The following is a 57,671-nucleotide window of genomic DNA, read 5'->3' as shown; positions in this document are numbered from 1 at the left end:
TTAAATAAACATAAAGACATACAATCGCCTTATAATACGTATTTAAATGCTGGATTGCCTCCCGGACTTATAGCAATGCCTGATATATCTGCTATAAATGCAGTACTAAATTATGAAAAGCATAGCTATCTGTATTTTGCTGCAAATGCCAAAAAATTAGGCTTTCATAAGTTTGCCAAAACCTTGTCGCAACACAATGCGAATGCTCGTGAATACCAAAACTACTTGTCGTCTCAAGGTATAAATAAATAGTCGTGAGTAGCCGTAAGATTCTTATTTTAATTTGTGTTTTTGTGACACACTCGGCTCTATCACAATCTAAGCTAAATTTATTTTTAACTCCAAGTGATAGCCTCGATATATCACGAAGAAATGCTGTAATCATTACCGAAGTTTCCTTAGGAACCTTAACATTAGTAGGTTTAGATCAATTGTGGTATGCTGATTTTCCTCGATCAAAATTTAAAACTATTGATGATACTGATGAATGGTTGCAAATGGATAAATTAGGACATGTGTTTTCTGCATATCAACTCGGAAGAGTAGGTGCTAACGCTTTAAACTGGGCTGGCGTCAGTAAAAAAAATCAACTTATTTATGGAGCGACTTTGGGCTTTGGCTTTTTAACAGCAGTTGAAGTTTTTGACGGTTACTCCGAAGAATGGGGATTTTCATGGTCTGATATGGTAGCCAACGGACTGGGAGCAGGATTATATATCGGACAAGAATTATTGTGGGATGAACAGCGAATCACAATGAAGTATTCCTTTCATCAAACCCGATACGCTAGTCAACGTCCAGATAAACTAGGTGATGGCTTTTTAGAAGAAATGCTAAAGGATTACAACGGACAAACTTATTGGTTGAGTGCAAATGTACATTCGTTCTTTAAAGACAGTAAAATTCCCAGGTGGATTAATGTAGCATTTGGCTATGGTGCAGAAGGAATGCTCACTGGTAAAAATGAAATTGTTGACAATTTGATGATAACTCAAAATAGAAGGCGTCAGTTTTACCTGAGTTTGGATGTAGATTTGTCAAGGATACAAACAAATTCTCGAGTGTTGAGAACTGTATTTGACGTTTTAAACGTTATAAAAGTGCCTTTTCCGACCTTATCATACAACGATGAAAACGGCATAAAGCTCCACTATATCTACTTTTAACAACACTTTAACAGCTTATTTTCAGATATTTAGAAAAAGGCGTATATTTGCATCCGCAATTTGTAAGTCATTTAAGGGAAAGATTTTGACTTACTAAAATTAGCTATCATGATTAAAAAAGTAGGTAATTATTTTGTTGTACCATTAGCTATTTGTGCCACACTTTTTATGGCAATTAAACCAAGTTCATCGTTAAATTATAGCGATTATTCAACTGATGGTTTAGAACTTGATTATACTATATCTAAAGATTTAGCATTTAATAATCAAGATTTTGAAACAGCTAATAGCGTTGAATTGTCTAATCCATTTCAATCCACACATCCTTACTTTCCTTATTTAGGGAAATCTTATATCGGATTTAAAGAAGCTCTGGCTTTTAAAGAGTCTAGAGGGAATTATTTTTCTGTAAACACTTTAGGGTATTTAGGAAAATACCAATTTGGAGCTGAAACTTTAAAGATGATTGGAATTCATAACCCAACGCAGTTTTTATACAATCCTGAATTACAAGAAAAAGCATTTTTAGCAAATGCTGAACGTAATAAATGGATCTTGCGTAAAGATATCAAACGCTTTGCAGGAAAGACGATTAATGGTGTTTTAGTCACTGAGTCTGGAATATTAGCTGCCGCACATTTAGCTGGACCAGGAAGTGTGAAAAAGTTTTTAAGAAGCTATGGGAGTCATAATGTTTCAGATGCTTATGGATCGTCTGTTCACTATTATATGAAGAAATTTTCAGGTTACGATACCTCATTTATTGAAGCCGATAGAAAAGCTAAAGCTGTAATGTAAATACAGTTGACACATGCATAATTCTCAATAGCTAGTTATGTAACTAGCTATTGTTTTATATAACTATTGGTTTTGTGCATCTCTTTAAAAGAGTTAAATGACTGACCTGTTTTATAATCGGTAAGCCACATATTAACTTTTAAGTCATTTAGTAATTCGTATTCGAGTCTGACAAACCCATAGATTTTTGAATAGTAACTTTTTAGTTTTGTTTCACCTATAGTTGACGATGCTATGCTTTCAGTTACATAGCATTCAATAGTACCTAAATGAGTTTTAAGATTAACTTTTTCTACGGTTTTGTAAGTATAGGATAATAATAAGGAGCCTTCCCAAATTCCCCATTTTTCATCTCTCCAGCCTTGTCCTATAAGCATTTCGTCATTCCATTCTTCTCCTATAGTGAGAGGTCTTTTGACATAAGGAAAAGGCGCTGTTTCTAAAGCATTAAAAAATCCGTCTCTTATAGGATGAATCCAGATATTTATGTTGTTGTCTACAGCGCCTGTTGACGACATTCTGTTGAAAGGAGGTCCAACCAGATAAACTATTTCTGTTTGGTGTCCATTCGATGAATTGGATTCAGATACAGGTTTTACAAGTATATGAATGCGATCAAGTTTTAAAGTGTCTGTTTCTAATGAAACAAGTTCATAATTTTTACTAGCAAACATTCCTGAGTTTCTAAGCAATTTGCATGCTTTACCATTATCTATTATTTCATAATCAAAAACATAGACATTGCCAGTTTTGTAAATATCATTATTAGAATCTATACTATCGGTTTCAATATAAACAGTGTCATATTGTTGAGAAAAGCTGATTTGAATTAATAATAAAAAAATAAGAGATAGGTTAAGATGTTTCATTGGGTGTGTATTTTAATCTTTATGTATTACAAAAATTGCAGGTCTTTTATGCAGGTCAATTTTCGTGTGTTTCCAGTCATTTACAGTCATGGTCTTAATATATTCGGTAGGTAAAGTGAGGTCGCAAGCCACACAGACTCTCGTATTTTGATGCAAAGAAGCACAAATGTCTTCTAAAATTTTATTGTTACGATAAGGCGTTTCAATAAAAAGCTGAGTTTGATTTTGCTCAAAAGATAAGCGCTCTAATCGTTTTAATGTGGCTTTTCGCTCTGTCTTATCGATAGGAATATAACCATTAAAAGCAAAGCTCTGACCATTCATCCCAGAGCTCATAAGCGCCAGTAGGATAGATGATGGGCCTACCAAAGGTACAACTTGAATGTTGTTTTCATGAGCGAGTTTTACAATATCTGCTCCAGGATCTGCAATTCCAGGACAACCAGCTTCAGATAGTAATCCCATCGGTTTTCCTTGTTTGCAATCATCAATAAAATGCTGAATTTCTTCAGGCTGCGTGTATTTATTTAAAATTTTGAAATTTAAAATAGATTGTTGTTTTCTTGAATCTATTTTCTTTATAAATCGTCTGGCAGTTTTTTCATTTTCAACAATATAATCATCCACTAATTCAATAATTTTTTTTACTGAAATAGGCAAGACCTCTAATGGAGGATTATCGCCAAGACGAGTTGGGACTAGGTAAAGTTTTCCAAAATTTTGATCCATGAGTTATTCAACAATAAGTTTATGAACACTGTTATGTCCTTCGCTATTTATAATGTCTACAACATAAATACCACTTGTCAGTGATTTTGTAGAGATAGTAATCAATTGTTCATTAATGTTTGTATAGGAAGCTATGAGTTTGCTTTGAATATTATAGATATGAATTTCACTAATCTGATTTGAAGTCTCTAGGGCGTCAAAAGTCAAGTCATTTTTTGCAGGATTTGGAAACATTTTAACAGAGTTTACCGATGATTCATTTACACTCAAATTCGCGTCAACTATTCTTAGAACTTCACCTGTAAATAAACTGCAAACAAATAATTCACCATTGACATCCTCTCCAAAAGACGAAAAGCCGCCAGGTGTAAAGGTATCGATGAAAGTTAAACTGAAATTATCAGTACTGGTTTCTTCTACAAATCCTATTTCATTACTGCAATAATCTGCAAAAAAGTATAAGCCTTCTAATCCAGGTTGTTGCGTTCCTCTATAACGATAACCTCCAGTGATAGCACATCTAAAAGGTGATCCTCCATAAATATATTCGGCTACAGGAGGCGTATGTGTAATGGTACTGCATCCAGTAACTGTACTAAATGTAGTGGTACCTTCAAAACATTTCCAGCCATAATTTTCGCCTCCAGTACTAGTGCCAGGTACACGACTAATCTCTTCTCTGCTACTTTGTCCTACATCAGCTATCCATAAATCTGCATTTAATCTGTCAAATGAGAACTTAAATGGATTTCTAAGGCCGTTAGCCCAGATTTCATCTAATACAGCTGAATCACTAACAAACGGATTATCTGAAGGAATAAGGTATGTTGTACCATTATCAATTTGGGTTTGAGTTACATTTACATCTATTCTGAGCATTTTTCCTAAGAGTAAGGTTTGGTTTTGTGCTCTATTTCCAGGGTCACCACCAGAACCGCCATCACCTGTCGAAATATAAAGATAGCCATCATTTGGACCAAAATGCATGTCGCCTCCATTATGATTAGAAAACGGCTGTGGTATATTTAATAGTACAACTTCAGAATTTATGTCAGCTGTGTTTGCAGAACTTCTTGTGTATCTAGAAATAACCGTATCTCCATTATTATCAATATAATTAACATAAAAGAAGCCGTTAGTTGCATAACCGGGATGAAACGCCAAAGCTAAAAGTCCTTGTTCACCTCCTAAGTCGGTTACTAAATCGTCAATATCTAAAAAAGGTGTTGCGTTAACTGTACCATCAGCATTGATAATTTTAATCAAACCGGCTCTCTCAACAACAAACAGACGATCATCATCAGCATGTTTAATACTAACAGGATTGTTTAAGCCTATTGCGAAAGATTCAAGAGTTATGTCTTGAGCATTCCCAATAGACAATAGGATGCATGCTAGGAAAAGTGTAATTTTTTTCATTTTTCTAGAATTTTAGGAATTTTTCTACAAAATACAAAAAAAAATAGGAGTGAAAATTTGAATACTATTATTCAGTGTCATCAATTAGGTTACTTGAAATTATAGCGCATGTATGATCAAGGAGTGAAAAGACATGTTTAAAATCTGATATATCACCATAATAAGGGTCAGGAACATTTTTGTTGGTGACATGTGCATTGACCTCTTGAATACGTTTAACTTTTGCAATGTCATTTGCGTTTCTTGCAAGTTTAATTACATTTTCAAAATTAGATTGATCCATGACATAGATGTAATCAAAGGTGTCAAAATCGGAAGTTTTAAATTGTCTTCCACGTTGAGCAGAAATATCAATACCATGAGATTTCGCAACAGCAATCGAACGATGGTCTGGGCTGTCACCAATATGGTAGCTCGCAGTTCCTGCAGAATCTACATAGAATTTATCTGAAGGGAGTTTAGATTCTAATATCCCATGCGCTAATGGTGAGCGACATATATTGCCTAGGCATACCATTAGAATACGAGTCATAGTAACTGTTTAAAGCGATAGCTTTTTAGAAAGATCTTCTACGTATTTTCTAAACTGCTTATCTGTTGAAGATAAATTGTCAACTGTTTTGCAAGCGTGAAGGACAGTAGCGTGGTCTCGTTTTCCAATTTGAGACCCAATACTGGCTAATGAGGCTTTGGTGTATTTTTTCGCAAAAAACATAGCCAATTGTCTAGCTTGTACGATATGACGTTTTCTTGTTTTAGATTGAAGTGTACTCACATCCATTTGGAAATAATCTGACACCACTTTTTGAATGTAATCGATAGAGACTTCACGTTTGGTGTTTTTTACAAACTTCTCAACGATTTCCTTAGCAAGGTTTACAGTAATTTCCTTTTTGTTGAAAGAAGATTGCGCAATCAATGAAATAATAGCACCTTCTAATTCACGAACGTTAGTTTTAATATGCTTTGCAACATATTCTATGATTTCGTCTGGCATCTCAACACCATCACGATAGAGTTTGTTCTTTAGGATGGAGACTCTGGTTTCAAAATCTGGACTTTGTAATTCGGCAGAAAGGCCCCATTTAAAACGCGATAACAAACGTTGTTCTATATCTTGCATATCAACAGGCGCTTTATCACTGGTTAAAATCACTTGTTTTCCGTTTTGGTGTAAGTGATTAAAGATATGGAAGAATACATCCTGAGTTCCTGATTTTCCAGATAAGAACTGAACATCATCAATAATCAGTACATCAATAATCTGGTAGAAGTGAATAAAATCATTTCTATTATTTTTCTTAACAGAGTCTATATATTGTTGTGTGAACTTTTCCGCAGAAATGTATAACACGGTTTTTTCTGGATATTTATCCTTAATATCGACACCAATAGCATGAGCTAGGTGCGTTTTTCCTAAACCAACACCACCAAAGATTAATAAGGGGTTAAATGAAGTTCCTCCAGGTTTATTGGCAACTGCTAAACCAGCGTTTCTTGCTAATCGGTTAGAATCACCTTCAAGGAAATTTTCAAAACTATAGTTAGGATTAAGCTGTGACTCAATCTTTACATTTCGAATTCCTGGAATTACAAAAGGATTTTTAAGTTCAGGGTTTTTATTGTTTAATGGAACATCAACATCTTGAGATTTTAAAGCACTGCGGTTTGAGCTCGGAATTTTTTCTGTGAAAGGCTGCTTGTTACCATAGGTGTTTTCCATTTTAATAACATAAACCAATTTGGCAGTTTCTCCTAGTTGCTTAGTGAGTGCAACTTTTAAAATCTTGACATAGTGCTCTTCTAACCACTCGTAGAAAAATTTACTAGGAACTTGAATGCTTAATGCGTTATCTGAAAGCTTAACTGCCACTATAGGTTCAAACCAAGTTTTATAGGCTTGAGGTTGTATATTGTCCTTTATAAATGAGAGACAGTTCGTCCAAACCGATTGCGCAGTTACATCCATTCTCTAAGTTTAATTTTTTGTATTGTTAGTTAGCAAAAAAAAGAGAAATTCGAGTTTCTCTTGAGTGATTTTAGCATGACAAATATGTGAACAAATTTTTTAATAAAAAAATCAAAAGGTGTTGATTTATTAGATTTTTTTTCTCATGTTTAAATCGGATTCGAAAATACAAAAAAAATATCAAAAACTATGGGAAACCTTCTAAAATCAGATGAAATACAATTTAGAGTGCGTTATGGAGAAACCGATCAAATGGGTGTCGTTTATCATGGAAATTATGCACAGTATTTTGAAATTGGAAGGACCGAATGGTTGCGAAAAATCGGATTTTCATATCGAAAAATGGAAGAGGACGGTATTATGTTGCCAGTTATTTCATTGTCTATAAATTACAAAAAGTCAGCGTGTTATGACGACCTCATTAAAGTAAAAACTAAACTGGTAAAAAAACCGACCGTAAAAATTGAATTTGATTATGAAATTTTAAATGAAAAAGATGAAGTTTTGACAACTGGAAATTCAGTTTTAGTATTTATGGATATTCATAAGAAACGACCTACAAGATGTCCGGATTATATTTTAGACCAACTGCAAATTTAATCGTTCAACTTCTTTATGTTAATCTCATAAAGAGTGTCGAAAATTTTAAAAATTGCATCTGCATCTTTTAAACGCACCGAAATTATAATCTCACAACTTAATTCTAAAGTTTGATCGATAATATTTAATTGTTTTTCCTTGATGATTCGCATTACTGTATTCATGTGTTTATAATCAAAAGTAATGGCGAAATCAATATTTACTGTTCTGGTAACAATTTTTGATGCTTCCAGTGCAAGCTGTGCTCCAGTACGATAAGCGTTAATTAAACCTCCAACACCTAGTTTTGTGCCTCCAAAGTAGCGCACTACAACTATTAATACGTTAGTGACTTCAAAAGATTGAATTTGTCCATAAATAGGCATTCCTGCACTATTTCCAGGTTCGCCATCATCATTGGCTCTAAACACATAGTCTTTTTCTAACATACCAAATTGATAGGCATAGCACCAATGTCTGGCTTGATGGTGCTGTTTTTTTAGATGATCGAGATGTGTTTTCACCTCATCTTCTGAGCTTACCGGAAATGCATAGCCAAAAAACTTACTATTTCGGTCTTTAAATAAAACTTCTGGTGAAGCTTTTGTTATGGTCTTATAACTATCCGTTTGTTCCATTACGCCAAAGTTATTAAACCTATAGATATAACTGCCAAAACAATCCCTAACCAATTTGTTTTAGATACATGTTCTTTAAAAAAGAACAAGCCTAAAAGTGTTGATACCATTATAATAGCGACATTATTAATAGTGAACAGTGTTGAACTTTCTAAACTTTCATGATTGAGTGCTTTCAGCAAATAATAAATAGAGAAATAATTGGTGATTCCTAAAATCGCGCCACCTATAATTGTTTTTAACGGCAATTTCATCGGATGCTTCATCGCCTTTATTATAAGTGTAACGACTCCAATAATGAATGCAAATCCAAATATTGTAGCTGAAAAAACAGGAATTCCATTTTCAGATAAATATGTTGTCTCTATATATTTAATAGAGGTGTCGATAATTCCAGAGCCTAGAAATAATAAGATAGGTAGCCATAAACTTTTACCAATATTCTCAGCTGTTTTAGGTTTTACCGAGGTTAAATACACGGCAATTAAAGCTAATAGTATCCCAGCGATTTTTTGAAAACCAGCACTTTCCTGATACATATAAACTCCAAACACAATAGGGATGATAACACTCATTTTGGTTGCCACCGAAGCCACTGAAAGTCCATTACGCTGTGCTGTTACTGCCATTATATTAAAAACAGTAATAAACAAAAAACCTAAAGCAACAGCACCAAAAATCCATTCGGAAGAAAAAATGTCACGAACAACAATAGGTGCTTCATAACTCCAGAGTCCGAATAAACAAGCTGAAAAATAATTGACAACTATAGCTTGAAGTGCATTTATATTGTACTTGTCAAATAATTTAAAAATGATAAAAATGAGCGTCGAAGCTACAATACTGAGTAAAAGGTATATCAAAACAAAGTTTTATTAATGTCAAATAAATCAATCACATCTTGTTGTGTTTCATCGATATTCCACACATGAATACCTAAAGCAGAAGCGCTGTCGGTGTTTTCTTTGGTGTCGTCAACAAATAAACAATTTTCGGGTTGGAGCTGGTTTTGGTTGAGCACAAACTCATAAATATCGGCATTGGGTTTTCTTAAGTTGATGTCGTGTGATAAATAAAATTCATGAAAGCAGGCTTTAAATTCTTCATAAAACGGAACATGTTCCTTGATCCAGCTGATATGTAAATCGTTGGTGTTGCTCAATAAAATAAGTTTATAATTAGAATCTTTAGCCAGTTGTTTTATAAAGGCTAAGCGTTCCTTCGGAAAATCTTTTAGTATGAAATTCCACGCGTCAATAATTTGCGATTTTGACAGCTTTGGAAAGTTATCGGTATAAAACGCTAAGAATTCCTCCGTAGACATCAAACCTTGTTCGTATAAGGTGTTAATAGCGATGAGTTCTTCGGGGAAGTCTTCCAGTTCAAATAAGTCCAATGCATTTTGCATAGCACCTTGTTTGTCGAGGTTGATAAAAACGTCTCCAAAATCGAATATAAGGGTATTAATTGTTGACATAAATTTTTAAGGTGTCTTCTATTATTTTTTCTTCGGAAATAAGTTTTCCTGAACATTGTGGCGCTTTAATTCCGTTTTTAAAATTTGAGTTCCCTGTGAAAATTCGCGCTTCATCCCAAAGATTTTCATCTATAAAGGTTTGAAGGGTTTTTGCGCCTCCTTCGATGATTACCGAATTGATATCTTGCGCATGTAAATACGAGCAAATTTCCTGAGCAATTGGTTTATTAAAATCAATTACAGCATCAGAAATCACGAGCGTTTCAGCTTTTTTATTAAAGATCGCCAGATCTTTTGACAATTTAAGCTCGCGATCAATCACAATACGTATGGGATTTTTTCCTTTCCAATCCCGAACGGTTAAACTTGGATTATCTTCTAAAACGGTATGGGTTCCTACTAAAATAGCTTGTTCTTCGGCACGCCATTTATGCACCAATTGTCTGGAAAATTCATTGGTAATCCAAACGGGTTGTTTTTTGTCTTTTGATTCAGGTGCTATAAAACCATCATTAGTTTCGGCCCATTTTAATATGATATAGGGACGTTTTTTGTTATGAAAGGTAAAAAAGCGCTTATGATGTGTTTTACATTCGTGTTCTAAAACACCAACTGTCACTTTGCATCCTGCGGCTTTTAATTTGGCGATACCTTTACCTGCAACTTGTGGGTTGTCATCAACGCATCCAATCACCACATTCGGAATTTGATGTTTGATAATCAAATCACTGCATGGTGGCGTTTTTCCAAAATGAGAGCAAGGCTCTAACGTGACATATAGCGTCGCTTCTTTCAGTAGTGCTTTGTCTTTTACAGCATTAATAGCATTAACTTCGGCATGATGTCCACCATAAGCACTGGTATAGCCTTCACCTATTATCTGGTCATTATGTGCGATAACAGCACCAACCATCGGATTTGGAGCTGTGGTGCCCAATCCGTTTTTGGCAATGTCTATACAGCGTTTTATGTAAGTGTTGTGGATTGTCAAAATTTAATAGTTACCATTTCAGTTTCATCAATAGGATAGGTGTACGAAAAGCCAAGCGTTTTATAAATAATGTCACCTTTGTATTGGACTTTAATTTTTTTATTTAAGAGACTGTTTAACAGACTCCCAATAGCGTCTGTTCCTTTCAGTTTTAAGATGCTGTCGGTGCTCATTTTTACTTTTAACGGAATCGTAAATTCTTTTTTAGCAGGCACTTTAAATTGTTCTGAAGACACCTGAGCCACTTTGATATCATTTACAAATACCGAAATATCATCACTTTCTAACGCACCACTAACGTCATTTGGATTTTGAAATATAGCATCGGCTTTTAAGGTGACCGTTTTAGAGGTCGACTCTACCAATTCGATAGCTTCAATAGCAATAAAAATTGGTTTTTCTTTAACACTACAACTTAAAATTGCTATACAAGCTGTTAATAATAAAAGGACATTTCGCATGTTTTTAATTTGGATTTATCTGTATCTTCACCTCAGCAAAAATACTATAATAAAGTGAGTCAAGACCATATCGTTATTAGAGAAATTCGCCCAGAGGATAATCCGCAAATAGAAGCCGTTATTAAAGGCTGCTTTCCAGAATTTGGAATTCCGTTAAAAGGAACGGCCTACGAAGATGCTGAAACACCATTCATGTACGAATCTTACCAAGGTGAAAGAGAAGTGTATTACGTCGTGGCAACAGATAAGGAAGTGCTTGGTGGTGCAGGAATAAAGCAACTCAAGGATTTTGAAGGTAACATTTGCGAGCTGCAAAAAATGTACTTTTCGCCTAAGGTGAGAGGGAAAGGTTTTGGTAAAAAGCTATTTGAACTTTGCTTAAAAGCGGCTAAAGATTTTGGCTATGATACTTGTTATTTAGAATCGGCATCTCAACTTAAAGCTGCGATTCATATTTATGAAGATTTTGGGTTTAGGCACTTAAATGAACCTTTAGGAAATACAGGACATTATTCTTGTGGTGTTTGGATGACAAAGCAATTATGAGATTAAAAGATATTCAAGCTGTTTACCATAAGGAATTAGATGCCATCTACGGAAATAATGAAGTGGATTCATTTTTCAATCTATTGATTGAGCATTATCTAAAACTGGATAGAATTCATTTGGTTCTGGAGCCAGACTACAGTATAACTAAAACCAAAGAACAACCCTTTTTTGAAGCGTTAAATCGGCTGAAATTAGAAGAGCCTATTCAGTATATTCTTGGAGAAACTGAATTTTATGGTTTGCCTTTTAAAGTCAATCAACATACTTTAATTCCGCGTCCTGAAACCGAAGAGTTAGTCGATTGGATACTTGCCAATCATTCAAAACCAAATCATGCATCTCAACTGAACATTTTAGACATTGGCACTGGAACTGGATGTATTGCAATTTCTTTAGCTAAAAATCTTCCAAATGCCAAGGTTCACGCCTTAGATATTTCTGAAGGTGCTTTAAATATTGCCAAACAAAATGCAAAATTGAATGATGTGACGATTAAGTTTATTCACGACGATATTTTAAATCCGGGTCATGCTGAACTTGTTTCAGCATCACATTATTATGACATCATTGTTTCTAATCCGCCTTATGTTCGCAATCTTGAAAAAGCCGAAATACAACCCAACGTTTTAGATAACGAACCGCATTCAGCCTTGTTTGTTGATGATGAGAATCCGTTACAATTTTATAAGGCAATTTGTGAGTTTGCACTAAAAACGCTTAAAACTAATGGAGTACTTTATTTTGAAATCAATGAATACCTCGGAAAGGAAATGCTTGATTTAATGGAAACTTTCAATTTTAAGGCTATCGAATTAAAGCAAGATCTGTTTGGTAAAGACCGAATGCTAAAAGCGGTAAAGCGGGATTAATTTTCAGTAAAACATCACGCTGAATTTGTTTCAGAAGCACATTAGAGTAAATTATTCAGGGTTTTTATCTTCAAATCGTTTAAGTTTTTAGCGTCAGTTTCAAACTCAATCATGATAGTTTGATTAGGCAGCAAATCAAAATAGTTATCACTGAAGTGTCCTTTTTCAGTTGTGTAAAGATATACGTCTTTTTGTAGTGTAGTACTTTTTAAAGTGATTTGGAATCCCTGAGTCGTTTTTGAAATCGTTTGCTCAATAGGTGCTTTATGAAGTTGTAAATCTTTAGGTTTTACCAAGTAAAAATAAGAAGTTTGATTACCGAATTTTGAAACGACTACAACATTATTTTTATTCATGTTCAGCATATTTAAATCCAGTTCGTGTTTTAAAGTACTAGAATCTGCGGAAACGTAAACTTGTTCTGTCGTATTCCAAATGTTGGTGCCATTAAAATCCATAATCTCTATCTGTAGTGTATTGCCAATGCCTTCAAAATTATCGTTAATGATGTACGTTTTTAATGTATTGTTTTCAAGTTTTGAAGTGATTAAAATGGGTTCAAAACTCTTTTTTGCATGATAATGAAGCGCTTTCCAATTGCCGAAGAAATCAATACTCGACCAAGATACTGCTGGCCAGCAATCGTTAAGTTGCCAGTAGAGCGTTCCCATATTATATGGTTTCGCTCGACGATGCGCTTCAATTCCTTTGGTAATTCCGTAAGCTTGTAACAACTGACTCACATAGACGTAATCTTCGGAATCATTTGGTACTGGAAAATCACGCTGCATATAATCGTCAATAATCTGAAATCCGCGACTGTGCTTTTGATGATTTTTAAAGCCTTCCGAAGTAATGTCTATACGATCTTTCTGATTGATATACCGAATTGCTTCATAACTTGGAAACGATTGAAATCCAAACTCACTCATAAACCGCGGAACATTTTGTTCTAAATGTTCAAAAGGATAACCATCATGCCAGATCCACCAATCGTGCGCATCGCCTTCAGTTTTGTATTTGGGATTGCCACGACCGTATTTTGGAGAGGATTCCCAATAGTCTGTATCGGTCAAACGCTTAACGGTTTCTGGTAATATAGAATCAAAGACTTTAAGGTAGTTATTCCAAATTTCATCTTTCTCAGCATCGCTTCTGTCTGCTTGCCAGCCCCAACGATGCCAGCCTTCAGAATTTTCATTATTACCACACCATAGCGCAATTGAAGCGTGATTACGTAAGCGTTTTACATTTTGAGCTGCTTCTGCTGTTACATTTTCAAGAAAGTTGTCATCGCCTGGATACATGGCACAGGCAAACATAAAATCTTGCCAGATTAAAATACCTTTGTCATCACATAATTCGTAAAAAATATCGTTTTCATAAATGCCACCTCCCCAAACCCGAAGCATATTCATATTGGCATCTACAGCATTGTCTAAAAGTTGGTTGTAGTGCGCCTTTGTGACTTTGTTTTGCATGCTGTTCTGCGGAATATAATTCGCACCTTTCATATATACAGGATGGTCATTGACTTTAAAGTAAAACGATGCGCCAATGCTGTCTTTTTCTGTGACGAGTTCGATGGTTCTAAGTCCTTTTTTTACCGACATACTATCAAGAATTGTTTTATCATCTCTTACCACAACTTTAATAGTATATAAATAAGGATCGCCTAAGTTGTGCGGCCACCAACGTTTTGGGTTTTTGATTTGTATGAGTACCTCTTTTTGTGGTGTTGCATCATTTACATCAATTATATTTTGAATGCTGTCATTAACGTGTATTTCGTAGGTGAGTTTCTTTTCGGTATCCAGTTTAAAATTTTGTTCAATACGAAGATTAGACAGTGTATCATTTAATGTAAGTTGATGTATATAGATGTCGTCAATTTTCAAATCATTCCACGCACTTAAAGTTACAGGTCGCCAAATTCCACTAGTATTTAATTCTGGTCCCCAATCCCAACCGTATTGAAATTGTGCTTTTCTGGTGAAAATACGATTGCCTTCAGGAAGTTGGTAGTTTAGTTTTTCCTTTGCTTTTGCTTCGGAAACAGAAGTGCGTTCAAAGCGTATTCGCAATTCATTTTGAGGATTGAGTGCCGATTTAACATCTACCGAAAAATCTCTAAAGGCATTGTCGGTTTTCAGAATTAAACGATCATTTAAAAAGACGGAAGCATAGGTGTCTAAACCATCAAAATTGAGTTCTATATGCTTTTTGTCTAGTGTTTCTTTACTAACGGAAAAAGTCATTTTGTATTCCCAATCGGTTTCTGAAATCCATTGTTGGCTGTCTTCGTTATTTCCCACAAATGGATGCTCGATTAATTGATGGTCTAGCAAGTCGGAATGCACATTTCCAGGAACTGTTGCCGACCTCCAAACGGAATCATTTACAGCTTTAAATTGCCAGTTGTTATCTAAAGTGATTGTAATTGGTAAGTCATGTTTCGGCTGACAACTTAAAAATGTCAGTATCAAGAGTAAGCAAATTCTATAGATCATATCGAATCGCTTTTAAAATGGCTTTAATTTCAGTTAAGCTTGAAACAGTTTGAGGTGTATCGCCGAAATATTCAGAATATTCGGTTGAAATGAGTTCTGAAGCTGAGGTGTGGATTTCATCTAAACCTGCAGTTTTGAATGCTGCTGCATTTTCCGAAGAAATGCCACTTCCAGCTAGAATTATAATTCGGTTTTGAGCGTGTTGTTTCAACGCTTTGAGTAATGCAATACCAGCGATGGCTTTGTGTTGTTGTCCTGATGTTAAAATTCTGTTGGCACCTAGGTCGATTAGTTGTTCTAGGGCTCCCTTCGGATTTTGGACGAGGTCAAATGCACGATGAAAGGTGAAAGGGAGTGGTTTTGAAAGTTCAATTAGTTCTCGAGTTCGCTCTATATCAATGGAGTTGTCACTTTTAAGAACACCTGAAACGATGCCATGACAACCAAGAGTTTTACAAATTTGAATGTCATTTTTAATGACCTCAAATTCCTTTTCAGAATAGCAAAAGTTTCCACTTCGCGGTCTAATCAAAACATAGGTTTCAATATCCAATTCAGAAACTACTTGTTTAATTACACCATAACTTGGCGTGATGCCTCCAACGGCTAACTCACTGCAGAGTTCTATGCGGTCAGCTCCAGCATCTTGAGCATGTTTTGCAGATTGGTATGAGTTGGCGCAGATTTCTAAAAGCATACTATTTGATTATAATTTCGTCAATAAAAGTCCAGGCTTTTTGTCCTGCACCTTGTCTGCCATCAGGAATAATGCCATAGTTTGGAATACGGAGTTTGACATATCTTGAGCGTTGGTTGACATCAAATTTGGTTGAAATTATCAAGCTGTCTCTTGAAGTCAGGTTATTAATAATTAAATCATTGTCTAATTCTAATTTAACTTTTTTAGGTGCGTAAATCCATTGCCCATTTCCATTATGAAATCGGGTTTCAATCGTACGGATTTCAACTTCTTCATTTAAGTCGATTGTGATTTCAATGTCTTCGCCCCAAAAGCCTAACCATTCTTTATCGCCATAACGTGAATCACTTCCTGAAATACTGTTTAGGAGTCCGTCTGGTCCACTTCCTGCATAAGATTTATGAGGTGTTTTATCAATAGTGATGGTTTTGCCAACGGCTTTGTGGTAATTAAAATGTTTGGTAAATGTTGGACTCAATTTTTCGTTGGTTTCAGGGTGAAACAGGGCAGCTTTAATCATTTTTGTGGTATCAATGGCAATAGGGTTTTGATACACTCTGGATTCAAAATTAGGTTCGTCACCATTCATAGTTAAACGTATAACTTTTCCTTCGGTTACTGTAGACAATGAGTATTCTAATTCGTTATTATTTTTTGAGACATTTCCCAAAACCTCGTACAAATGGTTGGCATAGTTGATATTTAGAGCGTCTAAACGCTTGTTGAAATGTTCAACACGCATTGTGAAATTCGCATAGTTTTTAGTGTCATTCTGCGACCATACGACTTCACTCATGGCTAGTATTCTGGGAAATATCATGTATTCCACCTGAGATTCGGTAGGGATATATTCGGTCCATAAATTGCCTTGAGCACCCAAAATGTATTGGGCTTCATCTGTATTTAATTCTGATGGAACCGGATTAAAATCATATACTTTTTCTAAAGGAAGAAAGCCTCCAATGGCTGTAGGTTCATCTTCATTTGTAGATTGGTAATAATCAAAATAACAGTGCGACGTAGGTGTCATGACCACATTGTGATGTTGTTTAGCGGCTTGGATAGCACCTTTTGTGCCGCGCCAGGACATCACCGTTGCGTTGGGCGCAAGACCGCCTTCCAGAATTTCATCCCAACCAATAATTTGTTTGCCCTTAGAGTTGAGGTAGCGTTCTATACGCGTGATAAAATAATTTTGAAGCTCGTGCTCGTCTTTTAAGCCTTCGGTTTGAATTCGGTTTTGACATTGTTTACAGGCTTTCCAGTGTGTTTTAGGTGCTTCATCACCACCAATATGGATATATTCACTCGGAAATAAAGGAATCACTTCATCTAAAACAGCTTCTAAAAATTCAAAAGTTTCGTCTTTGGAGCAATAAATATCTTCAAACACACCCCATTTTGTAGCAACATCTATTGATTCTCCTGTGCATCCTAAATTTGGATACGCAGCAATGGCTGCTTGTGCATGACCAGGAAGTTCAATTTCAGGAATCACAGTCACATGACGGGATTGTGCATAAGCGACTATGGATTTAACTTCGTCTTGGGTGTAAAATCCGCCATAGGACTTCCCATCAAATTGATGCGGTTGATCACTGTAATGTCCTATAAGTGTTTCGTTGCGATAAGCTGCAATCTCTTGAAGTTTAGGAAATTTTTTTATTTCGATGCGCCAGCCTTGATCATCGGTTAAATGCCAGTGAAAAGTATTCATTTTTAGCATGGCAATCGCATCGATATACTGTTTGATAAAATCTACCGAAAACATATGTCGAGCCACATCTAAATGCATCCCTCGATATTGAAATTGAGGTGCATCTGTAACCGTTATACAAGGAATGCTTATTTGTTCGTCGGAAAGCGTTCTGTTTTCAAATTCAAGCGGTAACAATTGACGTAAGGTTTGTACCGCATAAAAAGCACCTCGATCGGTTTTGGCTCTAATGGTAATTTGATAAGGTTCAATATTGAGTTGATACCCTTCAGCGTTTTCGATAGTTTCGTCTAATATAAATTGAATATCAGAATTATAGTCTAACTCAATGTCGCTTCCGTTTTCTATATAATTCCGAAGAAAATCACCAGAAACTTTAAAGTTGTCGTCATAAGATATACCGACACTATGATCTAAAACAAAATAGCCTTTATGGATTGTTAGATTGGAAGGGATGGGTATAATTTTCGGAGTTTCAGTTACATACTCTTCAGATTTGCAATTGAATAAAAAGCTGATAAAAACACTAAGTACAAGGATTTTTTTGAAAGACATTTTAGTATATTAGATGCTTTAAAGATAACTTTTTTCACGACCATTTTAATGAGTGTAGCACAAAAAATAAATAGCCTTCGCAATGAACTTCGCGAACACAATTATAACTATTACGTTTTAGATAATCCAACCATTAGCGATTATGATTTTGATATTAAATTAAAAGAACTTCAAGCTTTAGAAGAAGCGCATCCTGAGTTTTATGACGCTAATTCTCCGACGTTACGAGTGGGAGGTGAGGTGACTAAAAATTTCAATACAATAGTTCATGAGTATCGGATGTATTCTTTAGATAACTCGTATTCAAAAGAGGATTTACTGGATTGGGAAAAACGTATAAAAAAACTGGTTGACGGAACGGTTAACTACACCTGTGAGTTAAAATATGATGGTGCATCTATTAGTATCACCTACGAAAATGGAAAACTATTAAGAGCGGTCACGCGTGGCGATGGGACACAAGGCGATGATGTGACTGCAAATATAAAAACTATCAAATCGGTTCCTTTGCAATTGAAAGGCGATTTTCCGCAGAAATTTGATATAAGAGGAGAAATAGTTTTGCCTTTTGACGGCTTTAATAAAATGAATGAAGAGCGTCTAGAGGCAGGAGAGGAACCTTATCGAAATCCGAGAAATACAGCCTCTGGAAGTTTAAAACTTCAGGATAGTGCTGAAGTTGCAAGGCGTCCTTTAGAATGTTTACTTTATAATATTACTGGACGTAACTTAGGATTTAATACACAATATGAAAGTCTTGAAAAGGCAAGACAGATGGGATTTAAGGTGCCAGATGTTGCAAAATTGGCAACGTCTGTTGATGAGGTTTTAGAATTTATAGCGTATTGGGATATACATCGACACGATTTGCCTTATGAAACCGATGGTGTGGTAATTAAAGTGAATAGCCTTCAGCAGCAGGAAGAATTAGGCTATACCTCAAAAGCACCACGTTGGGCGATGGCTTATAAATTTAAAGCCGAGCAGGTGTCGACACGTTTAAATGAGATCACTTATCAGGTTGGAAGAACAGGAGCTATTACACCAGTTGCTAATTTAGAACCTGTTGAATTGGCAGGAACTACCGTAAAAAGAGCCTCTTTACATAATGCTGATCAAATTGAAAAACTCGATATTAGAGTAGGCGATGAGGTTTTTGTTGAAAAAGGAGGTGAAATTATTCCGAAGATTATTGCTGTCGACTTAAGTAAGCGTCCGCAAGATTCTCAAGTCACTCAATATGTAACGCATTGTCCCGAATGTAATACTGAATTGGTGAGACAAGAAGGCGATGCCAAGCATTATTGTCCGAATTACAATGGTTGTAATCCGCAGATTATTGGTAGAATTCAACATTTTATTTCCAGAAAAGCGATGGATATTGAAGGTCTTGGAGGTGAAACTGTGGCACTTTTGGTACATGAAGGACTGATTTCAAATTATTCAGATTTATATACGTTAACAAAAGAGGAGGTGTTGCCTTTAGAGCGTATGGCCGAAAAAAGTGCAGATAACCTTATTAAAGGTATTGAAGCATCAAAGGGCATTCCGTTTGAACGCGTGTTGTTTGCTATAGGAATACGCTATGTTGGTGAAACTGTTGCTAAGAAATTAGCGAAACATTATAAATATATTGATGCCATTGCTCATGCTACAGTAGAAGATTTAGTTTCGGTGGATGAAATTGGAGACCGAATTGCTGAAAGTGTTGTCGAATTTTTTGCTTCGGAAGATAATAAAATGATAATTGAAAAGTTGAAGCATCATGGACTTCAGTTAGAAATCTCTGCCGAAAAGCTAGCCAGTCAAACTGATAAATTAAAAGGATTGTCGATTGTAGTCTCTGGAGTATTTGAAACTGTTTCTAGAACCGAGCTTAAAAAACTTATAGAAGATAATGGCGGAAAAGTCTCATCTTCAATATCTTCAAAGACGAATTTTTTAGTTGCAGGTGATAAAATGGGGCCAAGTAAGCGTCTTAAGGCAGAAACACTAGGAGTAGCTATTATTTCTGAGAATGATTTCTTGATGAAATTGAAATAAAAATCTTACAAAATGTTAAATTTCATCGATTAAATGCATTTTTATTCGTTTAGGTGTGTTTTTTACCTATATTTGTCTTGCTATTAAGAAACGAATTATGTATTTAAGTAAAATTTTAGGGACTGTACTTATTTTATTAAGTATACTGTTTTTAGGACTACAATCTCAAGCTTTAGAAATTGAAGCTTCTGGTGTTAAGACCCTAGCTATGATACTACTTATCGTGTTTTATGTGATGAGGGTTAAGAAAAAGCACATCTTATTTCTAATGTTTTTGGTGTTTTTTACAATCGCAGAATTTTTTAACTACATAACCTGGGTTATAAATTTTGATTTTAGCGAAGAGATTGACTATTTCTATTATGTTGGTAATATACTTTACATCCTTTCGTATACCTTTTTAATAGCGAGAATATTGGTGAGTATCAACATGAGTAAAGCAGTAACAAAATTTCCTATTCAATCGTTGTCTTTACTCGTTCTGGGTATTTTTGTAGTGTACTTAGTTACAGATACAACTAGAGAAGAGCTAACTAGCTCCCAGTATACATTAGAATTTACTTATAATGCAGTTATCATGATTTTGATGAGTTTGTCTCTATTGTATTATATGGCGAAAGATGATAAGAAGTCAATGAATTTACTTATTGGATCCATTTGCATTTTGTTTTCTGAAATATTACAACTGGCTTATTTTTACGTAGCAGAAGATTTTAATGTCTTGAATTTGTTGTGCTCATTGTTTATAGTAATGGCATTTTTGTTTTATTATTTGCAATCACGTTTGCATCATAAAGAAGTTGTGTCATTTATTCCTCAGAATCAACAAAATTTAGAAGTTTAAAGCTTTTTACCTATAATCGGAATGTCTTTTCTGTATATGTACAACACAATTACTGAAAGTATAAAAGTGTTTATGGCTGTGTAAAATAAAACACCATTGTCTCCATTAATTTCAATTCCTAGTGTTGTTAGATGCATTACTATTGCTCCACCAATAATGCCTAAAGTTAAAATAGCACCACTCCATGCAGTTTTTCTAATAAGCAATAATAATCCTGCGATAAGTTCTGCAATGCCAATTCCTATTCTGCCAATAGGTTCTAATCCAACTTTTGTAAAAATATACACGCTATCTGGATGTGCTGTAAATTTAAATCTCAAGGTTTGAATAAGGATGATTGCAATAAGTATTCGTAAAATGATTGGAATATATGTTTTCATAATCTAAAGGTTATTTATAATTAGACGATTAGAAATTTAAAACATACGAGAATTGACGAAATTTGCAAAAAAATCGACAAAACGTAATATTTATACGTTGAAATACATATTATTTGCTATATTTGTCTTACCCTATTATAAAATCTATCATGCAGAACACGCAAAAATTTAAACCTAACAAAGGATTAGTATTCGTTTTATTTGTATTGCTTATGTGTACCTCTTTGGCAACATATTTCAATTTAATCATTGTGCCTATGATTGCTAAACTTATAACGGTTACGATTTTATTGACGTTTTATTACTGTCAATTACATAAAATGGCAAACGTGTTTTTAACCATTTTTTTAGTGTTTTTTCTCGGCGATGCCTGTTCTGTATTTGACTTTGGAGTCTGGTCTTCTAAGATATCTAAATCGATGTATATACTTGCCTATTTATTACTGATTTTTGTGCTTATCGGAAAATTGAAAAAGGTGAGATTTGAAGGCTTAGTAACGGTCTATTTAGTTTTAGTACTGTTATTGAATTCTTACTTTTTGTATGCGCTTTATGGGGTTGCTAAAGATAACTTTGTAGATGAAGTTAATTTGGTACTTTATATATGCCATGGAGTCACACTAATAGCGATGACCTACTTTGCTTTTGCTGTGTATTTGAGTAGAGAAACCGCTCAGTCTATTACATTTTTATTGATGGTATTTTGTTTCGTGTTTTCAGATGTTCTAAACTATATATGTCATTTATATGTTTATTTCTGGATATTCGAAGTTTTCGAAGGCATTTTACATACAGCAGGTCTATTTCTTTTATATAAGTATGTTTACGATCATCATACTAATAGAACTACAGATAAGCGTATTAACTTTTTCAGAATATTTTATACCAACAACAGAAACGCTACGCGAAATTCGGGTAAACTTATAATTATACAATTATTGATGTTCCGTTTGCAGCTTTGTTGTTATCAGAGTCAAAGTAAAAATCAATTTTTCCTAAGTTAATACCATAGCAGCCAACTTGGTTGACAAGCATATTTTTTCCTTCTGAATTTTTTACAACCGTTGGCTTTTTTAAGAAGGTATGAGTATGTCCGCCGATAATTAAATCAATATCTTTAGTTGTTTCAGCTAGTTTAAGATCACTAATTTTTTCTGGACGATTGCGATAATTGTAGCCTAAGTGAGACAAACAAATAATTAAATCGCATTGTTCATCCTGCTTAAGAATTCTCGTCATTTCTTGTGCAGTTTCGGTAGGGTCGAGGTATTTTGTTTCTTTATACATTCTTTGTTCGACAAGTCCTTCAAGCTGAATGCCTAAACCAAATATTCCGATTTTAATTCCATCTCTGTTAAGAATACGATACGGTTTTACATGCGTATCCATAATGGTATTTGAAAAGTCATAGTTGGCAGATACAAAGTCGAATTCAGCATGAGGTAGTTGTGCATAGAGTCCGTCAATACCATTATCAAAATCATGATTACCAATAGTAGCGACATCATATTTGAGCATACTCATGAGCTTAAACTCAAGTTCACCACCATAATAATTAAAATATGGTGTACCTTGAAAAATATCACCAGCATCTAATAATAATGTATTTGGGTTTTCTTTTCTTATGTTGGCAATCAAACTTGCACGTCTGGCAACACCACCTTGATTTGGATTTCTCCCATCATCAGGGCCAAAAGCATCAATATGACTATGAACGTCATTAGTATGTAAAATGGTAATTTTTTTAGTAGCAGGCTTAAATGAAGATAATCCAATTCCACCAAGACCTATTAAAGCCGAAGCGGCAGCTGTTTGTTGTAAAAATTGTCGTCTTTGCATAATTAATTTTTTAGCTGAATAAAGCGATTGTCAATAACAGGATTAAGCGTGTCTATTTTTTTGAAATAGTCGATAAGAACATTTCTAACTTTATAGTCTAATATATAAAGGCTGTCATTGGTTTTGAAAAAATCCATTCGGTCACCACCATTATATAGATAGTCATTTGTAGCAACATTATATGTTTTATCAAAGTCTAATGCTTGACCATTAAGTCCTGCAGATTTAAAATTTCCGTCGCTATCCAGTACAATATTTAATTTTGAAATAGGATGCGCTCGTTTAGCTTTGACCAAGTAATCAATGAGTTCTTTAACTTGTGTACCTTTGAGTTTCACAACAACAGTAGAGTTATCAAAAGGCATGACTTCATAAGCCGTTCGGGTTGTTACATTGCCTTTAGAAATAATAGCTCTAATACCACCATGATTGAGCAATACAAAATCGATATCTTCACCAGTACGGTTTTTAAAAATCGGATTTGACTGTTCGTATACCGCATCTGCCATCATGTTTCCTATGGCTGTATTGTAGTCGCCATCGCTTTTAGTATAGGTATCAACAGCATATGCCAAAACACTATCCAAATTTTTGTTAACATGTTCTCTGTAGGGTTTGACAAAGTCTTCAATAGTTTGATCTATTTCTAAACTATCTGAAATGTTTATTTGCTGTCCTTCTATTTTGTTAAGATGTACTTCTTGCTTGCATGAACTGAGTAATATCAGACAAAAAAAGAAACATAAATGTTTATAATTCATGGATTATATTATGAAAGGTTTACGATACGTTACAATGTGTTTTTACTACATTTGTACAAAGCATAAAGATAAATGATTTTAAAGGTATTTAAAGAAAAATCTAATCAAAAATACATCAACAAATTGTTAAGCGCTAGACATGTTGCAGTTAGCAATACTAAAATGAGTACTGTTGGAGTAATTTTAAATACAAGTGAATTTTCAGATTTTGAGGCCTTTAGAACATTTTTTAAGAGTTTAGGATTGCAACAAGCTAAGACAAAAATTATCGCTTTTGTTGAAGATTCTAAAGATTCAAATGAACTTTGGGATACGTATTTTAACCCAAAAGATTTTGGATGGAAAGGAAAGATTAATAACATCGACTTACAAACCTTTATAGATACAAAGTTTGATGTTTTAATTAGCTTTTATAAAGCTAATCATCTTGAACTTAATTTGATAACAGCTTTGTCTAATGCTAATTTTAAAGTAGGCTTAACCAATCAAGATGCAAGGCTTTACGATTTAATGATAGATGTAAAACCAAATGAGTTTTCGGTTTTTAAAGAAGAATTAAAAAAATACTTAACAGTTTTAAATAAATTATAATGACTAAATTTCATGGCACAGGTGTAGCTATTATTACACCATTCAATGACGATTTAAGTGTAGATCATAATGCACTTGCAAATCTGGTAAACTTTAATATCGAAAACGGGACAGATTATATCGTAATAAGTGGTACAACAGGAGAGAGTGTAACCATAACTAAAGATGAAAAACAAGCCATTATAAAAACAATTATTGAAGCTAATGGTGGACGAGTGCCATTGGTTTTAGGAATTGGAGGCAACAATACGGCTACAATTATTGACGAAATTAAAGCCACAGATTTAAGCCAGATTGATGCTTTATTATCTGTGTCTCCATATTATAGTAAACCAACTCAAGAAGGTATATACCAACATTTTAAAGCCATTTCTAAGGCTTCTCCAATTGACATTATTTTATATAACGTACCTGGTAGAACCTCGTCAAATATGACGCCAGAAACGACATTGCGTTTAGCAAATGACTTTGACAATATCATTGCAGTTAAAGAAGCCGGAAACAATGTACACCAATACTTAAAATTACTTAGAGACAAGCCTGAAGATTTTTTAGTTATTTCTGGTGATGATGATTTAGTTTTGGGTGTTGTTTTAGCTGGTGGAGCAGGAGTGATATCCGTTTTAGGTCAAGCTGTTCCAAAACAATTTACAAAGATGATTAATCTAGGTTTGGAAGGAAAAGCGAAAGAAGCTTACAGCATTCATTTTGAGTTAATGGATTTAACCTCATTAATTTTTTCTGAAAATAATCCTGCAGGAATTAAGGCTGTTTTAGAAGCCTTAGACTTGTCAAAATCACTAGTGAGATTACCATTAGTGGAAGCTACAGGAGAACTTAAGCAAAAGATAAAAGTTGCGCTTAAAAAAATAGAGTAACTAAGTTAAAAGTTAAATATAACTTAAACTTAATGAGAGCCTGATTTCAACCGTTATTTTTGAGTATAATTTTTTGTTTTTATTATACGTTATAAATACGTACTTTTGCAACCTGTTTTTTATTTATGAAGAAATTAGTTTACTTATTGGCAATGCTCCTAGTGTTTAACTCTTGTAGCGAATATCAAAAGGCATTAAAGTCTGAAGATATCAAAACAAAGTTTGATATGGGAACACAAATGTATGAAGCCGGAAAATGGAATAAAGCCAACCGAATATTCAGACAAATTGTACCAAACTACAGAGGGAAGCCACAAGCTGAAAAATTAATGTACATGTATGCTATGTCATTTTATGAAATGAAAAGCTACATCGAAGCAGGTTATCAGATGGGACTTTTCGAACAATCTTACCCAAAAAGTGAGAAGGTTGAGGAAATCGCATTTTTAGCCGCTAAAAGTTACTATATGGTATCTCCTGTATATTCTAAAGAACAGGCAGAAACCATAGAAGCTTTAGAAAAACTTCAATTGTTTGTTAATAAATATCCAGATTCAGAATATTTACCTAAAGCCAACGAGCTTATCAAAGAACTGGATTATAAACTTGAGAAAAAAGCATTTGAAATTGCTAAACAATATAATAGTATTGCGTATTTTGAGTCTTCAGATTATGAAGCTGCAATCAAAGCTTTTGACAATTTTCTAGCAGATTATCCTGGAACGAGTTTTAAAGAACAAGCTATGTTTTACAGACTTGACTCTGCTTACAGACTAGGAATTAATAGTGTAGCAGCTAAAAAAGAAGAACGCTTAAATATAGCAATGAACTATTATAAAAGCTTCAGTAAATTTTATCCTAATTCAGAATTTAAAGAAGAAGTAGATAAAATGAATGAAGAAATGAGTGCAGCAATGCAAGAATTTAATACAAAAAGTTAATTTACATATACGATGGATTTAAAAAAGACTAATGCTCCTGTTACAACAGAAACTTATGATAGAAATATCATTGATGCGCCAACAGATAATATCTATGAAGCGATTTCTGTAATCTCAAAAAGAGCAGAACAAATTAATACTGATATCAGACGTGAGTTAGTTGATAAATTAGAAGAATTTGCAACTTACAACGACAGTCTTGAAGAGATCTTTGAAAACAAAGAGCAAATTGAAGTCTCTAAATTCTATGAGAAATTGCCTAAGCCTCATGCTTTAGCAGTTCAAGAATGGTTAGATGACAAAATTTATTACAGAAATACTGACGACGACGTTCAGGAATAAAACAGGTATGTCTATATTGAGCGGCAAAAATATACTACTAGGCATTACTGCTGGTATTGCTGCTTACAAGACAGCCAGCCTTGTAAGGCTATTTATAAAAGCAGGCGCTAACGTAAAGGTCGTTATGACGCCTGCTTCTAAAGACTTTATTACACCTTTAACACTTTCAACATTATCTAAAAATCCTGTTTACTCTTCATTTACTAATGAAGACGATGACAATGCTATGTGGAATAACCATGTAGATTTAGGACTTTGGGCCGACTTATTTATTGTCGCGCCAGCAACAGCAAATACCTTGTCTAAAATGGCAAACGGCACCTGCGACAACTTGCTTATGGCAACGTATTTGTCTGCTAAATGTCCAGTGTATTTTGCGCCAGCAATGGACTTAGATATGTATAAGCATCAGTCTACAAAACAGAGTTTCGATACATTACAGTCCTACGGAAATGTTATGATTCCTGCAACATCAGGAGAGCTCGCAAGTGGCTTAGTAGGAGAAGGACGTATGGCAGAACCAGAGGATATTGTCGCCTTTATCGAAAACCATATATTAGGAACACTTCCATTACATGGAAAAAAAGTCTTATTAACTGCAGGACCAACTTATGAAGCAATAGATCCTGTTCGTTTTATCGGAAATCATTCCAGTGGAAAAATGGGGTTTGAAATAGCTAAAGCTGCAGCAAATTTAGGAGCAGAAGTTATATTGATATCTGGACCTTCTCATCAAAGAGTCACTCATAGTTTTATAAATGTAATACGCGTTACAAGTGCTCAGGAGATGTATGATGAAGTTCATAAGCATTTTGATCTAGTAGATATAGCCATACTTTCGGCAGCTGTTGCAGATTACAGACCTAAAAATATCGCAAAACAAAAAATAAAGAAGAAAGAATCAACGTTTAGTATAGAGTTAGAAAAAACTAAAGACATATTAAAGTCTCTAGGTGAAGTTAAATCGCATCAATTCTTAGTTGGTTTTGCATTAGAAACCAATAATGAATTAGAACATGCTAAAGGAAAATTGGAATCTAAAAATTTAGACTTAATAGTACTTAATTCTTTAAATGATAAAGGAGCAGGTTTTGGTGGTTCAACAAATAAAGTTACTTTTATAACGGCTTCTCATGATGTTATTGCTCATGAGTTAAAATCTAAATCTGAAGTTGCTCAGGATTTAATGCAACAAATTTTAAAACAAACACATGCGTAATTATATAGGTTTATTACTAGTATTAATGTCTACATTATCTTGGTCTCAAGAATTGAACTGTAATGTTGTTGTTAATGCACGTCAAACAGGTAATGAAAATGTTCAGGTTTTTAAAACACTCGAACGTCAGCTAAGAGAGTTTGTTAACAATACACAATGGACGAATAAATCATACAAAAATCAAGAGCGTATTGATTGTGGTATGGTTATTACCATTAATAATTATGATACAGATCGATTTGAAGCAACCCTTCAGGTTCAAAGTTCGAGACCGGTTTATGGTTCAACCTACGGAACACCTATTTATAATTTTAATGATAAAGATTTTAACTTTCAATATTTAGAGTTTCAGAATTTTGTGTTTAACCCAACACAATTCGAGTCTAATTTAGTGTCTGTGATTGCCTTCCATATTTATATGGTGCTAGGCTTAGATGCCGATTCTTTTGCTCCAGAAGGCGGCAGTGAATATTTCAAACAAGCACAAACTATTGTCAACTACTCGCAGCAAAATAATGCTAAAGGCTGGAAGTTAGAAGATGGTCAGCAAACTCGTTTTGTATTAATTGATAATATCATGTCTCCAACATTCAAGGAGTTTAGAGATGTCATGTATAGTTATCATCGTTTGGGCTTAGACGAAATGAGTAATAGTGCTAAAGAAGGAAAACAAAATGTTTCAAAAACTATCTTACAACTTCAAAGCATGAATAGCAGACGACCAAATTCATTTTTAATGCGTGTGTTTTTTGATGCGAAATCTGACGAAATTAAAGATATTTTCAGTGGAGGACCATCGGTTAATGTAGCAGACCTGGTTACAACTTTAACCAAAATAGCACCTATGCATTCTTCAAAATGGCGCGATATCAAATTTTGATAAATTGCAGTAAATAATCACAAATCATTATTAAGGTGTGATTTGGATTAAAACCATTGTAATTCTTAAATTTGTATAAAGCTTATACGGCTTTTGTAGTTTAATTTTATTGCTTTATGCTTACGCAACTCACTATAAAAAATTATGCGCTTATTGACGAACTTCAAGTAAGTTTCAGTAATGGGTTAACTATTATTACGGGTGAAACTGGTGCAGGTAAATCGATTTTACTTGGCGGACTTTCTTTAATATTAGGAAAACGAGCCGATATCAGTAGTGTAAAAGATGCTTCAAAAAAATGTGTGGTTGAAGCTGTGTTTGATATAGCAAAGTATGATTTAAAGTCCTTGTTTCTCACCGAAGATTTAGACTACGAGTCGCTTACAATTATTAGAAGAGAGATTTTGCCATCAGGTAAATCTAGAGCATTTATAAATGATACTCCGGTTAATTTAGATAGTCTGCAGGTTTTAGGAACGCAATTGCTAGACATACATTCTCAGCACCAGACTTTACAGTTGACAGATGATAGTTTTCAATTTCAAATTATTGATGCTTTAGCAAAAAACGCAACAGTTTTAGCGACCTATTCCGATACACTTAAAACATATAAATCGTTACAGATTGAATTAGAGGAACTTCAGGAGCAAAAAGCATCAGCAATAAAAGAATTAGATTATAATGCCTTTCTGTTAAAAGAATTAGAGGATGCTAAACTTATAAGCGGAGAACTTGAAGGTTTAGAAAGTGAATATGAAACACTTAATAATGTTGAGGTAATCAAAGAGAAACTATCTCATGCACATCAGTTATTGAGTGATGAAAATATTGGCGTGGCAACTCAGCTTACAGAAATTAAAAACCAATTGGCAAAGCTTGCGAGTTTTGGAAAACAATATGATGGTATATATCAGCGAGTAAACAGTACATTAATTGAACTGGATGATGTTTTTGCTGAAATAGAAGATTTAGAAGGGCAGTTAGAAGCCGATCCTAACCGTTTGGAATTCGTCAATACTAAATTGCAAACCATTCACAATCTGATGCAAAAGCATACGGTTGACTCTGTTGATGATTTGATTGAAATTAAGGATGGTCTATCGCTTAAAATTTCAGTAACCGAAAATCTGGATGCTTACATTTCAGATAAGGAAATAGAAATTCGAAACCTCGAAAGCGAGTTAAAATTGATAGCTAAAACTATTCACGATAATAGAAATAAAATCATTCCAGAATTGATTCAACAACTGGAAACTATTTTAGCAACTCTGGGAATGCCTAACGCAAGATTTTTTATTGAATTGCAAGCGTCAAAGACATTTTTATCAAATGGAACTGATGACCTTCAGTTTTTGTTTTCAGCGAATAAAGGCGGACAATTTAATGATCTTAAAAAAGCAGCATCTGGCGGAGAGCTATCTAGAATTATGTTAGCTATTAAATCAATATTGTCTGCGCATACACAGTTGCCAACTATAATGTTTGATGAAATTGATACAGGTGTATCTGGAGAAATATCAAATAAAATGGCAGGTATAATGCAGTTAATGAGTAAATCAATGCAAGTATTTACCATAACGCATTTACCACAAATAGCGGCTAAAGGTGATACACACTTTAAAGTTTATAAAGAAGATATCGATGAGAGGACGCAAACCCAGTTAAAGAAATTAACTCAGGAAGAGCGTATAGTTGAGATTGCTCAGATGCTTGGTGGTACAAATGTTTCTAATTCGGCCTTAGAACATGCTAAGCAATTACTCAATTAATACTATCTTTGACGATATAAAACCAACTAACATCATAATTATAATAGCATGTCATACAATTTATTAAAAGGAAAACGCGGAATTATATTTGGAGCACTAGATGCTAATTCAATTGCTTGGAAAACAGCAGAACGTGTACATGAAGAAGGAGGGACGTTCGTCCTTACTAATGCTCCAATCGCAATGCGAATGGGACAAATAAACGAATTGGCAGAGAAAACAGGCTCGCAAATTATTCCTGCAGACGCTACATCAGAAGAGGATTTACAAAACCTTGTTGAACAATCAATGGAAATCTTAGGCGGTAAAATAGATTTCGTTTTGCATTCTATTGGGATGTCTGTTAATGTGAGGAAAGGACGAGCTTACACCGATCAAAAATATGATTGGACTCAAAAGGGTACAGATGTGTCTGCAATGTCATTTCATAAAGTCATGCAAACCTTATATAAGGCAGATGCTATGAGTGAATGGGGAAGTATTGTAGCACTAACTTATATGGCAGCACAACGTGTGTTTCCTGATTACAATGATATGGCAGATAATAAAGCGTATTTAGAAAGTGTTGCTCGTAGCTTTGGTTATTTCTTCGGAAGAGATAAAAAGGTAAGAGTGAACACCATTTCTCAATCACCAACACCAACTACGGCAGGTCAAGGTGTTAAGGGCTTTGATGGATTTATCGCTTATGCTGATAAGATGTCTCCTTTAGGAAATGCCACAGCTGTAGATTGTGCCAACTATACAGTAACTTTGTTTAGTGATTTGACTAAACGCGTTACATTACAAAATCTATATAATGATGGAGGTTTTAGTAATATGGGTGTGAGTGATGCCGTTATGGAAGCCTTTGTTGATAAGCAATAAAAACTTTTAAATCTATATTTAAACCGATGTGATAAGCATCGGTTTTTTTCGTTTCTATACTTTTTTATTATGAGTTAAGGTAATTTAAATCCAAGACTTTACACGTTTAAATGCAATATAATCCGATATATAAAGCGATAAATAATCAGATTAAATTCTTAAAAAAAGGTGTAAACTGCAATAAACTCAATTTTTTAACTCAAAATATGAATTATTAAAAAATCATTATTGCCTTTTGTCGGTAATATCTTATAATTCATCGAATTGTTAATATCTTGTTAAGGAATTTTTGTTTGTAAGGTATTTAATATGAATAATTTACGTGCTGTTAATTAATTCAATAACTAAAAACCAACAAAAAATGAAAAAAATTACTTTATGGTTGCTATGCTTATGTATGGCAACAACCCTCGGTTTTGCTCAAACCTTTACAGATGGAGTTGTACATGACATACAAAACGGAAACGGAGGAACAGGTGCTACTTGCGGAACAATAGATGAGCTAATATTGCCATTAACGGTTTCTGGAGTAGGAACTCTTGATGCCTCAACTAACATTTTACAGAGTGTAACGTTTAATGCAACACACACCTGGAATTCTGATATTACAGTAAGTCTGCAAGATCCTTCAGGAGCAACTACTGTACTATTGATTGATGGAATTGGTGGTAGTGGAGATGGTTTTACAGACTGTATCTTAGATGATTCAGCAACAGAAACATTGCCAACTACTGCTATGACTCCAGTTACTGGGACATTTTTACCACTCGAAGCTTTAGCAGGGTTTAACGGTTTAAGTGCTGATGGTGATTGGAACTTACTTGTTTGCGACGGTGCAGGTGGTGATACAGGTACAGTTGATAGCTGGTCGCTGACATTTGGTCCTCCACCTCCTCCAGCTAATGATGATTGTATCAATGCAATTGCTTTAGATTGTATAGATAATACGGCTTCAGGAAATAATAGTCTATCAGTTGATAGTGAAGTATGGTTCTCATTTACTGGAACCGTTGTAGATGATTCAGTTACTGCAAGTTTATGCGGTTCAGGATTTGATACAATTATCACCATTTATGATGCATGTGACGGAACAGAAGTTGCAACAAACGATGATAGTTGTGGATTACAGTCTGAAGTTTCATTCACTTCAGATGGTGTAACGACTTATTTAATTTCAGTACAAGGTTTTAGCGGTGCAACTGGAGATTACAGTCTTACTGTAGAATGTGCTTCTGCAAACATTCCAGATAATGACGATTGTCTTTCTGCTGAAGCTATAGGATGTAACGATACTGTGACAGGAGAAACAAGTTTTGCTAATGATTCAGATGGAAACGAAAGTTTTGATGTATGGTATTCTTATACAGGAACAGTCGTCGATGATAATATCACAGCAAGTCTTTGTGGATCTGGTTTTGATACAGTCATTACTGTATTTGATGCATGTGACGGAGCAGAGGTTGCTACCAACGATGATTTTTGCGGATTACAATCTGAAGTATCTTGGTTATCTGATGGTGTAACAACTTATTTAATACGAGTAGAAGGTTTCAATACAGCAACTGGAGATTACCAATTATCATTATTATGTGATTCTGAAACACCACCAGCAAATGACGAGTGTGAAAATGCTGAAACTATCGTTTGTGGAGGTCAATATATTGGAGACACCACATTTGCTTCAGATGAAGGTGATAATGATCCAGGATTTTGTGGTACATCTTCAGGTACTGGAGGTGCGGTATGGTATACTTTTGTAGGTGCTAATTCTAATAACGCAGGTGCTGCTGCTGGTACAGTAGGAGATGATGTGACATTAGATTTGAGCTTGTCAACATTTGATACAAAAATTAGAGTATTTACTGGAGTTTGTGGCGATTTAACCTGTTTAGATGGTGATGATGATGGAGGTGCAGGAACCACTTCTTTAATTACATTCCCAACAACAGTAGGAACCGAGTATTATGTGTTAGTTCATGGATTCTCAGGTAATGCAGGAGAATATACTTTAGATGTATCATGTGTAGCACCAGCTACATGTTCTGCAGCGGTTGTTGATAGTGCAACAGAAGTAGAAGAAACATGTAATCCAGATGGAACAGGTACTTATACAGTTGAAATAGAAGTGTCAGATGCAGGAGATGCAGGTAGCGTTTTTGATGATGGGACTAATACATATCCAGTTGAGGCAGGTACAGTATCTGTTGGACCATATAATAGTGGTGATGTAGTAAATATCGAATTGGTTGCTTTAGATCCTGACTGTAGCTTTACAGTCGGAACATTTGAATTTACATGTCCTCCACCAGCACCTGAAAATGATGAGGTTGCCGGAGCGATCAATTTACCTGTAGGAGATACTTTATGTGAGACTATCATGTTTGGTACTAATATAGGAGCAACAGATTCTATTGAGAATGATAATGAAGCAAGTTGTTCTTCATCTAATCCAGCAGGAGATGTGTGGTTTAAAGTGGTTGTGCCTAGCACAGGAGAAGTTAATATAGAAATTTCTGCATCTTCTGAAGAACCTATTATTGAAGATACTGTAATGGAAGTATATACAGGAACATCAGGTAGTTTAGTTGAAATCGCCTGTGATGACGATGGTGGAGATGGCCTTTTATCTTTAGTAGAATTAACAGGCTTAACTCCAGGAGACGTATTATTAGTAAGAGTATGGGAGTGGCAAGATAACTTTAAAGGAAACTTTAATATTTGTGCATGGTCTCCATCTACGTTAGGTGTAACAGACAGTACTTTTGATGGATTCTCATATTTCCCGAACCCAGTTAAGGATGTACTGACATTAAATTCTCCAAGAGCGATTGACAATGTTGAAGTATTTAATGTATTAGGACAACGTATCATTGCTATTGATAGTCAAAATACAATCCAAAATATAGACATGTCTAATGTTCAGTCTGGAGCGTATCTTGTAAAAGTTTCTATAGGAAACCAAACTAAAACTATTAGAGTGTTAAAACAATAAGTTGAATCTTATACTATTTAATAAAAAGAGGTCTTTTCAGACCTCTTTTTTGTTTATATTAGTGTATTAGACATCATATTCTATGAAGCAACAGTGTCAATATTGTATTTTACTCATTATATGTGCAGCAAATTTTTTAAATGCACAAACACTATTTGAAAATCAAGCAACAAATTTGGGGCTTAACACTTCAACAGGAGATACTTTTTTAGGAAATGGTCTTTCATTTTTTGATTTTGATAATGATGGCTGGGATGATATTACGCTTACATCTTCTGAAAATAATCCATTGCGGTTTTTTAAAAATAACAATGGAAGTTTTATCGAACAAGATTTTGGGTTATCTAGCATTGACTATCAAACTAAATCTGTAACATGGGTTGATTTTGACAATGATGGAGATAATGATTTATTTGTAACAAGTGATGCTCAGGGGAATAAAATGTTCGAAAATTTAGGTAATATGGTTTTTCAAGATATTTCTGTAAACACAGGAATGATAATAACCAATATGTTTACCTATGGAGCGTCTTGGGGAGATATAAATAATGACGGCTTTCTTGATGTATTTTTAAGTAATAGAACCTCAGATATTACTAATAAGTTATATAAAAATAATGGTGATGGTACATTTACAGATATCACTTCTCAATCTGGAATAGATCAAAATCCGGTATTTTCATTTTGTTCGGCGTTTGTAGATATTAATAATGATGGCTATCAAGACTTGTATGTGTCAAATGATAAATTAAGCTATGAAAACAAGCTTTATCGAAATAATGGTGATGGTACGTTTACAGATATTAGCGCGTCTTCAGGAACAAATATATCAGTAGATGCGATGTCTGTAACTGTTGGTGATTATAATAGAGATGGTTATTTTGATATCTATGTCACCAATAATCCTACGGGAAATTATCTTTTTAGAAACAATGGTGATGAAACATTTCAAGACGTAGCTATGGCAACCGGAACTTCATTTAATAGTATTGGCTGGGGCGCTTCATTTTTTGAAGCTGATAATGATATGGATGTAGATTTATATGTGAGTGGTCAATTAGATGGTAGTAGTTCAGGATTACTTTCAGCAGCATTTTATGAAAACAATAACAATACAAACTATGTATTAAATAATAACTGCTTTCCAAACGATAATGGAGCAAGTTATTCTAATGCTACTGGAGATATTGACAATGACGGACTACTAGATATAGTAGTGAGTAATAATGCAAATGAAAATGTATTTCTATGGAGGAATGTTAGTAGCAATTCAAATAACTGGATTAAATTAAAGCTTATAGGAGTACAAAGCAATGCAAATGCTATAGGAGCCAGAATTGAAATCTCTACAGATGGTTATAAACAATATGCCTATACAATATGTGGTGAAGGCTATTTAGCTCAAATGACAGACAGAACACATTTTGGCTTAGGCAACCACTCTGTTATAGATTATATAAAAATCTATTGGCCTAATGGTCTAGAAGAAACCTATACGGATGTTCAGGTTAATCAAACTTTGATTCTAACCGAAGGAGATACGCTAAGTGTAAATACTTACGAAGAGAATAATATCACTTTTAATAATCCTGTTGCGCAAAATTTATATATTGAAACAACAAAGTTTATACAAGACATTTCATTATATACCATCCAAGGACAGTTACTCTCAAAGGTTACTACACAGAATAAATTTCAAACTATCGATATGGCGAATTTTAAGTCTGGAATTTATTTACTCAACATAACGTTCGAAAATCAGTCAAGCACCTTTAAGGTTGTAAAGAAATAAGATGCCTGTTTAATACTTTGAGTATTAGAACAGTAGGCGCTTTTTAACGATGTTTTTTGCATTTAATCGATTATATAATTTATAGTTCACTTTGTTTAAGAATTATCATAATTTTAAGACTTAATAAATTAAATTCAACTAAATATGAAAAAAATTACTTTTATTTTATTGTTTGCTCTAATTTGCAGTTTTGGTTTTGCCCAAACGTTCACTGATGGAGGTGGACCTTATGATATGCAAAATGGAAACGGAACAACTGCAGCTACATGTGGTACAGCAGATGAACTTGCATTACCTTTAACTGTTTCAGGTGTTGGAACATTAGGCACTACAAATGTTTTACAAAGTGTGACAATAGATGTTACACATACTTGGAATTCTGATGTTGTAATCAGTTTACAAGATCCTTCTGGAGCAGTGACTGTTCTTTTAATTGATGATATTGGAGGTAGTGGTGATGGTTTTGCTGCAACAGTACTTGAAGATGGAGCGCCAGCTTTACCTACAGCAAATACAACTCCAGTAACAGGAACTTTTTCTCCATTAGAGCCTTTAGCAGGATTTAATTCTGGAGGTGTTTCTGCTGATGGTGATTGGGTATTACTTGTATGTGACGATGCTGGTGGAGATGTTGGAACTCTTGATAGTTGGGCACTAACCTTTGCACCTGCACCAACATGTGCCGATCCATCTGGTCTTACAGCAACTCCTGATTCTGCTACTTCTGTAGATTTAGCTTGGTCTCAAGTTGGAGCTGTAACGATGTGGGATATAGAGTTAGTTGATATTACTGCTGCTGGTACAGCAACTGGTGCACCAACATCTACAGGTGTATCTAATCCTACAAACATATCTGGATTAACTGCTAGTAATGATTACGAAGTTTACGTAAGAGCGGATTGTGATACAGACGGTGTAAGTAACTGGGTTGGACCTGTTGCATTCACTACACCACCAACTTGTGATGTAGTTTCAAATGTTTTTATAGATGATTTAACTGATGTTAGTATAGATTTTTCTTGGGATGCTCCTGTAGGTTCTCCTACTGGATATAACTGGGAAATTGTAGAAGATGGTACCGGACAAGGTGGAACTGTAGTCGTAAGTGGATCTACAACTGAGCCTACAAGAAATGATACGTCTGGAAACGTATTAACATTAGATACACCTTATGATTTTTGGATACAAACTGATTGTGGCGTAGATGGAACAAGTGTATGGAGTGGACCTTTTGGTTTCACAACTCAGCCTGGTCCAGCTCCAGCTAATGATGATTGTGGTGGCGCTGAGTCAGTTACACAAGAAACATCTGTTGTTGATGCACCGTCTGCTACACCAACTGCTGGTACTATTGTAGGAGCAACTGATTCTGGACTTGCTGCTGAAGTTTGTAATGCATTTACTGGAACAGCTAATGACGATGTTTGGTATTCATTCGTTGCTTTGACAGCTAGTGTGAATATTACTTACGAACTTGAAGGATTTGATGGTGTTGCAGTATTATATTCTGGAACTTGTGGAGCTTTAGTCGTTGAAGGTTGTGCAGATGACTCTGTAGTAACAGCTCCTATAGTTGAAGAAATTAATGCAACTGGTTTAACTGTAGGTCAAACGTATTATACACGAATTTTCCAATATGGAACATCTTCAACTGCAGGTAAAACGTTTACTGTTAAAATCTGGTCGCCAGAAACTTTAAGTACTGAAGAGTTTGAAAATGAAAATGCGTTTACTTACTTCCCTAACCCAGTTAAGGATGAGTTAACATTAAATGCACAAAAAGATATTCAAACTGTAGCTGTTTACAATATGTTAGGTCAAGAAGTTCTTAGAACTGCTCCTAATGCTATTGAGAGCACTATCGATATGAACGGATTTAGCCAAGGTGCTTATTTCGTTAAAGTTACTATCGGTAATGTTACTGAAACAATACGAGTTCTTAAGCAATAAGCTTATTTAAATAGTTTTTCAAAAGCCACCTTTAAGGTGGCTTTTGTGTTTTGTTTACTTACCTTTGTATGGTATGAAACCATTGCATTTTTCATTTATAATCCCAGTATATAATAGACCAGATGAGGTTGATGAATTGTTGGGTAGTTTTAAAACTCTAAAGGGAGATATTCCTTTTGAAGTTGTCATCGTTGAAGATGGGTCGTCGATAGATTGTAAAGCTGTAATAGAACAATATTCAGAAAGCTTAAATATTTCTTACTTTTTCAAACCAAATTCTGGACCAGGAGACTCCAGAAACTATGGGATGGAAAGAGCTTCAGGTAATTACTTTATAATCTTAGATTCAGACTGTCTATTACCTGCTCAATATCTAGAAACAGTAAATGCTTACTTGTCTTCAAACTATGTAGATTGTTTTGGAGGTCCAGATGCAGCACATGAGACATTCACTAGCCTTCAAAAAGCGATAAATTTCGCTATGACTTCTTTTATTACTACAGGAGGTATAAGAGGTGGAAAAACTTCAAATAGAAATTTTCAGCCTAGAAGTTTTAATATGGGCTTATCAAAAGCTGCTTTTATAGCTTCAGGAGGTTTTGGTGTGATTCATCCAGGAGAAGATCCAGATTTGTCTATACGATTAAATACCTTAGGGTTTAAAACTGTTCTCATTGCAGATGCTTTTGTATACCATAAACGTCGTGTATCCTGGAAAAAATTTTATCAGCAGGTTCATAAATTTGGATTGGTTAGACCTATTCTCAACACATGGCACCCAAAAACTAAACGTTTGACCTATTGGTTTCCAACGCTTTTTTCCTTCGGAATGATTATGGCTTTAATCTTAGCACTAATGGACTTTAAATGGCTTTTATTGCTGTATACACTTTATATCTTAATTGCTTTTGTATTGTCTTTTATAGCCTCAAAACGTTTAAGTGTCGCATTTCAATCTATTTTGGCTATTTTTATTCAGTTCTTTGGATATGGATATGGATTTTTGAAATCCACATTTGCAATTTCAGTATTAGGACACAAACCAGAAGAAAGATTTCCAAAACTATTTTTTAAACATGCTAAATAGTATAAAATCAAAGTTTGCACAATCAGTAAAAAATAAAAGACTTAATGTTTTTGGACTATTCTTTCTGTTAGCTTTTTTAATCCTGGTAGTGACGAAACTGTCAGAAACCTACGTAGAGACAATTCCTTTTACCATAGCTTACAAAAATTTACCAGAAACATCTGTAATAACTTTAGATAGTATCCCAAAAGTTAATGTTAGAGTATCAACTCATGGATTCAATTTGTTGGCTTATTTTTTTCAGGATAAAACCTACCAATTGGATTTCGAAAATAACACCTCCATTACTAATAACAATTATATCTGGCTCGCCGAAAAAGGAGCTTATGCCTTAAAGGAGCAATTAGGTAATTCGGTGAAAATCATTTCTGTAAAACCAGACACTCTAAGACTTCCGTTTGGTACTTTAAGTGTAAAAAAAGTACCTGTTGTTTTAAATTCTGAGATTAATTATGTACCAGGATATGATACCTTAGAAGGTTTTGAGGTAACTCCAGATTCAGTAAAAGTGATAGGTGCTGTTGATGAGATTTCTAAAATAGATCTTATAGAAACACAGCCGTTAGTGTTAGATGAGGTTAGAACTGATATTGATGCCAATATCGATTTGGAGTTTTCAAGTTCATCAAAACATTTAAAACTCTCAGATAACAGTGTAAGCGTAAAAGCAACAGTCGAAAAATTTACTGAAGGCACATTCGAAATACCAATAACACTAATAAATTTGCCTAAAGATTTAGAGCTAAATTACTTTCCGAAGCATATTAAAGTTGCCTATTACTTAAGTTTAAAGGATTATAAGGATATCAAACCCGACGATTTCAAAATTGAATGTAATTATAATGACGCTTTAAAAACAGGAGCATCATTTTTAATACCCAAGCTTATTGTAAATTCTAAGAAAGTGAAATCGGCTAAAATGAAGCAAAGTAAAGTAGAATATATTATAGTGAAATGATTGTAGTTGGACTTACAGGAGGTATAGGTAGTGGTAAAACTACAGTGGCTGGATTTTTTAAAGTCCACGATATTCCTATTTATATTGCTGATGTAGAAGCCAAACAATTAATGGCGAGATCAAAAGTTATCAAAAGAAAACTCATTGCACTTTTTGGGGAAGATGCTTATGATGATGGAGAACTTAACAGACCATTTATTGCTTCTAAAATCTTTAATGATAAAAATCTTCTGGATCAAATGAATGCTATAGTTCATCCTAAGGTTGCAGCACATTTTAAGCGATGGTTAAAAAAGCAGGAAGGGCCTTATGTAATTAAAGAAGCTGCTATTATTTTTGAGCATCAAAATGAAAATCAATACGATTTTATTATCACAGTAACTGCTAATGTTGAAGAACGAATCAAAAGAGTGATGCATCGCGATAGTTCCAATAGATCAAAAATTGAAGCCATTATAAGCAATCAGATGAGCGATGAAGAAAAAATCGAAAAGTCTCATTTTGTAATTGTCAATGACAATTTAGAGGATACTAAAAAACAAGTGCAACAAACTCATCTTGCTTTGCTGAAAGCGATAAAAAAACTTAAAAATTAACATATTTGTTAATGTAAGGTTAAACCCTAATAGTTCTAAATGTTAAAATACTAAATTTGACTGATGGGCAAAAAGCTATTCATTTTATTGGTGGTTTTAATGAGTTTATCACTCATAGGTATCATCTTCGTTCAGGCATTTTTTATTAATAATACCTTAAAAAATGAAGGGAAGCAGTTTACATCAGATGTAAAACGTTCTCTCATATCAGTTTCAAGAGGTATTGAAGATAAAGAACTTTTGAGTTATGACAGACTTTATAAAGAAGTTGTGAAAAATGGACGAACTCCTGATACCACAGAAATTAGACAACTTTTGATTTATGATTCTTTTGATGAAGAAACAAATCAAACGATAAGATTTAGAAACGCCATTTCTGAAGAAAGCTTTAAAGTTCCAGCATTGTTCTTTGACATTGGTACAGATAGTATAAGCATTAGCCGATTTACAAATAAGAGTGAAACTAAAGTTTATGAGCGTAGCGCTATAGATGGTAAGATCAATTTAAATCCTATCCGAAAATTCACCGATTACAGTACTTTAGATGATATAAGCAGACTTCATTATAAAATGGGATACCATAAAGTTTACAAAAACTATCCTGTTTATAAGCGAATCTCTAACGAAGAAGTATCAGAATTACTAGAGTCTCAGTTTGCCATTAGTGGTATTAATACTGCTTTTGAATATGCAATTTATGATAAGGATTTATCAACTAAAATCAGATCTGAAAATTTTGAATTAAATCCTGAGTCTACTATTGGGATTCCTGTTTTTATGGATACCGAAAATAAAAGTGATTACTCATTATATGTTGATTTTCCAGAGCGACGCAAATATTTATTATCTTCTATTTTGGGGATGATTGTATTGTCAATCATATTTACATCTATTATCATATTAGCGTATTCAAGTGCAATTTATCAATTGATAAGACAACGTCAGATATCTCAGATAAAGACCGATTTTATCAATAATATGACACATGAGTTTAAAACGCCTATTGCAACAATTAATTTGGCTTTAGATTCTATAAAGAACCCTAAAATTATCAATGATAATGAAAAGGTGATGCGTTACCTTAGAATGATTAAGGACGAGAATAAACGTATGCATGCTCAAGTTGAAAATGTGTTGCGAATTTCCAAATTAGAAAAAAATGAACTAAATATTAGTAAGGAAAGGGTTAAGCTTCACGACTTAGTCGAAGATGCGATAACACATGTTGAATTAATAGTAGAGGATAGAAAAGGTTATGTTAAAACACATTTAAACGCAGATAAATCTTCAGTATTGGCTAACGAAACACATTTTACTAATGTGATTGTTAATATTTTAGATAACGCTATTAAATACAGTGACAATGCGCCTAAAATTGATGTTTATACTGAAAATATAGGAACTAATATTCTGCTTAAGGTTTCAGATCAAGGAAATGGAATGTCTAAGCAAGTTCAAAAGCGTGTGTTTGAAAAATTTTATAGAGAACACACCGGAAATGTACACAATGTTAAAGGTCACGGTTTAGGTTTGGCTTATGTTAAACGAATCGTAGATGACCATCAAGGTCATATATCAGTAGAAAGTGAAAAAGGAAAAGGTAGCACATTTATAATTAAGTTACCATTAATATCATAAATTATGGAAGAGCAAAATAAAAAAATTCTTTTAGTTGAAGACGATCCAAACTTCGGAACCGTTTTAAAGGACTATTTAAACATGAACGATTATGACGTTGTTCATGCAAAAAACGGAATGGAAGGTTTCGAAAAGTTTAAAAAGGATGATTATGACCTTTGTATATTAGATGTCATGATGCCTTATAAAGATGGTTTTACACTAGCTAAAGAAATTAGAGAAAAAAATACAGATGTACCAATTATTTTCTTAACTGCTAAAGCAATGAAAGAAGATGTGCTTAAAGGCTATAAAGTTGGAGCAGATGATTATTTAAACAAACCATTTGATAGTGAAGTACTATTAATGAAAATAAAGGCTATAATGCAACGTAAGGCTACAGACACGATTGCAGATAGCAAACAATTTGAATTTAAAATTGGTAAGTTTGATTTAAACTCTAAACTGCGTTTCCTTAAATTTAATGGTAAAGACCCAATTAAACTATCTCCAAAAGAAAACGAATTGTTAAGAATGTTAGCACTTCATGAAAATGATTTAATGCCTCGTGAACTGGCATTAACTAAAATATGGAGAGATGATAACTATTTTACCTCTAGAAGTATGGATGTATACATCGCAAAACTTCGTAAATACTTAAAGTTAGATCCAAATGTTGAAATTCTCAACATTCACGGAGAAGGGTTTAGATTAGTTGTTAATCAAGAAGTTTAAACTATAATTTATAGATATAAAAAAAGCCAATCGTAATGATTGGCTTTTTTATTAAAAAAATATCGAAATATTAGATAACTTTTACGTTTACTGCGTTCAATCCTTTTTTTCCTTCTGTCAAATCGAATTCAACTTCATCGCCTTCTCTCACTTCATCAATTAAACCTGAAATGTGTACAAAGTGTTCTTTGTTGTTTCCTTCTTCAGTTATAAATCCGAATCCTTTTGAATCGTTGAAGAATTTTACTGTACCTTTACTCATAATATATATTAAATTATTTAAGGTGCGAATGTAGTGTTAATTAATTGAAAATAAGGGTTTTTATATTTTATTTTTAAATAAAAACTTTAATTTCACGAATTCTGAAATTTCAAGCACTTAATCGGTAGATTTCTCAATAGAACTCGCATGATCCTTAATCACATACCAAAATCCGTTTTGTTTTTCTAAAGCATAACTTACAGTCATTCTATTAAAATAAGGTTTCCCGTCTCGTTCTGGCTCGCTGTAAACAATTTCAACTATAGCAATTCCCATAGCAGGTTGTATGGTCGTATCTATAATTTTAGTTTTAAATGACCAGGTCGTATCCTTAAACCATTCTCTGTGATACTCTACAAATTCTTTGACCGTATTTGTGACTTCGGTTTGAGGTAAAATTAACTGCATTTTTCCTGAAGGCGAAAGTGTGGTTTCCAAAGTGCTTAAATCCTTTTGAGATACGGCGTCTAAATGTTTTTGCAATACTGCTACAAATTCTGTCTTGTAGTCACTGTTGTCTTTTGATGTTTTGTGTTTGTTATCCTTTTTACACGACAAGCAAATAAAAACGGAAAGGAGTAGCAAGGTTTTGGTAATTAATTTCATATCGTTTAATTTTCTGAAATGTAAATTACAAAATGATTTATTCAATCATTAAAATTAAGACCTGATTTTCTCAATTTCAGAGATGATATGTTTAACATCGGTTTGATAGTCGAACCAGATGGTATCCTCATTTTTTTTAAACCAGGTAAGTTGCCGCTTGGCAAAACGTCGGGAGTTTTTTTTGATTTCGGAAATAGCAAACTCTAAACTCCATTCACCTTCTAGAAACTTAAATAATTCTTTATAACCAACCGTATTCAAGGCGTTTAGGTGCTTTTTTTGTTCTAATGATTTTACTTCATCCAATAAGCCTTCAGCTATCATAAGGTCTACACGTGTGTTGATGCGATCATATATAATCGATCTTTCAGCAGATAATCCTACTGTAATGGTTTTGAATGTTCTAGTTTTATCCTTTCCTTTTAAAAATGAAGAATAAGGTTTTCCGCTAGAAATACAAACTTCTAAAGCTCTGATGACACGTTGCGGATTATCAATAGCAATTGTTTCAAAAGCTTTTGGATCTAATTTTTTTAGCTGAAATTGTAAAACTTCAAGACCGTCATTTTGAAATGTAGTATTGAGTTCATTTCTAACTGTAATATCAATCGGTGGAAGGTCATCAAGTCCTTTAGTAACAGCATTGACATATAAACCTGAACCGCCTACCATAATCACCACAGGATGCGTTTTGAAAAGTGTATTAAGTGTTGTTATGGCATCTGTTTCAAAAGCACCTACATTATAATAATTTTCTACTGAAATGTGTTTAATAAAATGATGAGGAGCCGCAGCCAATTCGGTAGGAGTAGGAGCAGCAGTACCAATCTGCATTTCTTTGTAAAATTGTCTTGAGTCTGCCGATATAATTTCAGTATTGAAATGTTGAGCCAGTTTTATGCTGAGGGCAGTTTTTCCTATAGCCGTAGGACCAACAATAGAAATGAGCGTATTAGTCATGATGTAATTTGCAACCACATTTAAAGCAAAACTCAGCATTGTCATGATGTGTTTCTGTTAAGCAGTTGACACAACATTGTGTATTGAGTTGAATGTTTTTTAATTGCTCAGGATCTGTATTAGAAGTTTTCTTTTTGTCATCACCTCCGGCTTTCGTATACTCAGCAGATACTATTCCCGTTGGAACTGCAATAATACCATAACCTAAAATCATAATTATAGTCGCGATAAACTGCCCAAGAGGTGTTTCGGGAGCGATGTCTCCAAAACCAACAGTAGTTAATGTTACAATACACCAATACACACTTTTCGGAATATTAGTAAAGCCATGTTCTTCTCCTTCAACCAAATACATGATAGTGCCAAAAATGACAGATGCTATGAGTACTGCAAATAAAAACACCGCAATTTTAGCTCTGCTGGCTTTAATCGCACTCGCTAATTGATTTGAAGCTCCCAAATAGCGAGCTAGTTTTAGTATTCTAAACACACGTAACAAACGTAAAGCTCTTAGAGCTACTAAAGCATGAGTTCCAGCGAGGAATAATGAAATATATTTTGGGATTGTTGATAATAAATCGATAATACCATAAAAACTGAAGATGTATTTAAATGGTTTTTTAACAGTAATGATTCGTGCGATATATTCTATAGAGAAAAGAATAGTGATGATCCACTCCGAAATATTTAAAAACGTATGGTATTTATCATCAAAACTTTTAATACTCTCCAGCATCACAAGAATGATACTTGCTAAAATAGCTATGAGTAAAACAACATCAAATAATTTTCCTGCAGGCGTATCTGCTTCATAAATAATTTCATGAAGTTTATCTCGCCAGTCAGCTTGTGTTTTATTATCAGACATAAGTCAAATGTACTAAAAAAGTTTATGGTTTCTTTTTCAATACGATTAGTGAGTTTTTTTGGATATCAACAATAGTAGCAAAATAACTTTTAAGACTATCGTAATATGCAGCATCATAAATAGCTTCTTTAAAATTAAATTTAAAGAATAATATTACAGAATCGCCATTAATACTCGAGTTAAAAATTAATGTTCCGGTTTTATTAGGTAAGCTTAAGTTTATAGGCTTCGGAATATCAATAACCTCATAATCTTTGACGTTCAATTCAACCGAATATAAAAAAGCATCTTCGTAGCCAAAATCAATAGGGTAGGTACGTTGTTGTAGTTTAAATGGATTCTTGTCAAAAAATGTAATTAAAAACGGATTGATATACAGGTTACCTCCTACATTTTCAAGGGGTTGTTCGACTTTAAATTCTTCTGAAAACTCTGTAGCAGTTTTGTTTGTGGTTTCTGATTCATAATCTACAAATTGTGTAGATGGATAAGCATTACTATAACTATCCAAATATGTATCAGGATTACTAAAGTAAGCTCGTTTAGCTCTTAAAGCATGATAGCCGGTTTTATTACCTTTAATGGTTCCGCTTAGCGCTTCAGAGTCATCAATATTTAAATTGACACGGTATTTCATTACACTCATCTGATTAGCATTGATGTCTACCCAGTAGCCTCCTTCTTTAAAATCTAAAAGGCGTCCGTATTGATTGAGACATCTGATTGGTAATTGTCCAAAGGATAAATAATCATCAGTAGCATCCAGCATATAAGTCTGTTCTCCTATAGTCACGTGAACAATTAAGTAGTTGAAATCTGAAATAACAGGATAAATTCGTGTTGCAAATCCGTTGTTTCTGGTAGACAACAGAACAGGTTTTACATCGATGTCGTTAGCTTCTAATAAATTGTGAAGCAAAATATTTATTTCAGAAACATTCCCAGATTTGTTATTTACGAGATCTTTTACCGAAACATCATTAAAGATATTAAATGTTTTATCCCAAGTATAGGTGTTTTGAACGAACTCATAAATAGCCTTCGCTTTCTCTAAGGGATCTGATATCGCAATTATTGTGTCGCTAAGCAGGTCTTTGGTAACGCTACTTTTCTTTAATTGTCTCCCAATATCATTGTCACTTTTGAGTTCACCTTCAACACTTTTCCATGTTTTAGTGATATTATCAACTCTACCATCAAAACCTCTAAAGACTTTAAGCTCATATTCAATTCTGGCAAGATAATTATCTTTTGTAGTCATGAATTCCTCCTCGATAAAAGCAGGAATATCTTTCATTACATAGATGTAGTCACCACAGTCTGATGAACCAGCTCCCATGACTTGCAGACAGTTTTTTCTTAGAGAAGATACGTTGGTATATAGCTTTTTTCCACCAACAAGTTTGATATTATACTCCCAGTTTCCAGGAATACTAGGTCTGTATTCACTGTATAATTTTGGAATATCTTCCTGAAAATACCAACTCTTATATTTAAACATGTAAGGAGACTCCAGCGTATAACTATAGACAATTACTGAGCCTTCTTTTATATTAGGAAAGGTAAATTTTACAAGTGTATGATTTTCATCATATTGTTCTTCAAAAATAGCATTTTTATCTAGCTGTGTTTGAGTGATTTGTCCGTTTTCAACATTGTAAACAGTTGCTTTAATTTTTTTCACACGCTCATGTTTGCCATTGTCACCATATAAATAAATGGTTTCTGTGGCTTTGTCAAACCCATTTCTATTTAAAATTTTCAGCTTCTTTTTAATTTCAGATTTTAATAAAAAGGTTTCCCTGTCAACATAGCTTTCTCCTTTTTCGTAGATAATTAAAGCATTAGCAGTAGAGTCTTTATCAAAAACATTGAGTTCTATATCTTGTTTTGTGACTTCAAAGCCTTCAGAATTAAATCCAGATTGAGCACTAAGGTTAAGTGCTAAAGCAATAATTAAAAAGCGTAATACAAATTTCATTAATTGAGGTTTAGATAGATAGGACTTTTACTCTTTTATTTCGTCTTAAATAACTTTGAATGATGTGTTGGGTATCTCTGTTGTTTTCCATAGGAGTTATAATAGACTCTAAAACTTCAAGGGTATTAATTTGGTGATTGAGGTCAAAAAAACCAAGACCTCTGTACACACCATTTTGAATGTAAATTACACTTTTCTCATCAATATCCCGACCTTGATCAATAATAATCATGTTTTTATTATCATAGCTGTTTTTCGCGATGAGTTCTTTAACTCGCTTATTGTAATCTTCAGGTGATTCTTCGTTAATACAAGCGCCATTACAACTTTTAATGGTATAGTTAAAGCAATTTGATTTGGTAGGATATAAACCTGTTAACTTCTGACAAAGTGAATAGTGTTCGAGCGCTCTAAACATAAAACTTTTGGCACTTTGCATATTGCTAAAGGTGGTAATGGCTTCATCATTAGCATGGGTTTTGTCAATTTTTAAATTGATATAACCATGGTCATCAACAAAACTATATAGCGCATGTGTGAATATGTTTCGACGTAGTGCTCTGTTGTATATTGGTTTGTTTCGTTTAATTTCGGCACTTTCTTTTAGTAGGGCAACAAGTTCACTGCCAGTGGCTTCATACGTCACCGATTTAGCTAAAAGTTGAAGTTTTTTAGATTTGGTACTCGTATTTGTAAAATGCTGATTAATACGATGCTTGATATTTTTACTTTTTCCAATGTAAATGATGTCACCATTTTCATCATGTATATAATATACACCTGTGATGGCAGGAAGCGCCTCAATAATGGTTTTATGAGTATCATTAAGACGTTTATTGATTTCAGTTTTTACATGGCTTTTGATTATATGTTTATCTAAATCTTTAGATAATAACATTTTAAAAAGCTTTACTGTTGCCATAGCATCACCATTAGCACGATGTCTATCACTTACAGGAATACCCAAAGCTCGTGTTAACTTTCCTAAGCTGTACGATGCCTGATCAGGAATTAATTGTTTTGAAAGCTCAACAGTACATAATGTTTTGCGTTTGAAACCAAAACCAAGGCGTTTAAACTCGGTTCGAAGTATGCGATAATCAAATTGTGCATTGTGAGCTACTATAATACAGTCTTCTGTTATTTCTACAATGCGTTTGGCGACCTCGTAAAATTTAGGTGCGCTTTTAAGCATATTACTATTGATACCAGTGAGATTGACTACAAACGGTTGAATGTCTCGTTCTGGGTTAACAAGGCTTATAAACTTATCTACCACTTTGTGGCCGTCAAATTTATATATAGCTATTTCAGTAATTCCTTCTTCATTGTACTTTCCACCAGTGGTTTCTATGTCTAATATTGCGTAAATATGCTTGTGTTTTAGTTTTAATAATTTCTCGCTCCAAATATACTACTTCCAACTCTAATCATTGTACTGCCACAGTCAATTGCCAATTGATAATCTCCACTCATTCCCATGGAAATAATTCTCAACGAATCGTCTGTTGTTTTAAGGGTTTCAAAAGTAGTTTTCAGGCGTTTAAATTCTTGCTCAATTTGGTTGACGTTATCAGTAAATGTTGCCATTCCCATAACACCAGTAATCTTAACGTTTTTTAATACGGAAACGTCTTCGGAAATTAATAATTCTTGAGCATTTTTTGCTGACATCCCAAATTTGCTATCTTCTTCAGCAATTTTTATCTGAAGCAGACAGTCGATAATTCGGTTGTACTTTTCAGCTTGTTTATTGATTTCCTTGAGTAATTTTAAACTGTCTACACCATGAATTAGGCTTACAAACTCAGCCATATATTTCACCTTGTTGCGCTGCACATGGCCAATCATATGCCATTGGATGTCTTTTGGCATTTGCTCATGTTTCTCAGCCATTTCCTGAATTTTATTTTCTCCAAAAATTCGCTGACCAGCTGAATAAGCTTCCATTAAATCACTTATAGGTTTTGTTTTTGATACGGCAACTAAAGTGACATGATCTGGGATTTTAGACTGTATGTTATCTAGGTTGTGTTTGATACTCATTTTTTAATACTGCTTTGTGGAACAATTTGTAAGCTAAAACTCATAAATAGTGACACCACTTCTTAGTTTAGGCTCAATAAAGGTACTTTTAGGAGGCATTTTGAGTCCGTCATCTGCCATTTGTTTCATTTCATTAATATCTACAGGAACCATACCAAAACCAACAGCAAATTCACCACTATCAATTCGGTCTTTGACATTGATAATATCTTTTTTTCCGTTGATATAATCGATACGCACGTCATTACGCAAATCTGAAATACCCAAAATAGGATCTAGAATTGTATAATATAAAATTTGTGCATCGAGTGCATCTAAAGCTGTTTTGAAATTGTATAACGATTTCCGAAGGTATAAAGAATAAAACTCACCATCAAGATACATGCTGAAATGGTGCTTTTTTGATGGCTTATACGGCATAATACCTCTGTTTTCTATGCGGTAAATTGTGTCCAGCTGAATAAGAAACTCCTCTTTCGTTAACCCATTTAAATCTTTGACTAGGCGATTAAATTCATGAATGCGTAATTCAGATTCAGGAATTAAAAAGGACATAAATTGATTGTATGACTCATGACCCGTATGATTTGGGTTAGCTGCTTTCTCCTCTTTGTATAATAAATAAGAAGATGCCGAACGATGATGACCATCTGCAATATAAATCGTTGGCATGCTGTCAAACTCCTTTTCTATAATGTTGAGTAGTTCTGGCTCTTCCAGTTTCCAAAGGTAATGTGTGTCGCGATAGGTTGTCGTAAATTCAAATTCTGCACGTGTATTTTGAATGTCTTTAATTATCGTTGAAATGACATTATTATCAGGATAGGTAAGGAGGACAGGTTCAGCATTAAAGCCTACGGTTTTAAGGTAGTCTTTAAAAATACGTTCACGATATTCAATAGTATCTTCATGCTTTCTAATGATGTCCTTTTCATAATCTTCAGCACTTGCTGCAGCAACAATGCCATTAAATACCTGATGGCCTCTATCTACAATTTTATAAATGTAGTACGATGGTGTTTTATCATGTACAAAAATAGAATCTTCTTTAAACTCGAGATAACGGTTTCTAACCAGTTGATAGCGTTCGGTTCCTGTAATTTCTCTTGCGTATTTATAACCAGGATTTACGATATGTAAAAACGAAAACGGATTGTAATCCAGTCGAGCTTCACGTTCGGCTTGTGTATACGTTTGGTACGATCGGGAAGCTACCAGGCTTACTTTATCACGTGTAGGTCGTACTGCTTTAAATGGACGAATTTTTGCCAATTAGTTTCTGTTTTTATTTATAAAATCTGTTGGGTCTAAATATCCATTTGTATTAGATGAATATCCAGGTCCGATATCTAAATTTATCACATCCCTTATTTCGAGATGAAGATGAGCCAAGTAATAGCCGTTGCAATTACCAATAGTGGCAATTTGTGTTCCCTTCTTTATAAAAGTTCCTTGTTGCACCATAATAGTATCACAATGTGCATAAAGAGATTCGTAATATTTACCTTGGTGTTGATGAATAATTCGTATTACATTTCCCCAACCACCTTTATAGTCTTTTACTTCACTAATATAACCATTTGCAACAGAATAAACGGGATCACCTAAATCACTGTTGCCACCTTTAACTCCATTCCAGTCGTCACCTAAATGATTGTTTTCCTGAAATTTTTGAGCATTGTAATATCCATCGGCATTGGGTTTTCCTACCGGAAAGTCAAAACCATCAGAACTATAATTTAAATGCTCATTAAACAGTTTAATATAGTTTGCTTTTACTTCGGAAATCATTGCTGAATCCACTGATATTTCTGTGCTATCTGAATGAACGACTGTCTCATTTGTAGGTTTCTGTTTAACACAGCTTGACGTGATAAACGATAGAAACATACAAACAAGAAATACTTTCATGATGACTTTAGACATTATCACTGTTGCCTGAGAACAATCTATTTTTTAAATTGCTTAGCTACAGTTTCAGCTTTTCTACTTTCCGAATAATCATAAAATCCTTCTCCAGATTTTACGCCTAACTTTCCAGCTCTTACCATGTTTACTAATAATGGGCAAGGTGCATATTTCGGGTTTTTGAATCCGTCATACATTACATTTAAAATAGACAAACACACATCAAGGCCAATAAAATCGGCAAGTTGTAATGGTCCCATAGGATGAGCCATTCCAAGTTTCATAACCGTATCAATTTCTTCTACACCAGCAACGCCATTGTATAAGGTTTCAATCGATTCATTAAGCATAGGCATTAAAATACGGTTGGCTACAAACCCTGGATAATCATTAACTTCGGTTGGTGTTTTTCCTAATGTTTTAGACAACTCCATGATGGTTTGTGTCACTTCATCACTGGTATTATAACCGCGGATAATTTCTACCAATTTCATAATAGGAACTGGGTTCATAAAGTGCATTCCAATGACCATTTCTGGGCGTGAGGTAACCGCAGCAATTTGAGTAATTGATATAGAAGAAGTGTTGCTTGCTAAAATAGTGTCTTCACCGCAAGCCTCATCTAATTGCTTAAAAATCTTAAGTTTTAAATCAATGTTTTCGGTTGCTGCTTCCACAACGAGACTGGCATATTCAACACCTTCATTGATGTTTGTATAGGTCGTAATATTGTTTAGAGTGTCTTGCTTATCGGCTTCGGAAATTTTCTCTTTGGCGACCATACGATCTAAATTTTTAGAAATCGTATCCATGCCTTTTTGAAGCGATGCTTCACTAATATCTATTAACTGTACTTTAAACCCAGATTGAGCAAAGGTGTGGGCAATTCCGTTTCCCATTGTTCCTGCTCCAATAACTGCTACATTTTTCATTTAACTATATTTAATTATTCTTTTTTCATTTTAAATAAGACTTTCAATTTACCATACCATTCTGGCTTATTTCCATCAGGATAGGTTTCGTCAAACATCATTATATCAAGCATGTCATTCTTTATCGTGTAGGTATAAAACTGTTGTCCGCCTTCAAACCCAGGTACTTTAGCCATGTCTGCAGTTGTCGTAACTGTAGAGTCAGTATAAATATAACTTCCCGAATTAAATACGATAGATTGAAATGCTGCTTTTATTTCGGCATCAGTTGGCTTTGAAAGTGTATCGAAAGCCTTTCTTTCTGTTGTCCATGGGTTATATAACAAACTATAACGTTTAGGAGCAAATACAAATGTTCCGTAAGTTATTGGTTTGCCGACATATGTTGTGTCGGTATAGATGTAATGGATTTCTTGCATTTTCCAAGACCCTTCTAATGGATTGCTATGATTGGTCGCTTCTTTTTTTGGAGAATTGCAAGCAGATAAAAGAGTCAAGATCACTATTGATATAAGCAAATTTGTTTTCATGCCTCTTTATTGTAATTAAAATTGATTGATAATCATTGTTGCTACTCTCAAAGCTTCAGTGCCATCATGAAGTGTTACAACAGGAGTTGTGTTGGTATTAATGGCATGAGCAAAAGTTTCTAACTCATCGAGAATGGCATTGTTATTTTCAATTTCAGGGTTATCAAAATAGATTTGCTTTTTTATGCCTTCAGCATTTTGAAGAATCATATCAAAGTCTCCAGGATGTTCAGGCGCATCTTTCATTTTAACCACTTCACATTTCTTTTCCAGAAAATCTACAGAGATATAAGCATCTTTCTGGAAAAAACGGGTTTTTCTCATATTCTTTAGAGAAATGCGACTGGCAGTTAAATTGGCAACACAACCATTTTCAAATTCGATACGAGCATTGGCAATATCAGGTGTTTCACTTATTACCGAAACTCCGCTTGCTGATACATGTTTGACCTTAGATTGTACAACGCTTAAGATAATATCTATATCGTGAATCATTAAATCTAATACAACAGGAACATCGGTTCCGCGAGGGTTGAATTCAGCCAAACGATGAGTTTCAATAAACATTGGATTTTTAATTTGATCCTTAACCGCAATAAAGGCAGGATTAAATCGCTCAACATGTCCAACCTGTCCACGAATATCATGTTGTGCTAACAGTTCTCTTATGTGTTCTGCTTCTTCGACAGTATTGGTAATAGGCTTTTCAATAAAAATATGCTTGCCTTTTGCAATGGCTTTTATTGCACAATCATAATGAGAAAGCGTAGGTGTGACAATATCCACCATATCTACTGCATCGATAAGCGCATCGATAGAATTAAAGTATTTGTAACCAAATTCGGCTTCTACCTTTTTAGCATTGGTTTCATCTGCGTCATAAAAACCAATAAGGTCATATTTTTCAGATTGATTAAGAAGTCTTAAATGAATTTTACCAAGATGACCAGCACCAAGTACACCAGCTTTTAGCATTGTTTTACGTTTTCAACAAAAATAAGATTTTTCGCAGTTCTTTTATGCGAATTTCACAATAAATAATGCTGGTTTTTATGTCGTTGATAAATCAATTAGATTTAACTTTCAGTATAAAAATCTTTCAGTTATTTTAGCATAGCAAACTTAACTACTTTGAAAGATACGTTTAAACACCAAGGTCTGCGACAACAATTAGTCGCAACATTAAAAGCAAAAGGTATAACCGATGACAAAGTTCTAGCTGCTATTGGCAACATTCCCAGACATCTTTTTATGGACTCTGGTTTTTTGGATCACGCCTATCAGGATAAGGCATTTCCTATTGCAGCAGATCAGACCATTTCTCAGCCCTATACTGTAGCATTTCAAACAGAATTGATGCAGGTAAAGCCTGGAGATAATGTGTTAGAAATAGGTACAGGGAGTGGATATCAAACCGCGGTTTTATGCTTGTTAGGTGCTAAAGTGTTTAGTATTGAGCGTCAAAATGAACTTTATAAGAAGACCAGTAAATTCTTGCCTAAATTAGGATATAGAGCCAAGAAACTCATTTTTGGAGATGGTTATATTGGCTTAGAATCTGAAGCGCCTTTTGATAGTATTATCGTAACTGCTGGAGCACCATTTGTACCAAAAGCACTATTGAGTCAGTTAAAAATAGGCGGACGTTTAGTAATCCCTGTTGGTAATGAAGTACAGGTTATGACCTTGTTTATTAGAAAGGGACCAAAAGATTTCGAACAGCATGAGTTTGGCGAGTTTCGATTCGTACCTTTATTGGAGGATAAGAATTAATAGTCTGCCGAAACTTACAGAAAACAAGGCTTGAGATGATATCTGAAAAGCAAGCAAAACAAAGGTTATTCGATGAATTCGTATTGGGTAAGCATAAATTATAATGAAGATGAAACACACAATTCTATTATTATGTATGGTATTCGTACAAATTATTAGTGCGCAAAACTATACTGAATATGCCACTGGAAACCCAACAGACATAGATACCAATCACGAATTTGGAATTTGTATGATGGGAGGTGCTACCGAGAATGATAACGCAATGATTTGGTTTTTAGAAAAAGCAAATGGAGGCGATGTTGTGGTTTTAAGAGCATCAGGAAGCGACGGATATAATAATTATATGTATACTGAACTCGGTGTGACGATTAACTCTGTGACAACATTTGTGATAGCAAATGAAGCTGGAGCCATTGATCCTTATGTATTAGAAAAAGTGGAGAATGCTGAAGCTATCTGGTTTGCTGGAGGCGATCAATACAATTATGTGAGCTACTTTAAAGATAATGCCATGGAAGACACTCTTAATAGTTTTATTAATGAAAAAGGTGGAGCGATTGGAGGAACAAGTGCTGGTATGGCGATTTTGGGAAGTAGTTACTTTTCCGCGGAAAATGGTACTGTTACTAATGCTCAGGCATTATCAAATCCCTACCATAACCGAATGACGTTAGGATATAATGATTTTTTAGACATTCCTTATCTGGAACATATCATAACAGATACGCATTATGATGATCCAGATAGACGAGCACGTCATGCTGCTTTTTTAGCACGATATGCAACAGATAATGCCACACGTGCTTTCGGTATTGCCTGTAATGAATATACTGCTGTGTGTATAAATGATTCGGGAAGAGCTTATGTATATGGTGAATATCCTGCGTATCCTGAGTTTGCTTTCTTTTTACAGTCTAATTGTGTTACCGACTTTATGCCTGAAACTTGTGTTAGCGGACAAGCTTTAACTTGGAATCAAGGCGGAGAAGCCCTAAAGGTGGCAAAAATACCAGGAACGCTATCTGGTGAAAACTATATAGATTTAAATTCATGGTCAGATGAAGGTGGAGCCACTTGGGAAAATTGGTCGGTAAACAATGGTGTATTTAGTACAGCATCAACTACTAATCCCGATTGTGATTTATTAAGTGTTACTGATATAGGAGTGCCATTAATTTTAGTAGGTCCAAATCCATTTAGAGATCGTATTTCTATAGACACACAATTGACCGAATTTGATGTTAAACTTTATAATATCTTCGGAACATTAATCGCACAATATCAGAATGAGACAAACATTGATACCAATGAACTTTCTTCAGGGTTTTATATATTAACACTAGCTTCGGAAGGACAACAACGTATATTTAAGTTGGTAAAAGAGTAAGCTTAAAAGAACTTTAAACCAAACATAATGGCATCACTTTGAAAGCCACTTTGATACGAACGCACATAATCTAAGCGTAGAAATCTAAACTTTCCCCATCCAATATTATCCAGACCAACCGTGTATTCTTGGTATGGACTATTATCAGGCGTAGCTAGTGCATGAGCTCCTATAACGAGATTGAAATTAAGCTTTTTTAGTAAAGGAACTCTTCCGAGGAGAAACCCGTTAAAGTCGTGTTCGGCATGCATTTCAATATAAGATTCGTTGGTGCTGGCAGTATAATAGGGCAAATTATTAAACACATCAAGGTATGATCCAGCGCCAATATGCGTTTGATTACCATTAAAATGTTGGTAGTCTACAAAAGCTATGTCATCGGCATTAAAAAATTTGCCTGCTCTTATGTTATACTGAAAGCGTCCTTTGTTACTCACATCAAATCCTTGTTGCAATCGAATTTTAACCTGATCAAAATTATAGTCTTCAATCGATGACGAAAAGCCTTTCTCGTAACCTAAAGTCACCGTAGGATATTTTGAATTCGGAATATTATATTTTCCGTCAGGATAACTCAAGTAATTTTGAGCAAAATTTATACGCGTTGACAAGTTGAGCTTTATAAGGTTGTGCGTGTCAAAAGGTGCAATACCATAAGCCGATGCGTCTAAAGGATTATTACTGGTGTAGGTTTTGTCATTTTTTGGATACCAGACTTGATCTGTGGTATTGAACAGTGCTTTTCGTCTTTGATAGCCCAAACTTGAATTGATTCTAAATCCATTGAAAAGCTCATTAGAATATGCTGCTTGAACAAAACTGTTTTCATAAAGTTTCATGTAATTTTCTTCAGCAAATAACGAGTAAGAGGTGTTTAGAGTTTTTGAAATAGGATTACTCGCATTAAATTGCTGTGTTAACACACCTCCAGATAATGTTAGGTATGGTCTGCTTTTATTATTAAACTTATAAGTAGCTGCTAGAGTACCTCGTAATCGTTCGTCACTAAATCCGTAGTTGATATTTCCGCGGATAGAAAAATAGCGTTCATAATCATTATAATTTTTGGTGTAAAAAGCACCAATATTAGCATTCCAGCCTTGCACAGTATTAAAACTAATGGCTTCAATAGGAGAGGTGATGCCAGCACTCCAGTTTTCGTAAGAATTGGTATAAGTATAGCCGCCAATAATATCACCTAATTTGAATTTATTTTTTACCGTATCTACAGAATCCTGATATGTTTTAGATGATCTCACCAGTTGAATACTGTCCTTTTTAATGTAATCTGTAATCTCTTCATCTGTTAAAGGCACTGGTCTCACTGATGTCCAAAAG

At 34.3% G+C, this 57,671-nt stretch carries 56 protein-coding genes (2 of these 56 running past the window's edge); 27 read left to right on the top strand and 29 right to left on the bottom strand.

Annotated features, from left to right (window positions below):
- From mltG to H7350_RS08490, 3 genes are all read left to right on the top strand, one after another.
- On the top strand, positions 1-252 hold the 3' portion of the coding sequence (mltG, locus tag H7350_RS08500) for an endolytic transglycosylase MltG (protein WP_204345466.1). Its footprint begins 792 nt before the window's first position; the window shows 252 of its 1,044 coding nt (coding positions 793-1,044); its start codon lies beyond the left edge, outside the window; the stop codon is at positions 250-252.
- Between the two features lie 41 nt (positions 253-293).
- Positions 294-1,166 (top strand): DUF2279 domain-containing protein, encoded by an 873-nt coding sequence (locus tag H7350_RS08495; protein ID WP_204345465.1) that lies wholly within the window; start codon positions 294-296, stop codon positions 1,164-1,166.
- 108 nt (positions 1,167-1,274) lie between these two features.
- The gene (locus tag H7350_RS08490) at positions 1,275-1,964 is read left to right on the top strand and encodes a peptidoglycan-binding protein LysM (protein ID WP_204345464.1); all 690 of its coding nucleotides are present in this window, start codon (positions 1,275-1,277) and stop codon (positions 1,962-1,964) included.
- A 47-nt stretch (positions 1,965-2,011) separates the two neighbouring features.
- Here H7350_RS08490 and H7350_RS08485 read toward each other — a convergent pair whose 3' ends face one another.
- From H7350_RS08485 to dnaA, 5 genes are all read right to left on the bottom strand, one after another.
- Positions 2,012-2,833 (bottom strand): hypothetical protein, encoded by an 822-nt coding sequence (locus H7350_RS08485; RefSeq protein ID WP_204345463.1) that lies wholly within the window; start codon positions 2,831-2,833, stop codon positions 2,012-2,014.
- Positions 2,834-2,845: 12 nt separating this feature from the next.
- Entirely contained in the window at positions 2,846-3,562 is a 717-nt protein-coding gene (locus tag H7350_RS08480) for an SAM-dependent methyltransferase (RefSeq protein ID WP_204345462.1), read from the bottom strand.
- Between the two features lie 3 nt (positions 3,563-3,565).
- Complete coding sequence (locus H7350_RS08475; protein WP_204345461.1) at positions 3,566-4,981, bottom strand: PQQ-dependent sugar dehydrogenase; 1,416 nt, start codon at positions 4,979-4,981, stop codon at positions 3,566-3,568.
- 67 nt (positions 4,982-5,048) lie between these two features.
- The gene (locus tag H7350_RS08470) at positions 5,049-5,513 is read right to left on the bottom strand and encodes a low molecular weight protein-tyrosine-phosphatase (RefSeq protein WP_204345460.1); all 465 of its coding nucleotides are present in this window, start codon (positions 5,511-5,513) and stop codon (positions 5,049-5,051) included.
- A 9-nt stretch (positions 5,514-5,522) separates the two neighbouring features.
- Positions 5,523-6,950: a chromosomal replication initiator protein DnaA gene (dnaA, locus tag H7350_RS08465; protein WP_204345459.1), complete on the bottom strand. Its 1,428-nt coding sequence runs from the start codon at positions 6,948-6,950 to the stop codon at positions 5,523-5,525.
- Positions 6,951-7,139: 189 nt separating this feature from the next.
- Here dnaA and H7350_RS08460 point away from each other — a divergent pair, with 189 nt between their 5' ends.
- Positions 7,140-7,550 carry an acyl-CoA thioesterase gene (locus H7350_RS08460; protein WP_204345458.1) on the top strand — a complete coding sequence of 137 codons (411 nt, stop codon included), beginning with the start codon at positions 7,140-7,142 and terminating at the stop codon, positions 7,548-7,550.
- Here the strand turns inward: H7350_RS08460 and H7350_RS08455 are convergent.
- From H7350_RS08455 to H7350_RS08435, 5 genes are read right to left on the bottom strand one after another with little or no spacing between them, the layout of a single operon-like run.
- Complete coding sequence (locus tag H7350_RS08455) at positions 7,547-8,167, bottom strand: IMPACT family protein (protein WP_204345457.1); 621 nt, start codon at positions 8,165-8,167, stop codon at positions 7,547-7,549. The genes H7350_RS08460 and H7350_RS08455 overlap by 4 nt on opposite strands.
- Entirely contained in the window at positions 8,167-9,030 is an 864-nt protein-coding gene (locus tag H7350_RS08450) for a DMT family transporter (protein WP_204345456.1), read from the bottom strand. The genes H7350_RS08455 and H7350_RS08450 overlap by 1 nt, the downstream gene beginning before the upstream one ends.
- The gene (locus H7350_RS08445; RefSeq protein WP_204345455.1) at positions 9,027-9,644 is read right to left on the bottom strand and encodes an HAD family hydrolase; all 618 of its coding nucleotides are present in this window, start codon (positions 9,642-9,644) and stop codon (positions 9,027-9,029) included. Before H7350_RS08445 ends, H7350_RS08450 begins: the two co-directional genes overlap by 4 nt.
- Positions 9,631-10,635 carry a bifunctional diaminohydroxyphosphoribosylaminopyrimidine deaminase/5-amino-6-(5-phosphoribosylamino)uracil reductase RibD gene (gene ribD / locus H7350_RS08440; protein ID WP_204345454.1) on the bottom strand — a complete coding sequence of 335 codons (1,005 nt, stop codon included), beginning with the start codon at positions 10,633-10,635 and terminating at the stop codon, positions 9,631-9,633. Before ribD ends, H7350_RS08445 begins: the two co-directional genes overlap by 14 nt.
- Positions 10,632-11,096 carry an LEA/WHy family protein gene (locus H7350_RS08435; protein ID WP_204345453.1) on the bottom strand — a complete coding sequence of 155 codons (465 nt, stop codon included), beginning with the start codon at positions 11,094-11,096 and terminating at the stop codon, positions 10,632-10,634. The genes ribD and H7350_RS08435 overlap by 4 nt, the downstream gene beginning before the upstream one ends.
- A gap of 9 nt (positions 11,097-11,105) precedes the next feature.
- Here H7350_RS08435 and H7350_RS08430 point away from each other — a divergent pair, with 9 nt between their 5' ends.
- Both H7350_RS08430 and prmC read left to right on the top strand, forming a co-directional pair.
- Positions 11,106-11,642 carry a GNAT family N-acetyltransferase gene (locus H7350_RS08430; RefSeq protein WP_235989300.1) on the top strand — a complete coding sequence of 179 codons (537 nt, stop codon included), beginning with the start codon at positions 11,106-11,108 and terminating at the stop codon, positions 11,640-11,642.
- Positions 11,639-12,514 (top strand): peptide chain release factor N(5)-glutamine methyltransferase, encoded by an 876-nt coding sequence (prmC, locus tag H7350_RS08425; protein WP_204345452.1) that lies wholly within the window; start codon positions 11,639-11,641, stop codon positions 12,512-12,514. Before H7350_RS08430 ends, prmC begins: the two co-directional genes overlap by 4 nt.
- Positions 12,515-12,555: 41 nt before the next feature.
- On the opposite strand, the gene H7350_RS08420 is transcribed toward prmC, so the two are convergent.
- The 3 genes from H7350_RS08420 to H7350_RS08410 are packed head-to-tail and all read right to left on the bottom strand — an operon-like array spanning position 12,556 to position 17,996.
- Positions 12,556-15,024, bottom strand: coding sequence for a beta-mannosidase (locus H7350_RS08420; RefSeq protein WP_204345451.1), 2,469 nt, complete (start codon positions 15,022-15,024; stop codon positions 12,556-12,558).
- Positions 15,014-15,721, bottom strand: coding sequence for a copper homeostasis protein CutC (locus H7350_RS08415; RefSeq protein ID WP_204345450.1), 708 nt, complete (start codon positions 15,719-15,721; stop codon positions 15,014-15,016). Before H7350_RS08415 ends, H7350_RS08420 begins: the two co-directional genes overlap by 11 nt.
- A 1-nt stretch (position 15,722) precedes the next feature.
- Complete coding sequence (locus H7350_RS08410; RefSeq protein ID WP_204345449.1) at positions 15,723-17,996, bottom strand: beta-N-acetylhexosaminidase; 2,274 nt, start codon at positions 17,994-17,996, stop codon at positions 15,723-15,725.
- Between the two features lie 48 nt (positions 17,997-18,044).
- Between H7350_RS08410 and ligA the strand changes: the two genes are divergently transcribed.
- Both ligA and H7350_RS08400 read left to right on the top strand, forming a co-directional pair.
- Complete coding sequence (gene ligA, locus H7350_RS08405; protein ID WP_204345448.1) at positions 18,045-20,039, top strand: NAD-dependent DNA ligase LigA; 1,995 nt, start codon at positions 18,045-18,047, stop codon at positions 20,037-20,039.
- A 97-nt stretch (positions 20,040-20,136) separates the two neighbouring features.
- The gene (locus H7350_RS08400; protein WP_204345447.1) at positions 20,137-20,883 is read left to right on the top strand and encodes a hypothetical protein; all 747 of its coding nucleotides are present in this window, start codon (positions 20,137-20,139) and stop codon (positions 20,881-20,883) included.
- Here H7350_RS08400 and H7350_RS08395 read toward each other — a convergent pair.
- Positions 20,880-21,263: a DoxX family membrane protein gene (locus H7350_RS08395; RefSeq protein ID WP_204345446.1), complete on the bottom strand. Its 384-nt coding sequence runs from the start codon at positions 21,261-21,263 to the stop codon at positions 20,880-20,882. The genes H7350_RS08400 and H7350_RS08395 overlap by 4 nt on opposite strands.
- Before the next feature lie 149 nt (positions 21,264-21,412).
- On the opposite strand from H7350_RS08395, the gene H7350_RS08390 reads away from it, so the two are divergent.
- The gene (locus tag H7350_RS08390; RefSeq protein WP_204345445.1) at positions 21,413-22,267 is read left to right on the top strand and encodes a hypothetical protein; all 855 of its coding nucleotides are present in this window, start codon (positions 21,413-21,415) and stop codon (positions 22,265-22,267) included.
- Here H7350_RS08390 and H7350_RS08385 read toward each other — a convergent pair.
- Both H7350_RS08385 and H7350_RS08380 read right to left on the bottom strand, forming a co-directional pair.
- On the bottom strand, positions 22,191-23,102 hold the full coding sequence (locus tag H7350_RS08385) for a metallophosphoesterase (protein WP_204345444.1): 912 nt from the start codon (positions 23,100-23,102) through the stop codon (positions 22,191-22,193). The genes H7350_RS08390 and H7350_RS08385 overlap by 77 nt on opposite strands.
- Positions 23,103-23,104: 2 nt before the next feature.
- Positions 23,105-23,863, bottom strand: a complete 759-nt coding sequence (locus H7350_RS08380; RefSeq protein WP_204345443.1) for a 5'-nucleotidase C-terminal domain-containing protein — start codon at positions 23,861-23,863, stop codon at positions 23,105-23,107.
- A 72-nt stretch (positions 23,864-23,935) separates the two neighbouring features.
- On the opposite strand from H7350_RS08380, the gene H7350_RS08375 reads away from it, so the two are divergent.
- From H7350_RS08375 to H7350_RS08300, 16 genes are all read left to right on the top strand, one after another.
- Complete coding sequence (locus H7350_RS08375; protein ID WP_204345442.1) at positions 23,936-24,454, top strand: DUF6913 domain-containing protein; 519 nt, start codon at positions 23,936-23,938, stop codon at positions 24,452-24,454.
- Entirely contained in the window at positions 24,454-25,332 is an 879-nt protein-coding gene (gene dapA, locus H7350_RS08370) for a 4-hydroxy-tetrahydrodipicolinate synthase (protein ID WP_204345441.1), read from the top strand. Before H7350_RS08375 ends, dapA begins: the two co-directional genes overlap by 1 nt.
- Positions 25,333-25,457: 125 nt before the next feature.
- On the top strand, positions 25,458-26,273 hold the full coding sequence (locus H7350_RS08365) for an outer membrane protein assembly factor BamD (RefSeq protein ID WP_204345440.1): 816 nt from the start codon (positions 25,458-25,460) through the stop codon (positions 26,271-26,273).
- A 12-nt stretch (positions 26,274-26,285) separates the two neighbouring features.
- A complete protein-coding gene (locus tag H7350_RS08360; RefSeq protein WP_204345439.1) occupies positions 26,286-26,615 on the top strand; it encodes a DNA-directed RNA polymerase subunit omega in 330 nt (109 codons plus the stop codon).
- A gap of 7 nt (positions 26,616-26,622) precedes the next feature.
- Complete coding sequence (gene coaBC, locus H7350_RS08355) at positions 26,623-27,834, top strand: bifunctional phosphopantothenoylcysteine decarboxylase/phosphopantothenate--cysteine ligase CoaBC (protein WP_204345438.1); 1,212 nt, start codon at positions 26,623-26,625, stop codon at positions 27,832-27,834.
- On the top strand, positions 27,827-28,714 hold the full coding sequence (gene porD, locus H7350_RS08350) for a type IX secretion system protein PorD (protein WP_204345437.1): 888 nt from the start codon (positions 27,827-27,829) through the stop codon (positions 28,712-28,714). Before coaBC ends, porD begins: the two co-directional genes overlap by 8 nt.
- Positions 28,715-28,830: 116 nt before the next feature.
- Entirely contained in the window at positions 28,831-30,483 is a 1,653-nt protein-coding gene (gene recN / locus H7350_RS08345; RefSeq protein ID WP_204345436.1) for a DNA repair protein RecN, read from the top strand.
- Between the two features lie 48 nt (positions 30,484-30,531).
- Positions 30,532-31,350: an enoyl-ACP reductase FabI gene (locus H7350_RS08340; RefSeq protein ID WP_204345435.1), complete on the top strand. Its 819-nt coding sequence runs from the start codon at positions 30,532-30,534 to the stop codon at positions 31,348-31,350.
- Between the two features lie 361 nt (positions 31,351-31,711).
- Positions 31,712-34,342, top strand: a complete 2,631-nt coding sequence (locus H7350_RS08335; RefSeq protein ID WP_204345434.1) for a T9SS type A sorting domain-containing protein — start codon at positions 31,712-31,714, stop codon at positions 34,340-34,342.
- 82 nt (positions 34,343-34,424) lie between these two features.
- On the top strand, positions 34,425-36,134 hold the full coding sequence (locus H7350_RS08330) for an FG-GAP-like repeat-containing protein (protein WP_204345433.1): 1,710 nt from the start codon (positions 34,425-34,427) through the stop codon (positions 36,132-36,134).
- Between the two features lie 144 nt (positions 36,135-36,278).
- Positions 36,279-38,084, top strand: coding sequence for a T9SS type A sorting domain-containing protein (locus H7350_RS08325; protein ID WP_204345432.1), 1,806 nt, complete (start codon positions 36,279-36,281; stop codon positions 38,082-38,084).
- Positions 38,085-38,157: 73 nt separating this feature from the next.
- The gene (locus tag H7350_RS08320; RefSeq protein WP_204345431.1) at positions 38,158-39,171 is read left to right on the top strand and encodes a glycosyltransferase family 2 protein; all 1,014 of its coding nucleotides are present in this window, start codon (positions 38,158-38,160) and stop codon (positions 39,169-39,171) included.
- Between the two features lie 88 nt (positions 39,172-39,259).
- Positions 39,260-40,129, top strand: a complete 870-nt coding sequence (locus H7350_RS08315) for a YbbR-like domain-containing protein (protein WP_204345430.1) — start codon at positions 39,260-39,262, stop codon at positions 40,127-40,129.
- A complete protein-coding gene (coaE, locus tag H7350_RS08310; protein WP_204345429.1) occupies positions 40,126-40,725 on the top strand; it encodes a dephospho-CoA kinase in 600 nt (199 codons plus the stop codon). The genes H7350_RS08315 and coaE overlap by 4 nt, the downstream gene beginning before the upstream one ends.
- 99 nt (positions 40,726-40,824) lie before the next feature.
- Entirely contained in the window at positions 40,825-42,363 is a 1,539-nt protein-coding gene (locus H7350_RS08305; protein ID WP_235989299.1) for a sensor histidine kinase, read from the top strand.
- 3 nt (positions 42,364-42,366) lie between these two features.
- Positions 42,367-43,077 carry a response regulator transcription factor gene (locus H7350_RS08300; RefSeq protein ID WP_204345427.1) on the top strand — a complete coding sequence of 237 codons (711 nt, stop codon included), beginning with the start codon at positions 42,367-42,369 and terminating at the stop codon, positions 43,075-43,077.
- Between the two features lie 70 nt (positions 43,078-43,147).
- On the opposite strand, the gene H7350_RS08295 is transcribed toward H7350_RS08300, so the two are convergent.
- The 12 genes from H7350_RS08295 to H7350_RS08240 form a co-directional block, all read right to left on the bottom strand.
- The gene (locus H7350_RS08295; protein ID WP_119029192.1) at positions 43,148-43,339 is read right to left on the bottom strand and encodes a cold-shock protein; all 192 of its coding nucleotides are present in this window, start codon (positions 43,337-43,339) and stop codon (positions 43,148-43,150) included.
- Positions 43,340-43,456: 117 nt separating this feature from the next.
- Positions 43,457-43,945, bottom strand: coding sequence for a nuclear transport factor 2 family protein (locus tag H7350_RS08290; protein ID WP_204345426.1), 489 nt, complete (start codon positions 43,943-43,945; stop codon positions 43,457-43,459).
- Between the two features lie 54 nt (positions 43,946-43,999).
- Positions 44,000-44,944, bottom strand: a complete 945-nt coding sequence (gene miaA, locus H7350_RS08285) for a tRNA (adenosine(37)-N6)-dimethylallyltransferase MiaA (RefSeq protein ID WP_235989298.1) — start codon at positions 44,942-44,944, stop codon at positions 44,000-44,002.
- A complete protein-coding gene (locus tag H7350_RS08280; RefSeq protein WP_204345425.1) occupies positions 44,898-45,773 on the bottom strand; it encodes an ion transporter in 876 nt (291 codons plus the stop codon). Before H7350_RS08280 ends, miaA begins: the two co-directional genes overlap by 47 nt.
- A 22-nt stretch (positions 45,774-45,795) precedes the next feature.
- A complete protein-coding gene (locus tag H7350_RS08275; RefSeq protein WP_204345424.1) occupies positions 45,796-47,754 on the bottom strand; it encodes a transglutaminase family protein in 1,959 nt (652 codons plus the stop codon).
- 10 nt (positions 47,755-47,764) lie between these two features.
- On the bottom strand, positions 47,765-49,126 hold the full coding sequence (locus tag H7350_RS08270; protein ID WP_204345500.1) for an exonuclease domain-containing protein: 1,362 nt from the start codon (positions 49,124-49,126) through the stop codon (positions 47,765-47,767).
- 17 nt (positions 49,127-49,143) lie between these two features.
- On the bottom strand, positions 49,144-49,800 hold the full coding sequence (locus H7350_RS08265; RefSeq protein WP_204345423.1) for a YggS family pyridoxal phosphate-dependent enzyme: 657 nt from the start codon (positions 49,798-49,800) through the stop codon (positions 49,144-49,146).
- Positions 49,801-49,833: 33 nt separating this feature from the next.
- Positions 49,834-51,072: a DUF1015 domain-containing protein gene (locus tag H7350_RS08260; protein WP_204345422.1), complete on the bottom strand. Its 1,239-nt coding sequence runs from the start codon at positions 51,070-51,072 to the stop codon at positions 49,834-49,836.
- Entirely contained in the window at positions 51,073-51,711 is a 639-nt protein-coding gene (locus H7350_RS08255; protein WP_204345421.1) for a M23 family metallopeptidase, read from the bottom strand.
- A gap of 38 nt (positions 51,712-51,749) precedes the next feature.
- Complete coding sequence (locus tag H7350_RS08250; protein WP_204345420.1) at positions 51,750-52,640, bottom strand: 3-hydroxyacyl-CoA dehydrogenase family protein; 891 nt, start codon at positions 52,638-52,640, stop codon at positions 51,750-51,752.
- A gap of 14 nt (positions 52,641-52,654) precedes the next feature.
- Positions 52,655-53,170: a lipocalin-like domain-containing protein gene (locus tag H7350_RS08245; protein ID WP_204345419.1), complete on the bottom strand. Its 516-nt coding sequence runs from the start codon at positions 53,168-53,170 to the stop codon at positions 52,655-52,657.
- A gap of 15 nt (positions 53,171-53,185) precedes the next feature.
- Positions 53,186-54,145 (bottom strand): Gfo/Idh/MocA family protein, encoded by a 960-nt coding sequence (locus H7350_RS08240; protein ID WP_204345418.1) that lies wholly within the window; start codon positions 54,143-54,145, stop codon positions 53,186-53,188.
- Between the two features lie 156 nt (positions 54,146-54,301).
- Here H7350_RS08240 and H7350_RS08235 point away from each other — a divergent pair, with 156 nt between their 5' ends.
- The gene (locus H7350_RS08235) at positions 54,302-54,943 is read left to right on the top strand and encodes a protein-L-isoaspartate(D-aspartate) O-methyltransferase (RefSeq protein WP_204345417.1); all 642 of its coding nucleotides are present in this window, start codon (positions 54,302-54,304) and stop codon (positions 54,941-54,943) included.
- A gap of 109 nt (positions 54,944-55,052) precedes the next feature.
- Positions 55,053-56,333, top strand: coding sequence for a T9SS type A sorting domain-containing protein (locus H7350_RS08230; protein WP_204345416.1), 1,281 nt, complete (start codon positions 55,053-55,055; stop codon positions 56,331-56,333).
- A gap of 2 nt (positions 56,334-56,335) precedes the next feature.
- On the opposite strand, the gene H7350_RS08225 is transcribed toward H7350_RS08230, so the two are convergent.
- Positions 56,336-57,671, bottom strand: the 3' portion of a protein-coding gene (locus tag H7350_RS08225) for a DUF5686 and carboxypeptidase regulatory-like domain-containing protein (protein WP_204345415.1). It continues 1,130 nt past the right edge of the window; only the last 1,336 of its 2,466 coding nucleotides appear in the window; its start codon lies off the right edge, out of view — the gene reads right to left on this strand; it ends in the stop codon at positions 56,336-56,338.

Origin of the sequence: Psychroserpens algicola (genome assembly GCF_014526325.1) — a bacterium.
GTDB classification, from domain to species: domain Bacteria; phylum Bacteroidota; class Bacteroidia; order Flavobacteriales; family Flavobacteriaceae; genus Psychroserpens; species Psychroserpens algicola.
Note: the sequence above shows the minus strand (reverse complement) of the source record. Positions and strands in the feature narration are given on the sequence as shown.

Bases quoted from the DNA above. Each gene is read 5' to 3' on its own strand.
- H7350_RS08490 (WP_204345464.1), top strand. From the start codon at position 1,275: ATGATTAAAAAAGTAGGTAATTATTTTGTTGTACCATTAGCTATTTGT.
- H7350_RS08485 (WP_204345463.1), bottom strand. From the start codon at position 2,833: ATGAAACATCTTAACCTATCTCTTATTTTTTTATTATTAATTCAAATC.
- H7350_RS08480 (WP_204345462.1), bottom strand. From the start codon at position 3,562: ATGGATCAAAATTTTGGAAAACTTTACCTAGTCCCAACTCGTCTTGGC.
- H7350_RS08475 (WP_204345461.1), bottom strand. From the start codon at position 4,981: ATGAAAAAAATTACACTTTTCCTAGCATGCATCCTATTGTCTATTGGG.
- H7350_RS08470 (WP_204345460.1), bottom strand. From the start codon at position 5,513: ATGACTCGTATTCTAATGGTATGCCTAGGCAATATATGTCGCTCACCA.
- dnaA (WP_204345459.1), bottom strand. From the start codon at position 6,950: ATGGATGTAACTGCGCAATCGGTTTGGACGAACTGTCTCTCATTTATA.
- H7350_RS08460 (WP_204345458.1), top strand. From the start codon at position 7,140: ATGGGAAACCTTCTAAAATCAGATGAAATACAATTTAGAGTGCGTTAT.
- H7350_RS08455 (WP_204345457.1), bottom strand. From the start codon at position 8,167: ATGGAACAAACGGATAGTTATAAGACCATAACAAAAGCTTCACCAGAA.
- H7350_RS08445 (WP_204345455.1), bottom strand. From the start codon at position 9,644: ATGTCAACAATTAATACCCTTATATTCGATTTTGGAGACGTTTTTATC.
- H7350_RS08435 (WP_204345453.1), bottom strand. From the start codon at position 11,096: ATGCGAAATGTCCTTTTATTATTAACAGCTTGTATAGCAATTTTAAGT.
- prmC (WP_204345452.1), top strand. From the start codon at position 11,639: ATGAGATTAAAAGATATTCAAGCTGTTTACCATAAGGAATTAGATGCC.
- H7350_RS08420 (WP_204345451.1), bottom strand. From the start codon at position 15,024: ATGATCTATAGAATTTGCTTACTCTTGATACTGACATTTTTAAGTTGT.
- H7350_RS08415 (WP_204345450.1), bottom strand. From the start codon at position 15,721: ATGCTTTTAGAAATCTGCGCCAACTCATACCAATCTGCAAAACATGCT.
- H7350_RS08410 (WP_204345449.1), bottom strand. From the start codon at position 17,996: ATGTCTTTCAAAAAAATCCTTGTACTTAGTGTTTTTATCAGCTTTTTA.
- ligA (WP_204345448.1), top strand. From the start codon at position 18,045: ATGAGTGTAGCACAAAAAATAAATAGCCTTCGCAATGAACTTCGCGAA.
- H7350_RS08400 (WP_204345447.1), top strand. From the start codon at position 20,137: ATGTATTTAAGTAAAATTTTAGGGACTGTACTTATTTTATTAAGTATA.
- H7350_RS08395 (WP_204345446.1), bottom strand. From the start codon at position 21,263: ATGAAAACATATATTCCAATCATTTTACGAATACTTATTGCAATCATC.
- H7350_RS08390 (WP_204345445.1), top strand. From the start codon at position 21,413: ATGCAGAACACGCAAAAATTTAAACCTAACAAAGGATTAGTATTCGTT.
- H7350_RS08385 (WP_204345444.1), bottom strand. From the start codon at position 23,102: ATGCAAAGACGACAATTTTTACAACAAACAGCTGCCGCTTCGGCTTTA.
- H7350_RS08380 (WP_204345443.1), bottom strand. From the start codon at position 23,863: ATGAATTATAAACATTTATGTTTCTTTTTTTGTCTGATATTACTCAGT.
- H7350_RS08375 (WP_204345442.1), top strand. From the start codon at position 23,936: ATGATTTTAAAGGTATTTAAAGAAAAATCTAATCAAAAATACATCAAC.
- dapA (WP_204345441.1), top strand. From the start codon at position 24,454: ATGACTAAATTTCATGGCACAGGTGTAGCTATTATTACACCATTCAAT.
- H7350_RS08365 (WP_204345440.1), top strand. From the start codon at position 25,458: ATGAAGAAATTAGTTTACTTATTGGCAATGCTCCTAGTGTTTAACTCT.
- H7350_RS08360 (WP_204345439.1), top strand. From the start codon at position 26,286: ATGGATTTAAAAAAGACTAATGCTCCTGTTACAACAGAAACTTATGAT.
- coaBC (WP_204345438.1), top strand. From the start codon at position 26,623: ATGTCTATATTGAGCGGCAAAAATATACTACTAGGCATTACTGCTGGT.
- porD (WP_204345437.1), top strand. From the start codon at position 27,827: ATGCGTAATTATATAGGTTTATTACTAGTATTAATGTCTACATTATCT.
- recN (WP_204345436.1), top strand. From the start codon at position 28,831: ATGCTTACGCAACTCACTATAAAAAATTATGCGCTTATTGACGAACTT.
- H7350_RS08340 (WP_204345435.1), top strand. From the start codon at position 30,532: ATGTCATACAATTTATTAAAAGGAAAACGCGGAATTATATTTGGAGCA.
- H7350_RS08335 (WP_204345434.1), top strand. From the start codon at position 31,712: ATGAAAAAAATTACTTTATGGTTGCTATGCTTATGTATGGCAACAACC.
- H7350_RS08330 (WP_204345433.1), top strand. From the start codon at position 34,425: ATGAAGCAACAGTGTCAATATTGTATTTTACTCATTATATGTGCAGCA.
- H7350_RS08325 (WP_204345432.1), top strand. From the start codon at position 36,279: ATGAAAAAAATTACTTTTATTTTATTGTTTGCTCTAATTTGCAGTTTT.
- H7350_RS08320 (WP_204345431.1), top strand. From the start codon at position 38,158: ATGAAACCATTGCATTTTTCATTTATAATCCCAGTATATAATAGACCA.
- coaE (WP_204345429.1), top strand. From the start codon at position 40,126: ATGATTGTAGTTGGACTTACAGGAGGTATAGGTAGTGGTAAAACTACA.
- H7350_RS08305 (WP_235989299.1), top strand. From the start codon at position 40,825: ATGAGTTTATCACTCATAGGTATCATCTTCGTTCAGGCATTTTTTATT.
- H7350_RS08300 (WP_204345427.1), top strand. From the start codon at position 42,367: ATGGAAGAGCAAAATAAAAAAATTCTTTTAGTTGAAGACGATCCAAAC.
- H7350_RS08295 (WP_119029192.1), bottom strand. From the start codon at position 43,339: ATGAGTAAAGGTACAGTAAAATTCTTCAACGATTCAAAAGGATTCGGA.
- H7350_RS08290 (WP_204345426.1), bottom strand. From the start codon at position 43,945: ATGAAATTAATTACCAAAACCTTGCTACTCCTTTCCGTTTTTATTTGC.
- miaA (WP_235989298.1), bottom strand. From the start codon at position 44,944: ATGCTGAGTTTTGCTTTAAATGTGGTTGCAAATTACATCATGACTAAT.
- H7350_RS08280 (WP_204345425.1), bottom strand. From the start codon at position 45,773: ATGTCTGATAATAAAACACAAGCTGACTGGCGAGATAAACTTCATGAA.
- H7350_RS08275 (WP_204345424.1), bottom strand. From the start codon at position 47,754: ATGAAATTTGTATTACGCTTTTTAATTATTGCTTTAGCACTTAACCTT.
- H7350_RS08265 (WP_204345423.1), bottom strand. From the start codon at position 49,800: ATGAGTATCAAACACAACCTAGATAACATACAGTCTAAAATCCCAGAT.
- H7350_RS08255 (WP_204345421.1), bottom strand. From the start codon at position 51,711: ATGAAAGTATTTCTTGTTTGTATGTTTCTATCGTTTATCACGTCAAGC.
- H7350_RS08250 (WP_204345420.1), bottom strand. From the start codon at position 52,640: ATGAAAAATGTAGCAGTTATTGGAGCAGGAACAATGGGAAACGGAATT.
- H7350_RS08245 (WP_204345419.1), bottom strand. From the start codon at position 53,170: ATGAAAACAAATTTGCTTATATCAATAGTGATCTTGACTCTTTTATCT.
- H7350_RS08240 (WP_204345418.1), bottom strand. From the start codon at position 54,145: ATGCTAAAAGCTGGTGTACTTGGTGCTGGTCATCTTGGTAAAATTCAT.
- H7350_RS08230 (WP_204345416.1), top strand. From the start codon at position 55,053: ATGAAACACACAATTCTATTATTATGTATGGTATTCGTACAAATTATT.